Annotated in this window: 55 protein-coding genes and 1 riboswitch (2 of these 56 running past the window's edge); of the genes, 35 read left to right on the top strand and 20 right to left on the bottom strand. The window is 48.3% G+C overall.

Annotated features, from left to right (window positions below; genetic code table 11):
- The 9 genes from ABJ225_RS17405 to rlmH form a co-directional block, all read left to right on the top strand.
- Nucleotides 1–477 carry the final stretch of a peptidoglycan DD-metalloendopeptidase family protein gene (locus ABJ225_RS17405; RefSeq protein WP_347321209.1) on the top strand. Its footprint begins 954 nt before the window's first position, so the window shows 477 of its 1,431 coding nt (coding positions 955–1,431); the start codon falls outside the window, past its left edge; its stop codon occupies nt 475–477.
- 163 nt (nt 478–640) lie between these two features.
- Nucleotides 641–1,348, top strand: a complete 708-nt coding sequence (gene yycF, locus ABJ225_RS17400) for a response regulator YycF (protein WP_053429886.1) — start codon at nt 641–643, stop codon at nt 1,346–1,348.
- 4 nt (nt 1,349–1,352) lie between these two features.
- Nucleotides 1,353–3,176, top strand: coding sequence for a cell wall metabolism sensor histidine kinase WalK (gene walK, locus ABJ225_RS17395; RefSeq protein ID WP_056539883.1), 1,824 nt, complete (start codon nt 1,353–1,355; stop codon nt 3,174–3,176).
- On the top strand, nt 3,173–4,534 hold the full coding sequence (locus ABJ225_RS17390) for a YycH family regulatory protein (protein WP_056539880.1): 1,362 nt from the start codon (nt 3,173–3,175) through the stop codon (nt 4,532–4,534). The genes walK and ABJ225_RS17390 overlap by 4 nt, the downstream gene beginning before the upstream one ends.
- Nucleotides 4,521–5,333 carry a two-component system regulatory protein YycI gene (locus ABJ225_RS17385; RefSeq protein ID WP_218246836.1) on the top strand — a complete coding sequence of 271 codons (813 nt, stop codon included), beginning with the start codon at nt 4,521–4,523 and terminating at the stop codon, nt 5,331–5,333. Before ABJ225_RS17390 ends, ABJ225_RS17385 begins: the two co-directional genes overlap by 14 nt.
- 7 nt (nt 5,334–5,340) lie before the next feature.
- The gene (locus tag ABJ225_RS17380) at nt 5,341–6,135 is read left to right on the top strand and encodes an MBL fold metallo-hydrolase (RefSeq protein ID WP_317947622.1); all 795 of its coding nucleotides are present in this window, start codon (nt 5,341–5,343) and stop codon (nt 6,133–6,135) included.
- Nucleotides 6,136–6,824: 689 nt separating this feature from the next.
- Nucleotides 6,825–8,063, top strand: a complete 1,239-nt coding sequence (locus ABJ225_RS17375; protein WP_079513928.1) for a S1C family serine protease — start codon at nt 6,825–6,827, stop codon at nt 8,061–8,063.
- Between the two features lie 111 nt (nt 8,064–8,174).
- Nucleotides 8,175–8,333 carry a CxxH/CxxC protein gene (locus ABJ225_RS17370; protein WP_079513930.1) on the top strand — a complete coding sequence of 53 codons (159 nt, stop codon included), beginning with the start codon at nt 8,175–8,177 and terminating at the stop codon, nt 8,331–8,333.
- 98 nt (nt 8,334–8,431) lie between these two features.
- Complete coding sequence (rlmH, locus tag ABJ225_RS17365) at nt 8,432–8,911, top strand: 23S rRNA (pseudouridine(1915)-N(3))-methyltransferase RlmH (protein ID WP_347321208.1); 480 nt, start codon at nt 8,432–8,434, stop codon at nt 8,909–8,911.
- An 82-nt stretch (nt 8,912–8,993) separates the two neighbouring features.
- On the opposite strand, the gene rluF is transcribed toward rlmH, so the two are convergent.
- Entirely contained in the window at nt 8,994–9,701 is a 708-nt protein-coding gene (gene rluF, locus ABJ225_RS17360; RefSeq protein WP_056539820.1) for a 23S rRNA pseudouridine(2604) synthase RluF, read from the bottom strand.
- Nucleotides 9,702–10,022: 321 nt separating this feature from the next.
- Between rluF and ABJ225_RS17355 the strand changes: the two genes are divergently transcribed.
- Entirely contained in the window at nt 10,023–11,126 is a 1,104-nt protein-coding gene (locus ABJ225_RS17355; RefSeq protein ID WP_347321207.1) for a hypothetical protein, read from the top strand.
- Between the two features lie 18 nt (nt 11,127–11,144).
- Nucleotides 11,145–11,777 carry a copper homeostasis protein CutC gene (locus ABJ225_RS17350; protein WP_347321206.1) on the top strand — a complete coding sequence of 211 codons (633 nt, stop codon included), beginning with the start codon at nt 11,145–11,147 and terminating at the stop codon, nt 11,775–11,777.
- A 64-nt stretch (nt 11,778–11,841) separates the two neighbouring features.
- Here the strand turns inward: ABJ225_RS17350 and ABJ225_RS17345 are convergent, their stop codons facing one another.
- The 4 genes from ABJ225_RS17345 to ABJ225_RS17330 all read right to left on the bottom strand — a co-directional run bounded on the left by ABJ225_RS17345 (nt 11,842) and on the right by ABJ225_RS17330 (nt 15,579).
- Entirely contained in the window at nt 11,842–12,144 is a 303-nt protein-coding gene (locus tag ABJ225_RS17345; RefSeq protein WP_347321205.1) for a nucleotide pyrophosphohydrolase, read from the bottom strand.
- Nucleotides 12,137–13,783, bottom strand: a complete 1,647-nt coding sequence (locus ABJ225_RS17340) for a DUF2075 domain-containing protein (protein ID WP_347321204.1) — start codon at nt 13,781–13,783, stop codon at nt 12,137–12,139. The genes ABJ225_RS17345 and ABJ225_RS17340 overlap by 8 nt, the downstream gene beginning before the upstream one ends.
- Before the next feature lie 105 nt (nt 13,784–13,888).
- On the bottom strand, nt 13,889–14,470 hold the full coding sequence (locus tag ABJ225_RS17335; RefSeq protein ID WP_347321203.1) for an SMI1/KNR4 family protein: 582 nt from the start codon (nt 14,468–14,470) through the stop codon (nt 13,889–13,891).
- Between the two features lie 110 nt (nt 14,471–14,580).
- The gene (locus ABJ225_RS17330) at nt 14,581–15,579 is read right to left on the bottom strand and encodes a tRNA dihydrouridine synthase (protein WP_056539810.1); all 999 of its coding nucleotides are present in this window, start codon (nt 15,577–15,579) and stop codon (nt 14,581–14,583) included.
- A 409-nt stretch (nt 15,580–15,988) separates the two neighbouring features.
- On the opposite strand from ABJ225_RS17330, the gene ABJ225_RS17325 reads away from it, so the two are divergent.
- Together ABJ225_RS17325 and yiaA are read left to right on the top strand one after the other, a co-directional pair.
- A complete protein-coding gene (locus tag ABJ225_RS17325; RefSeq protein WP_347321202.1) occupies nt 15,989–18,004 on the top strand; it encodes an alpha/beta fold hydrolase in 2,016 nt (671 codons plus the stop codon).
- Between the two features lie 235 nt (nt 18,005–18,239).
- Nucleotides 18,240–18,710, top strand: coding sequence for an inner membrane protein YiaA (yiaA, locus tag ABJ225_RS17320; protein WP_056539805.1), 471 nt, complete (start codon nt 18,240–18,242; stop codon nt 18,708–18,710).
- Between the two features lie 71 nt (nt 18,711–18,781).
- Here the strand turns inward: yiaA and ABJ225_RS17315 are convergent, their stop codons facing one another.
- From ABJ225_RS17315 to ABJ225_RS17305, 3 genes are read right to left on the bottom strand one after another with little or no spacing between them, the layout of a single operon-like run.
- Complete coding sequence (locus ABJ225_RS17315; protein WP_162244170.1) at nt 18,782–19,630, bottom strand: PRD domain-containing protein; 849 nt, start codon at nt 19,628–19,630, stop codon at nt 18,782–18,784.
- 21 nt (nt 19,631–19,651) lie between these two features.
- Nucleotides 19,652–21,064 carry a glycoside hydrolase family 1 protein gene (locus tag ABJ225_RS17310; RefSeq protein WP_347321201.1) on the bottom strand — a complete coding sequence of 471 codons (1,413 nt, stop codon included), beginning with the start codon at nt 21,062–21,064 and terminating at the stop codon, nt 19,652–19,654.
- Nucleotides 21,064–22,929, bottom strand: a complete 1,866-nt coding sequence (locus ABJ225_RS17305; RefSeq protein ID WP_056539793.1) for a beta-glucoside-specific PTS transporter subunit IIABC — start codon at nt 22,927–22,929, stop codon at nt 21,064–21,066. The genes ABJ225_RS17310 and ABJ225_RS17305 overlap by 1 nt, the downstream gene beginning before the upstream one ends.
- Nucleotides 22,930–23,212: 283 nt before the next feature.
- Here ABJ225_RS17305 and ABJ225_RS17300 point away from each other — a divergent pair, with 283 nt between their 5' ends.
- The 10 genes from ABJ225_RS17300 to ABJ225_RS17255 all read left to right on the top strand — a co-directional run bounded on the left by ABJ225_RS17300 (nt 23,213) and on the right by ABJ225_RS17255 (nt 32,048).
- A complete protein-coding gene (locus ABJ225_RS17300; RefSeq protein ID WP_347321200.1) occupies nt 23,213–24,568 on the top strand; it encodes an FAD-binding oxidoreductase in 1,356 nt (451 codons plus the stop codon).
- 235 nt (nt 24,569–24,803) lie between these two features.
- On the top strand, nt 24,804–25,604 hold the full coding sequence (locus ABJ225_RS17295) for an SDR family oxidoreductase (protein WP_148985913.1): 801 nt from the start codon (nt 24,804–24,806) through the stop codon (nt 25,602–25,604).
- Between the two features lie 77 nt (nt 25,605–25,681).
- Entirely contained in the window at nt 25,682–27,601 is a 1,920-nt protein-coding gene (locus ABJ225_RS17290) for a BglG family transcription antiterminator (RefSeq protein ID WP_347321199.1), read from the top strand.
- 2 nt (nt 27,602–27,603) lie between these two features.
- Nucleotides 27,604–28,044 carry a transcriptional regulator GutM gene (locus ABJ225_RS17285; protein ID WP_148985911.1) on the top strand — a complete coding sequence of 147 codons (441 nt, stop codon included), beginning with the start codon at nt 27,604–27,606 and terminating at the stop codon, nt 28,042–28,044.
- A 4-nt stretch (nt 28,045–28,048) separates the two neighbouring features.
- The gene (srlA, locus tag ABJ225_RS17280) at nt 28,049–28,594 is read left to right on the top strand and encodes a PTS glucitol/sorbitol transporter subunit IIC (RefSeq protein ID WP_048004621.1); all 546 of its coding nucleotides are present in this window, start codon (nt 28,049–28,051) and stop codon (nt 28,592–28,594) included.
- A gap of 15 nt (nt 28,595–28,609) precedes the next feature.
- Complete coding sequence (gene srlE, locus ABJ225_RS17275; RefSeq protein WP_347321198.1) at nt 28,610–29,605, top strand: PTS glucitol/sorbitol transporter subunit IIB; 996 nt, start codon at nt 28,610–28,612, stop codon at nt 29,603–29,605.
- Nucleotides 29,606–29,648: 43 nt separating this feature from the next.
- Nucleotides 29,649–30,008, top strand: coding sequence for a PTS glucitol/sorbitol transporter subunit IIA (locus tag ABJ225_RS17270; RefSeq protein WP_347321197.1), 360 nt, complete (start codon nt 29,649–29,651; stop codon nt 30,006–30,008).
- A gap of 63 nt (nt 30,009–30,071) precedes the next feature.
- Nucleotides 30,072–30,752, top strand: coding sequence for a transaldolase family protein (locus tag ABJ225_RS17265; protein WP_347321196.1), 681 nt, complete (start codon nt 30,072–30,074; stop codon nt 30,750–30,752).
- A gap of 21 nt (nt 30,753–30,773) precedes the next feature.
- Nucleotides 30,774–31,436, top strand: coding sequence for an HAD family hydrolase (locus tag ABJ225_RS17260; RefSeq protein WP_347321224.1), 663 nt, complete (start codon nt 30,774–30,776; stop codon nt 31,434–31,436).
- 78 nt (nt 31,437–31,514) lie between these two features.
- Nucleotides 31,515–32,048 (top strand): hypothetical protein, encoded by a 534-nt coding sequence (locus ABJ225_RS17255; protein WP_347321195.1) that lies wholly within the window; start codon nt 31,515–31,517, stop codon nt 32,046–32,048.
- A gap of 47 nt (nt 32,049–32,095) precedes the next feature.
- Here the strand turns inward: ABJ225_RS17255 and ABJ225_RS17250 are convergent, their stop codons facing one another.
- Genes ABJ225_RS17250 through ABJ225_RS17240 form a run of 3 tightly spaced genes read right to left on the bottom strand, consistent with a single transcriptional unit; the run spans nt 32,096 to nt 35,839 of the window.
- Complete coding sequence (locus tag ABJ225_RS17250) at nt 32,096–32,692, bottom strand: pyroglutamyl-peptidase I (RefSeq protein WP_347321194.1); 597 nt, start codon at nt 32,690–32,692, stop codon at nt 32,096–32,098.
- A 14-nt stretch (nt 32,693–32,706) separates the two neighbouring features.
- Entirely contained in the window at nt 32,707–34,671 is a 1,965-nt protein-coding gene (locus ABJ225_RS17245; protein ID WP_347321193.1) for a S9 family peptidase, read from the bottom strand.
- 31 nt (nt 34,672–34,702) lie between these two features.
- Nucleotides 34,703–35,839 (bottom strand): amidohydrolase, encoded by a 1,137-nt coding sequence (locus ABJ225_RS17240; RefSeq protein ID WP_347321192.1) that lies wholly within the window; start codon nt 35,837–35,839, stop codon nt 34,703–34,705.
- 151 nt (nt 35,840–35,990) lie between these two features.
- On the opposite strand from ABJ225_RS17240, the gene ABJ225_RS17235 reads away from it, so the two are divergent.
- From ABJ225_RS17235 to ABJ225_RS17200, 8 genes are all read left to right on the top strand, one after another.
- Nucleotides 35,991–36,482, top strand: coding sequence for an Lrp/AsnC family transcriptional regulator (locus tag ABJ225_RS17235; protein WP_222115318.1), 492 nt, complete (start codon nt 35,991–35,993; stop codon nt 36,480–36,482).
- A 22-nt stretch (nt 36,483–36,504) separates the two neighbouring features.
- Nucleotides 36,505–37,353: a M55 family metallopeptidase gene (locus ABJ225_RS17230; RefSeq protein WP_347321191.1), complete on the top strand. Its 849-nt coding sequence runs from the start codon at nt 36,505–36,507 to the stop codon at nt 37,351–37,353.
- 31 nt (nt 37,354–37,384) lie between these two features.
- Nucleotides 37,385–38,311: an ABC transporter permease gene (locus ABJ225_RS17225; protein WP_079513972.1), complete on the top strand. Its 927-nt coding sequence runs from the start codon at nt 37,385–37,387 to the stop codon at nt 38,309–38,311.
- Nucleotide 38,312: 1 nt separating this feature from the next.
- Nucleotides 38,313–39,254 carry an ABC transporter permease gene (locus tag ABJ225_RS17220; protein ID WP_347321190.1) on the top strand — a complete coding sequence of 314 codons (942 nt, stop codon included), beginning with the start codon at nt 38,313–38,315 and terminating at the stop codon, nt 39,252–39,254.
- A gap of 13 nt (nt 39,255–39,267) precedes the next feature.
- The gene (locus ABJ225_RS17215; RefSeq protein ID WP_218246810.1) at nt 39,268–40,284 is read left to right on the top strand and encodes an ABC transporter ATP-binding protein; all 1,017 of its coding nucleotides are present in this window, start codon (nt 39,268–39,270) and stop codon (nt 40,282–40,284) included.
- Nucleotides 40,284–41,231 carry an ABC transporter ATP-binding protein gene (locus tag ABJ225_RS17210; RefSeq protein ID WP_481900637.1) on the top strand — a complete coding sequence of 316 codons (948 nt, stop codon included), beginning with the start codon at nt 40,284–40,286 and terminating at the stop codon, nt 41,229–41,231. Before ABJ225_RS17215 ends, ABJ225_RS17210 begins: the two co-directional genes overlap by 1 nt.
- A 21-nt stretch (nt 41,232–41,252) precedes the next feature.
- Nucleotides 41,253–42,866 carry a peptide ABC transporter substrate-binding protein gene (locus tag ABJ225_RS17205; RefSeq protein ID WP_347321188.1) on the top strand — a complete coding sequence of 538 codons (1,614 nt, stop codon included), beginning with the start codon at nt 41,253–41,255 and terminating at the stop codon, nt 42,864–42,866.
- A gap of 63 nt (nt 42,867–42,929) precedes the next feature.
- A complete protein-coding gene (locus tag ABJ225_RS17200) occupies nt 42,930–43,295 on the top strand; it encodes a DUF3899 domain-containing protein (RefSeq protein ID WP_347321187.1) in 366 nt (121 codons plus the stop codon).
- A gap of 308 nt (nt 43,296–43,603) precedes the next feature.
- Here ABJ225_RS17200 and ABJ225_RS17195 read toward each other — a convergent pair whose 3' ends face one another.
- Nucleotides 43,604–44,305, bottom strand: coding sequence for an FTR1 family iron permease (locus ABJ225_RS17195; protein ID WP_218246806.1), 702 nt, complete (start codon nt 44,303–44,305; stop codon nt 43,604–43,606).
- A gap of 262 nt (nt 44,306–44,567) precedes the next feature.
- Nucleotides 44,568–44,646, top strand: a riboswitch (glycine riboswitch).
- A gap of 123 nt (nt 44,647–44,769) precedes the next feature.
- Between ABJ225_RS17195 and ABJ225_RS17190 the strand changes: the two genes are divergently transcribed.
- From ABJ225_RS17190 to ABJ225_RS17180, 3 genes are all read left to right on the top strand, one after another.
- On the top strand, nt 44,770–46,113 hold the full coding sequence (locus ABJ225_RS17190) for an amino acid permease (protein WP_048015790.1): 1,344 nt from the start codon (nt 44,770–44,772) through the stop codon (nt 46,111–46,113).
- A 309-nt stretch (nt 46,114–46,422) separates the two neighbouring features.
- On the top strand, nt 46,423–47,580 hold the full coding sequence (locus ABJ225_RS17185) for a sensor histidine kinase (protein ID WP_187427004.1): 1,158 nt from the start codon (nt 46,423–46,425) through the stop codon (nt 47,578–47,580).
- Nucleotides 47,577–48,476, top strand: coding sequence for a response regulator (locus tag ABJ225_RS17180; protein WP_347321186.1), 900 nt, complete (start codon nt 47,577–47,579; stop codon nt 48,474–48,476). Before ABJ225_RS17185 ends, ABJ225_RS17180 begins: the two co-directional genes overlap by 4 nt.
- A gap of 5 nt (nt 48,477–48,481) precedes the next feature.
- Here ABJ225_RS17180 and ABJ225_RS17175 read toward each other — a convergent pair whose 3' ends face one another.
- From ABJ225_RS17175 to ABJ225_RS17160, 4 genes are all read right to left on the bottom strand, one after another.
- Complete coding sequence (locus ABJ225_RS17175; protein WP_048015789.1) at nt 48,482–49,132, bottom strand: amino acid ABC transporter permease; 651 nt, start codon at nt 49,130–49,132, stop codon at nt 48,482–48,484.
- A 13-nt stretch (nt 49,133–49,145) separates the two neighbouring features.
- Nucleotides 49,146–49,787 carry an amino acid ABC transporter permease gene (locus tag ABJ225_RS17170; protein WP_048015788.1) on the bottom strand — a complete coding sequence of 214 codons (642 nt, stop codon included), beginning with the start codon at nt 49,785–49,787 and terminating at the stop codon, nt 49,146–49,148.
- A 68-nt stretch (nt 49,788–49,855) separates the two neighbouring features.
- Complete coding sequence (locus ABJ225_RS17165; RefSeq protein ID WP_048015787.1) at nt 49,856–50,668, bottom strand: transporter substrate-binding domain-containing protein; 813 nt, start codon at nt 50,666–50,668, stop codon at nt 49,856–49,858.
- A gap of 27 nt (nt 50,669–50,695) precedes the next feature.
- Nucleotides 50,696–51,421, bottom strand: coding sequence for an amino acid ABC transporter ATP-binding protein (locus ABJ225_RS17160; protein WP_048015786.1), 726 nt, complete (start codon nt 51,419–51,421; stop codon nt 50,696–50,698).
- Nucleotides 51,422–51,725: 304 nt separating this feature from the next.
- Between ABJ225_RS17160 and ABJ225_RS17155 the strand changes: the two genes are divergently transcribed.
- Nucleotides 51,726–53,381: an alkaline phosphatase gene (locus ABJ225_RS17155; protein WP_048015785.1), complete on the top strand. Its 1,656-nt coding sequence runs from the start codon at nt 51,726–51,728 to the stop codon at nt 53,379–53,381.
- Between the two features lie 311 nt (nt 53,382–53,692).
- On the opposite strand, the gene ahpF is transcribed toward ABJ225_RS17155, so the two are convergent.
- The 4 genes from ahpF to ABJ225_RS17135 all read right to left on the bottom strand — a co-directional run.
- A complete protein-coding gene (ahpF, locus tag ABJ225_RS17150; protein WP_218246803.1) occupies nt 53,693–55,219 on the bottom strand; it encodes an alkyl hydroperoxide reductase subunit F in 1,527 nt (508 codons plus the stop codon).
- A gap of 13 nt (nt 55,220–55,232) precedes the next feature.
- Nucleotides 55,233–55,796: an alkyl hydroperoxide reductase subunit C gene (gene ahpC / locus ABJ225_RS17145; RefSeq protein ID WP_048004644.1), complete on the bottom strand. Its 564-nt coding sequence runs from the start codon at nt 55,794–55,796 to the stop codon at nt 55,233–55,235.
- A 679-nt stretch (nt 55,797–56,475) separates the two neighbouring features.
- On the bottom strand, nt 56,476–57,192 hold the full coding sequence (locus ABJ225_RS17140) for a 3-ketoacyl-ACP reductase (RefSeq protein WP_048015783.1): 717 nt from the start codon (nt 57,190–57,192) through the stop codon (nt 56,476–56,478).
- A 58-nt stretch (nt 57,193–57,250) separates the two neighbouring features.
- A protein-coding gene (locus tag ABJ225_RS17135) for a GGDEF domain-containing protein (protein WP_347321185.1) crosses the window boundary here: on the bottom strand, nt 57,251–57,671 show its 3' end. Its footprint extends 737 nt past the window's final position; 421 of the gene's 1,158 nt are visible here — the last part of the coding sequence; the start codon falls outside the window, past its right edge; the stop codon is at nt 57,251–57,253.

The raw sequence follows: 57,671 nt of genomic DNA, 5'->3' as shown, positions 1-57,671 counted from the left end.
GGCGCGGTTGAATCGAAGGACGTGAAGGATGAAGAAACGCTGAAGAAGCCGGAGGACTACATCGTCCTTAAAGGAACGAAGGAGATCCCGGGCCGTGGGAACGGAAACTTCATGTGGCCGACGAACGGAGGATATATTTCTTCCAAGCAGGGTGAGCGCTGGGGTAAATTCCATAAGGGAATCGACATCGCGCGTCCGACCGATCGCACAATCAAAACCGTGGATAACGGCGTTGTCGAGTCGGCGGGCTGGAATGACGGCGGATATGGCAACAAGATCGTCATTGATCACCAGAACGGATACAAGACAGTGTACGGACATATGGCATCTCTGTCTGTGAAGGCGGGTCAGAAGGTCGAGCAGGGCCAGAAGATCGGCGTGATGGGGGATACGGGGCAATCAACCGGTGTCCATCTGCACATCGAAGTGTATAAGGACGGAAAGATGCTGAATCCATTGGACGTACTTCATCAATAGATTTCATCACGAGGGGACTGACATCCATTTTGCAATGTCAGTCCCCTTTGTTATATTGGGAAAAAGGGGTTTTCTGAGTAAAAGATGATTTAATATGAAGAAAGTGATAAATTTAAAGAGAGAATCCTGAATCAAATTCGTTTAAATAAGGAGATCAATTCATATGGATAAGAAAATTCTAGTCGTTGACGATGAAAAACCCATTGCTGATATACTGCAGTTCAATTTAAAAAAAGAAGGATATGAGGTTCACTGTGCGTATGACGGGGATGAAGCCGTGCGTATGGCAGAGGAAATCAAGCCGGACCTTGTACTTCTTGATATTATGCTTCCAAACCGTGACGGCATGGAAGTGTGCCGTGAAATCCGGAAAAAATATGAGATGCCGATCATCATGCTGACGGCGAAGGACTCAGAGATCGACAAGGTCCTCGGTCTGGAGCTTGGTGCGGATGATTATGTGACCAAACCATTCAGTACACGCGAGCTGATCGCACGTGTGAAGGCGAATCTTCGTCGTCACCAACAGGGTGCTGCTCAGGTGGAAGAGGATGAAAATAACGAAATCACGATTGGTTCACTCACGATCCACCCTGATGCGTATGTCGTGTCGAAGCGTGGAGACACCATTGAGCTGACCCATCGTGAGTTCGAGCTGCTTCATTATCTTGCGAAGCATATCGGACAAGTCATGACCCGTGAGCATCTTTTGCAGACGGTATGGGGCTATGACTACTACGGAGATGTCCGTACGGTCGACGTAACGGTGCGTAGGCTCCGTGAGAAGATCGAGGATAATCCGAGCCATCCGACGTGGATCGTGACGCGACGGGGTGTCGGGTACTACTTGAGAAACCCAGAACAGGATTGATCGGATGAAGAAAGTCGGATTGACCCGTTCCATCCATCTTAAGTTCGTGATGATCTACGTACTCCTGATCCTGCTCGCCATGCAGATCATCGGGGTGTACTTTGTCCGCTCCCTTGAGGAACGGTTTGTGAATAACTTCAAGACCTCCATCCAGAATAGGGTGGAGATCCTTCAGTATACGGTGAAAGAAGAAATGCTCAAAACCCGGACCGACACAGATCCGAAGCTTGAGGACGATCTGAACCGGATCCTTCGGGACAGCAGAACGAACGATATCTCGGAAATCCGGGTGATCAACTCGAAGAGCCGGGTCATCGGGACGTCTGGGCAGAATGAGCAGAACCTCATCGGCCAGGCAGCCGGGGAGAAGGAAGTCAAGCGGGCCCTTGCCCTCGGTATCAACCATAATGATATTTATTTTGATAAAAAATCAGGCGATCGGATCTGGGTATTCACGGAACCGATCGAGAGCAATAACGAAGTGATCGGAGCGATGTTCGTCGTCGGTCAGATCGAGACGGTCTACGATCAGATGAACGAGATCAATGCCATCTTCACGAGGGGGACGATCATAGCCCTTGTCATCACGGCGATCCTCGGGGTGCTTCTCGCCCAGACGATCACGCGACCGATATCCGATATGCGGAAGCAGGCCCTTGCCATGTCGAAGGGGAATTTCTCCCGGAAGGTCAAGGTGTACGGGTACGATGAAATCGGTCAGCTCGCCATCACCTTCAATAATCTGACGAAGCGGCTCCAGGATTCCCAGGCCTCGACGGAAGGGGAGAGAAGGAAGCTGTCGTCTGTCCTTTCCTATATGACGGACGGGGTCATTGCCACCGACCGGAAAGGCCGGGTCATCCTCATCAACGATCCCGCAGCGAACATGCTGAATGTTTCACGTGAAACGGTGGTGTCGCAGCCGATCGTTTCCCTCCTTGGGATTGAAGAAGAGTATAGCTTCGAGGACCTTTCAAATACCCAGGACTCCATCATCCTGGACTACAGTACGAATGAAAAGCCTTATATCCTGCGCGCGAATTTCTCCATCATCCAGAAGGAGACGGGCTTCGTGAACGGTCTGATCACCGTGCTTCATGATATTACGGAGCAGGAGAAAATCGATCTGGAACGCCGTGAATTCGTGGCGAATGTGTCCCATGAGCTGCGGACGCCGCTCACGACGATGCGAAGCTACCTGGAGGCCCTTGCAGAAGGAGCCTGGCAGGATGAGAATATCGCACCGCGATTCCTCGATGTAACCCAGAATGAAACCGAGCGGATGATCCGCCTCGTCAATGATCTGCTGCAGCTGTCGAAGATGGACAGCAAGGACTACCGGTTCAATAGGGACTGGATGGACTTCATCGGATTCTTCCATAAGATCATCGATCGCTTCGAAATGTCGAAGAATCAGGATGTCCGATTTGTGCGGATTCTTCCTGATCAGGCGATGTTCGTCGAGATCGATCAAGATAAGATCACGCAGGTTCTGGATAATATTATTTCCAATGCCCTCAAGTACTCACCGGAAGGCGGGACGATCACGTTCATCGTCGAGGAGAAGAACGGGTTCATTGAAATCAGCATTTCCGACCAGGGGCTCGGGATTCCGAAAGATAATCTCGGTAAAATCTTCGAGCGGTTCTACCGCGTCGATAAAGCGCGGACCCGTCAAATGGGTGGAACCGGCCTTGGTCTTGCCATCGCGAAGGAAATGATCACTGCCCATGGTGGCGATATCTGGGCGGACAGTGTAGAAGGAAAAGGGACGACCATCACCTTTACCCTGCCGTATGACGCTCTTCAAGAGGATGATTGGTCATGAACTACGAAAAATTTAAATCCATACTGCTGACCGTCCTTGTGGCAATCAGCATCTTCCTGACCTATAGTCTATGGACGTATCAACCGCGTTACGAAACGATCGAGGATCAAGATAGCCCCGTTAAAGTGACCGTGGGGGAGAAGCGCCCGGAAGATGAGCTTGTGCCTTCATTGATCAAGCCGTTCAAGCTTCTCTACCATCAGGCCGATAAGACCCTCGGTACGTCGAATCAAAAAGAGATCGATAAGGTGATGGAGGATATCGGGACGTGGAACGTCTACGATTTCTCCCAGGTGCAATTGAATGAACAGGACTTGAAAGAGGTGTCCAAGGGAGAGAATCGCATCGAGATCATCTTCCCGGACAACGTCCCTCTATCGGTCTACAGCCAGATCTTGAATCTGGACAGTTCGTCTGTTCCGAAAGCCGATTTTGATCGCCTCATCATCGACTTGAATGATAAAGGCCTTGATTCCAGTGCCGTTTTCTTCCTACCGAAGGAAGCGGATAAAGGGGGGGCAAGCGTCTACACAGCCCGTGTCGATCAGAACAGTGTCAATACGTTCGCCAGTCGATACTTGAAAAAGCTTTCCCTTCAGTATACAGAGTATATGGAATATCCATTGACGGATGACCGGACGATCTATCTGCCGCTTGCCAAGGATGAATACATCAGCTACCAATATTTCACCGATCTTGATTCCATAGAGGACTATAAGAACGCCCTATTTGTTGACGGGAAGAGCATCAATCTGTCCTCGAACGGAAACGTTGACACGTATATCTCGGTGTACAACCTGTTGACGGTGAATAAAGATTACAACACGCTCTCCTTCGTGTATCCGACGGAGGAAAAAGCCGATCCGTGGCCGTCTTCCTATCTCCTGACAGAAACCATGAGCTTCGTCAATGACCACGGCGGATGGACGGATAAGAACTTCCAATATTTCTCCATCAATCCGGATCAGAATAAAGTCACTTATCGACTCTTCGTTCAGAATCTCCCGGTATTCAATGACCAAGGGATGGCGGAAATCACCGAAACGGTGGGGAATTCCTCAGTCAGCAAGTACAGTAGGCCGTATTTCACCCTGGACTTCTCATCCAGCGACTTCTCTTCGAGTGCGGTGTCAAAAGAGAAGCTTCCGAGCGGATCTTCTGTCATCACGATGCTCCAGGACGCGAAGAGTATCGATCTGGATTCCGTGCAGGATATCGTGGTCGGGTACAAGATGACCCGAAACCCGGAGGATAGCCGGAAGCTGAACTTTGAGCCTTCCTGGTATTATAAGTACGACGGTAATTGGATCAGGTTGGATACGGAGCAAAAGGAGGATGTCTTGAATGGATTGGAGTAAGACGAAAACGATCTTCATCGTCGTATTTCTCATCTTGAACGTCTTCCTGGTCTCCACGTTCATCAGAAAGGTTTCTGAAAGCAACCTCGATACCCTCGGTCAGTGGACGATTGATGAACAGCTGAAGTCTGAGAATATCAAGTATCCGAAGGACCTCTCCAATGAAGTCGTGAGGGAACCGTATATCGAAGCGGTGGCGAAGAAGTTCAAATCAGAGGATCTGAAGGACTTGAAAAATCAGGATGCTCGAATTATGAACGAGAATACGATAAACTCAGTATTGAAGGATCCTTTACCGATCAGTGAGAAATTCAAGCCCGAAGAACTCAATGAGTTCATGAAGGTGAACATGATCGATGGGGACAAGTACAGCTACTGGGATTTCGATAAAGAAAAAGGAACGATCACCTATTTCCAGACGTACAAGGATAGGAAGATCTACAATAATACGAACGGGATGATCGTGTTCCAGCTCAATCAGAGCAATGAAATCGTCTCGTACACCCAGACGATGTTCGACAGCATCAAGGAACTGAGCGACGAGCAAAAACCGATCATTACCCCGTTTTCGGCGTTCAGCAACCTCTATAACACCCAGCGCATTCCTGCTGGCAGCACAGTGGAACGGCCGGTTCTCGGTTACTCCACCTTTGTCCCTTGGGAAGAGTCCCAGGTGCTGGCCCCTACATGGCATTTTGTCGTGAAGAACGGGGATGAGGAAGAGGATTACTATCAGAACGCCTTCGAAGGTCAATTCTTGGAGACGAGCACGACAGATAAAGACAAACCATTGGAGTGAGAGAAACATGAGCATGCATTTTAGTGTACTTGCTTCCGGCAGTACAGGAAATGCCATATTCGTTGAGAACGAAGAGCACTCCTTCCTCGTCGATGCCGGCTTCAGCGGCAAGCAGATGGAGGGATTGTTCAGCCAGATCGGACGGAAGATCGAAGACCTGTCCGGCATCCTCGTCACCCATGAGCATAGCGATCACATCAAGGGCCTCGGCGTCCTTGCGCGGAAGTACAAGCTTCCCATCTATGCGAATCAGAAGACGTGGAACGCCATGGACGGTCTCGTGGGGAATATCGACACCGAGCAGAAATTCACCTTTGATATGGAAACGGCCAAGCATTTCGGGGGCATGAGCATCGAGTCATTCGGTGTTTCCCATGATGCAGCGGAGCCGATGTTCTATGTGTTCCATCAAGGGGAGAAGAAACTCGTCCTCATGACGGATACAGGCTACGTGAGCGACCGTATGAAGGGCATCATCGCGAATGCCGATACGTATGTGTTCGAGAGCAATCATGACGTGGGGATGCTCCGTATGGGGCGTTACCCGTGGAACATCAAGCGCCGCATCCTGAGTGATGTGGGGCATGTGTCGAATGAAGATGCGGCGGTTGCCATGGCCGAGGTGGCTGGTGATCGGACGAAGAATTTTTATTTGGCGCATTTGAGTTTGGATAATAATATGAAGGATCTGGCAAGGATGAGCGTTTCGCAGACGTTGGAGACGAAGGGCATTCTTGTTGGGGAGCAGTTTGATTTGCTGGATACGGATCCGAAGGTTCCTACGCCGCTTGTGGCTGTGTGATGGAAGGTTTATCCTTTGTTTGGCAAGGGGTAGAGTAAGGGTGGAGGCTTTCGGGTCTTCATCCTTTTTTGTATTTAAATCGGGTATAGCTGATAGATAGCATTTTATGATGGGATGTTTCATTCCGCTGCGGCCAACCGCTTTCCTGCGGAGAGGAAGTCGAGCCTCCTCGTGCCTGCGGGGTCTCGACCTTTCCTCTGTTTCCGCGGGAGTCGGTTGGCCTTCGCTGCACTGCACTACTGCGTGATATGGGAGTTAGTGAATAGAGTGGGAACGTCTCATTACCCTTCCTTCTGTTTTATTAGTTGGGAAAAGAGATGGGGCGTTTCGTTTCGCTGCGGCGGACCGCTTTCCTGCGGAGAGGAAGTCGAGCCTCCTCGTGCCTGCGGGGTCTCGATCTTTCCTCTGGTTTCCGCGGGAGTCGGTCGGCCTACGCTGCACTGCACTACTGCTTGATATGGGGAGTTAGTGCATAGATGGGACATTCCTTCGCTCTTCTTCGCCCTCATTTAGTTATATGGGGAATAGAAAAAATGGGTTTTTACACCTTGAATGTTCACAAAATTGCCTCTATATCATCATGGTTTTCTTACTTTTTTTTCATCAGTTTCTAATTTAATCTGACTATAATGAGGGTAGTAAAGAAAAACTAACGAATGGACTAATAATGGAGAAAGGATGAAGAATAGATGGGATATTATGATCAGGGACCCTCTTCGGAGAATAGGGAAAGAAGGAGACGAGGAGGCGGCGGGATTTTCTTCTCGGGTTTGATTGGTGTGATTGTCGGTGCGCTTTTGGTGCTGGTGGCGGTGCCTCAGTTGACCGGGACCGATTTGTTCGGTTCTAATAACAATGCAAACGGCGTGACGACGGAGAATAAGGTGGATAGTGCGAAAACGGAGAATGTGGCGGTCGATGTATCGTCGGATGTCACGAAAGCCGTTGAAAAAGCCGGTGATTCCGTTGTCGGGATCAGCAACATCCAGTCTCAAAGCTTCTGGGGTCAATCCGGTAATGACGGATCTCAAACCCAGGAAGCGGGATCGGGTTCCGGTGTCATCTACAAGCGTGAAGGGGACAAGGTCCTCATCGTCACGAATAACCACGTCATTGAAGGGGCCGATCAGCTTGAAGTCACCCTTTCAGATGGGTCCAAAGTAAAAGCTAATGCTCGCGGTGCCGATCAGTGGACGGATCTTGCGGTCATTGAAATCGACGGCAGCAACGTTAAAGACAGTGCCATTGCGAAATTCGGTGACTCTGATAAATTGAAACAGGGTGAGCCGGTCATCGCCATTGGTAACCCCCTTGGCCTTCAGTTCTCAGGATCTGTGACACAAGGAATTGTGTCCGGTGTGAACCGTACGATTCCGGTTGATATCAACCAGGACGGCGTGGAAGACTGGAACACGGAAGTCATCCAGACGGACGCGGCCATCAACCCTGGTAACAGTGGTGGAGCCCTCGTCAATATTTCCGGTCAGCTTGTCGGAATCAACTCCATGAAGATCGCCCAGGACGCCGTTGAGGGAATTGGCCTTGCCATCCCGATCAACTCGGCTCAACCGATCATTGAAGACCTTGAGCAACATGGAGAAGTGAAACGTCCTTCAATGGGAATCACTCTTCAAGATGTGAGCGAAGTATCATCGTATCACCAACAAGAAACGTTGAAACTTCCTAAAGATGTGAAATCAGGCGTGTTGGTTCGCCAGGTTATGCCGAACTCACCGGCAGCACAAGCGAAGCTGCAAGAGCTGGATGTCATCGTTGAGCTTGATGGTGAAAAAGTTGAAAGCACAGTCGACTTGAGGAAACATCTGTACACCAAGAAAAAAGTCGGTGACTCCATGAAGGTGAAATTCTACCGCGACGGAAAACTCCAGGAAGTCACAATGAAATTAACGGATGAATCACAATTGTAATTTGTGGATAACGTAAAAGCAGGAAAAGGGCTTCCCTTTCCTGCTTTTTCTTTACGTGTTATGATAACCTGTGGATAAGTATAAAAACATAGTAAAAGGAGTCGATTCAGCATGATTAACTGCTGCCTGGAACACGTGGAACTCGCACTCGACATTGCCGTCGATGAGCATGAGGTCGCGCCTAAACTGGAAGAGCTTTCAAAGGAAAAACAGTTATCCACAACCTGTGAATATTGTGGGAATAACGCAATATATGTAGTGGCGAACTAATATTCCCCCACGACATATGGATGGGGTTTGTGGATATGTGGATAATTTCTGTGGATAATATGTTTGTAATCTGTTTGTAAAGAGAGTGTGGATAAACCATGAACATCACCATCATCACCGTCGGTAAACTGAAAGAAAAATACCTGAAGCAAGGCATCGCCGAATACACGAAACGACTCGGTGCCTACGCCAAAATCGAGATTGTCGAGCTCGCCGATGAAAAAGCACCCGAAGTCCTCAGCGACTCCGAAATGCAACAGGTCAAAAACAAAGAAGGCGAGCGCATCCTCTCCAAGATCTCCCCGGACCACCACGTCATCGCCCTCGCCATCCAGGGCAAAATGAAATCCTCCGAGGAACTCGCCGACACCCTCGATAGACTCGCCACCTACGGCAAAAGCAAAGTCGCCTTCATCATCGGTGGATCGCTCGGACTCAGTGATGATGTATTGAAGCGGGCCGATGAGAAACTGTCGTTTTCGAAAATGACGTTTCCTCATCAGCTGATGCGATTGGTGCTGGTAGAGCAGGTTTATCGGGCTTTTCGGATTAATCGGGGGGAACCTTATCATAAATAAAACACAAAAAATAAAAGAGCCACGTCCCAAGATAAAAGGAACGCGGCTCTTCTTTTTCAAGAGTAAGGAATTAGTACCCCACTTACCACTCCCGAGCCTCATAATCCAACTCCCTAAACAACTGAGTCTTCTCCTTCTTAGACAGATCCCTCCACTGTCCAGGAGGCAGTTTCCCCAACTGGATATTCATGATCCGCGTCCGCTGCAAGCGATATACGTTATACCCCAACACCTCACACATACGGCGGATCTGGCGGTTCAATCCCTGTGTCAGTGTAATTTGGAAATCGAATTTCGATAGTTGCTCGACCTTACATGGAAGCGTTGTGGTTCCAAGGATCTTGACGCCTTCTGACATCTTTTTGACGAATTCGGGTGTAATGGGCTTGTCGACTGAGACGATGTATTCTTTTTCGTGTTGATTTTCAGAGCGCAGGATTTCGTTTACGATGTCCCCGTCGTTGGTCATGAGGATGAGTCCCTCTGAGTCTTTGTCGAGTCGTCCAATGTTGAAGATCCGCAATGGATGGTTGACGAGGTCGACGATGTTTCCTTTTACGCCTTTTTCGGTTGTGCTTGTGATGCCTACAGGTTTGTTCAGGGCGATGTAGACGTTGTTTCGTGCGACCCAGATTGGATTTCCGTCTACGACTACGTTATCTCCGGGGTTCACCTGGTCGCCGATCGTGGCGCGTTTTCCGTTGATGGTGACCCTTCCGTCTTCGATGAGTTTGTCCGCACCGCGCCGGGACGCTTTTCCGGCTTCGCTTATATATTTGTTAATACGCATGGTAGCACCTCTTTTAATCCGATTGTTATCTTAAATACTAATATATTTTTGATGAATCACAAAATGTTTTTAGGTAAAAGGGTGTTATTTACATTTTCAGTATTGCTTCAAGTGTAGGTAACTGAAATAATCAAAAATATGTGAAAAATCCAAGAGAAATGATTATCCCTTTTCTCACGTGGTATGGTAAATGGTAAGGTCTCTACAAACTAGATACATTTGATATTCTGATAGAATTATAGTAAAAATGGTAAAGAAATCATTTGTGGTGTGGACGGATCATCATACATATGAAATACGTGTTGAAACAGGTGGGATAATGTGAAAAAACTAGTGATGGCAGGAGCTTTCTTTGGTGTGGTCCCGGGTTTGCTGTTAGCGGGCTGCTCCGAGGAAGCAAGTACGGAGAAGAAAGAGCCGAAGACTGAGCAGACCTCAAAGAAAGAGAATGAGAAGAAGAAAGAGGAAGCTGCGAAGAAGGAGCCTGTGGCGAGCTATGAAGCGATCAAGCCATCTGAGGGTGCCAAGCCGATTGAGAGTCATTATACGAGTGAGCAACAGTCGGATATGCCGACTTCTGAGGCGCATGGTGAGGACACGACGAGAAGTGTGCCACTTGGGCAGACGCTTGCTAAGGATAAGGAAGATCAGACGGATGGTCCCCTTAAAGAGAATAGGATTGTTTCCTACTATGGAAACCCACGTTCTGAGAACATGGGGATTCTCGGTGAGTACAGTCCGGATGAGTTAATGACCAAATTGAAGGAACAGACGAAGGCCTATTCTGAGCTGGATCCGGATCGTCCGGCCATCCCTGCGATTGAACTGATCGCAACCGTGGCGCAGCGGAGTCCCGGGGATGATGGTCTGTATATGGTTCCGACATCTGAAGAGGATATCGAGACGTATGCGAAGCTCGCAGAGGAGAATGATGCGCTGTTGATCCTGGATATTCAATTGGGAAAAGACACGATCATGCATCAGGTGAAGCTGGTAGAGAAGTACTTGAAGCGCCCGAATGTTCACTTGGCCATTGATACTGAATTCCATGTGACAGACGGACAGGTTCCAGGTGAAGATCTGGGGCATGTAGATGGAAGGGAAGTGCAAGAGGCGATTGAGTATATTTCCAAGCTGACTGCGGAGAATGATCTTCCAGACAAGATGGTGGTCGTGCACCAATTTGCCGATATCATCCTGAACAATAAAGAAGCGATTCAGCCTACAGAGAATGTGGAAGTGGTGCTGAATAATGACGGCCACGGAATCGCTGGATTGAAGCGGGCAGGCTACCATCAGCTCGTCCATAATCAGCCGATACAGTACGGCGGGTTCAAAGTATTCTACAAGAAGGATGAACCGGTCATGACACCTGAAGACGTCCTGGAACTGGACCCTGCACCGGCTTTTGTAAATTATCAATAAGAAGTAAGGTGAACTAGCATGTTGAAGGAAGTCTGTGTTGAGAATTTCACGAAGGTCCCTGAAGCGATTGAAAAAGGTGCGCAACGGGTCGAACTATGCGATAACCTTGCCGTTGGCGGAACGACGGTCAGTCCCGGTGTGGCGCAGGTCACGCTGGACTACTGCCGCAGTCGCAACGTGAAGGTCATGAGTATGATCCGTCCCAGAGGCGGGGATTTCGTCTACAATGTCGATGAAATCGAGATCATGAAGCAGGATATCATCCATCTGAAAGAAATCGGAACCGACGGCGTCGTCTTCGGCTGTCTGACTCAAGACGGATGGATTGATGAGGAAGCCATGATCATGCTGCTTGAAGCAGCGAATGGTCTTGAAGTTGTCTTCCACATGGCGTTTGATGCGATTAGGGATGATTTTCAGTTGAAGGCTATCGATTGGCTCGTGGAGCATGGTGTCCACCGCATTCTGACTCATGGCGGTCCGTCGGATACGAGGATTGAAGACAATGTGGACCGTTTAAAAACGTATATTGAACATGCAAATGGTAGGATTGCGATCCTTCCTGGCGGAGGGGTGACCTCAGAAAATCTGGAGAACATCACATCTTCGTTAGGCGTCAAGGAAGCTCACGGTACCAGAATCGTTGATTGATGGGATAAAATAACGGAAATACCCCTTCTCGCTATGAGAAGGGGTATTTCTGATGGTGCTCTATTCATTTTACAGGGTACTTCAACCCGTTCTTCTCAATCTTTTCTTCCACAATCTCCTTCACATCGAATCCGAGCTCTGAACACAGGGTAAGGGAATAAATCAGGATATCGGCAATCTCTTCACGGATATTTTCGGTGTTTTCTTCCAGCGCTTCTTCACTTGTGACCCACTGGAAGTCCTCGAGTAGCTCAGCGGCTTCGATGGAAATGGAGATGGCGAGATCTTTCGGGTTGTGGTTCGGTCTCCAGTTCCGGTCGTCCCGGAACTGGTCTATCTTGTTTATTAACTGTTGGATATCACTCATGGTTGTTGTCTCCTTTTAGTTGCTGCAGTCGTTTTTGAAGTGTAGGATCGGTCGCATACAGGTACAGTCCATGAATGCCACGTTTCATCAGGACATTAATAGAATTCAGGATGATTTCTTCTTTGATTTCTTGATTTTTCTCCAGAGAGAGATCAGATCGTGAGACGAAGGCCCCGGTGTCCTTATAGTGAGAAGGATCGATGACAAGTTCATCGCGTTCTTCATCATAGCTGATGGAAGGACCAAGGACGACGCCGACATAGTTCAAGTCAAATCCTTGTACCGTGTAGATGGAACCGACTTCTCTGATGGAACCAGGATTTTCTGCCCAAGTAATGCTATCCTGAGTCTGATTCCAAGGCATATTGAGTCCATCTTTATCGACGTAATAGGTGTTTCCGTCCTTTTTATGCAGGTAGTCAAAGGTGGACACGATGCGGGAGAGTCCTTTTTCTTCGTTTTTCTCCTCGATGGCCGCCTTAAACTGTTCCGGGTCGTCAAAAAGTTCGAATTCGAAATGGGGATCTCTTTTTGGTAAAGGCATGATCTTCTTTCGTACAAACTGTTGAATCCACTGGAGTGTATCTTGGTTTGCTTCCATACGCATTTGTTCGGAAAGCTTTTTCGTAGTGGCATTGTAACGAGATGTAATTTCATCAAGCAAGCTTCCATCCCAATAGCTCTTGATTTTAAGAACCTGTTTTGGGTCAAAGATGACAATTGAAATCTTGCTGCGCTTGATGATCTCATCCAGTTGGTTGTCATAGCGGAAGTTGTTGTAGGCATCCTCTTTGGTCAATAGAAGATGTGCTTCATCAATCAACACGATATCCGCATTTTTGTCGGCCTTCGTCATCTGATTGATGAACGGAGTAGGCTTCATCAGGTTCTTTTTCTTCAAGTTCGGTAGGCTGTTTGCAATGTTTTTATAGGTCTTCAGCATTTCTGTATGGTTGACGAGAAGATAGTTATCTTTCCCTGCCAATTCTGAGCTGGGGTCTTTTGAAAGGTCTTGGATCGTATTGAAAAGGGAACTTAATAGTACGCTTTTTCCTGTTCCCGCATCTCCTTCAATGGCGATGACGTGGTGGCCGTCATGATCAGCATGATTCCTGCAAAAATCAAGGATCTCATTTTTGATTTCAAGCTGATGAGCGGATAGTTCCTTATAGGGAGAGAGTTTATAGATATCCTTATTTTTTAAGTTCTCAATCGTGTCACTCACAATACTTTCTGTGCGCAGCTTCTCCCAGATGGCCGGGAAAATCTCTTCATTATATCTTTTCTTTTCATAGTAATCGTGCATCACCCGCATCCGCGTCTGACTCACGTTCTGTAGCTTATATTGATTGTCAGCGATGAAAAAGTTGATAAGATTGGATTCAATATTATAGGTTGCAGACTGATTAAACTGTTCGTGTCCGATCAAAATGGAACGATTCAATCCAGTTCGTCTCTTATCTTCAAGATGATTCTTTAACCGGCGCGAAGCATGCACGGTTTGACCGATATAGGCGGCAGGCTTTTTCATCTCATTATAGAGGATGTAGACGATGGGATAGTTATTGAGATATTTTGTTTCAACGCGTTGTGTGTGTCCGGGCGTGAAGCTTTGGTCTTCATAAATTAATCCGTCCATGATCCGACCCCTGTAGTTTTTTTCTTATCGTAACATAGTTTGTTGAGTATTTAGAAAAAATTGTATGATTAAGGGACAGCTTCTCTACTGGCTGTCCCTTCTGAATCACTCTTCCTCCTCCAAAAACACAAACCCGCCATCAATCAACCCCTGCACATACTCATCAAAACTGTCAGCAATCACTTTAAACTCATCCGGATCATGCAAAAAGCGGATAATCTGCCCGGAAACGCCTTGGTCGGTCGGGTTGAAATCGATGAATAGTCTCGAGGTTCCTCCGTTATTCATACAGTCGGAGAAGTGGATGTACGTGCCGGGATACAGGCCGTCTTGATTGATCCTGGGGTCGACGTCGTCCTCTTCGTACTCGGAAAGATAAGAGGTGTCTACTTCCTCTTTTGAGCTGTCGATCATCTGTTGGGCGGACAAGAGGTAATAGGGATATCTGCCGTCTTCGACATCGGAACCGAGGATGCATCCGGCGATCTTTTCTTCGCCGTATTGTCTCCAGAACGTCCCGTCGATGTTTTCAAGCAGGTACAGGAGTGATTCCGGGCAGTCTGGGTAGAGTCGTCTAAGCTGTTCAAGGTCTTCTGCGCTGGCACCGTGTGATTTTTGGAGTTCTTCCAATTCTTCTGGCAGCAGATGCTCATGTAATCCATTGATAAAGTGGTTGATCAGTTCCATTGTTCCGCCTCCTGAGTCATACAAATCTATGTAACTATTTGGAATAGTAGTGAAAAAAGGGGATAAAGTCAATCAAAAAAAGAAGAGCCTATGGGCTCTTCTTCATCGAATCAGGTAACCGAGAATCCCTTCTCTTCCTGAATCCCGATTTTCTCTGCATATTCATCCAGCAGCGCACGTACTTCATCTGTCGATTCGGTTTCCATGAGGCGGTTGCGGAGTTCGCTTGCGCCTTTGAAGCCGCGGACGTAGATTTTGAAGAAGCGGCGGAGCGGTTTGAATGGGCGTGGTTCGAGTTCGTCGTTGTATTTGTCGTGAAGGTCGAGCTGGAGGCGGAGGAGTTCAAGGAGCTCCTGGCTGCTGTGCTCTTTCTTCTCGGTTTCGAAGGCGAACGGGTTTTGGAAGATTCCGCGTCCGATCATGATGCCGTCGACTCCGTATTTTTCGGCGAGCTCAAGCCCTTGTTGACGGTCGGCAATGTCTCCGTTGATTGTCAGAAGCGTGTTCGGTGCAATTTCGTCGCGCAGCTTCTTGATCTCGGGGATCAGTTCCCAGTGGGCGTCCACGTTGCTCATTTCTTTTTTCGTCCTGAGGTGGATGGATAGGTTGACGATATCCTGCTCAAGGAGATGCTTGAGCCAGTCATGCCATTCGTCCACTTCAGTGTAGCCGAGGCGGGTCTTCACGCTCACGGGAAGTCCACCGGCTTTGGCAGCCTGGATCAGCTCGGCAGCCGTGTCAGGACGGCGGATGAGGCCTGATCCTTTCCCATTGGCGGCCACATTCTGCACGGGACATCCCATATTGATGTCGATGCCACTGAAGCCCATTTCCGCCATTCCGATGCTCATCTGACGGAAGTATTCAGGCTTGTCTCCCCAGATATGGGCGACAAGCGGCTGCTCGTCATCGGTGAACGTGAGACGGCCGCGAACGCTGTCCTTGCCCTTCGGGTGACAGTAGCTTTCTGTATTCGTAAACTCTGTGAAAAATACATCAGGTCGTGCCGCTTCACTTACGACGTGGCGGAATACCACATCGGTCACGGCTTCCATTGGTGCCAGTATAAAAAACGGCCGAGGTAACTCATGCCAAAAATTATCTTTCATTGTATCGTTAAACCCTTTCCTTGAGGGAAATCGCATTTCCCAAAATTAAAAAGTAACATGCTAATGGTCAAAATCCAACCAGTATATACTTTAATGGTTCTACAGGAAAAGTGCAAGGGAACCGGGCGCTCTGGCCCTTTCTTTGACCCCATTTGTATCCAGTTAGTGTGCATTTTAACAGGTTTGCAGGTAAAACGTAATGGGTTAAAAGTTACCATTTTTATTGACAGCGTTTTCTTTCGGGTATAGAATTAATTTCAAGTTGATACGCCGTGAGGAGACCGTGAGACACATTCATGACCTTGAATTCCTTATTCAAGGGGCTTGGTGTGTCTTTTTTTCGCTGGGTATGGGCTAATATTTCGTATATCGGAATAAATATAGAAATAAAACTTCACAGGGGGATAAGATGGGAAAATCAAAGAAAACCGTCGTTCTGTTGCTCGTGTCACTGGTGTTGATTCTCGTTGGAAGCGTGGGAGCATCCCGCTTCAATAACTCAAACGGCAAGGTCGATGTATCACGCATCTACTTTGACACTCCAAGGGGGGAACTGTCGGGGCTGCTCTATAAACCTGACGGGGCCGATGAAAATCCAAGGCCCGCCATCGTCGCGACCCATGGGTACCTGAACTCTGCCGAGATGCAGGATGCCCAGGCCATTGAAATGTCGAAGCGGGGCTATGTGGTCCTTGCCCTCGATCAGTATGATCACGGGCATTCGACGGGTACGATGGAAAAGCCGGTTCCGTTCTTCTCGTTCTGGCCGTTTTCAATGTATGATGCCGTGCAATATATGTATGATCAGGACTTCGTGCTGAAGGACGGTGAAGGCAATGGAATCATCGCCGTGTCCGGGCACTCCATGGGTGGATTCTCCTCTACGCATGCCGTGATGCTCGATGAAGCCGACTTCCAGAAGACAGGGGTCAGGAAGATCTTCAGTTCCCTGACCATGGGGTCTGATTATCAGTGGCTGAAAACGATGGAGTACAGCCTTGAGGCCATCAATCAGTCATATGGACCGAGATTCTCAGGGAAGATTGCCGGAAATTATGATGAGTTCTTCTTCGATGCCGATGCGACTGCTGCCGGAGCATCCGTCGTGAAGAAGGATTATATCAACACAGAGGAAGGAAAAAGCTTCGTCGGTGATCCAAGCGCTCCAAAGGCAGGGAAGATCTACGATGTGAACGGTGGCAAAAGGGTCATCTATGAACCGAATGAGACCCATCCGTGGAATCACTTCTCCAAGACCTCAACGGGATATGCCATTGATTTTTACAGCCAGGCATTCGCAGACTATAGCGATACGCTGAACGACACGTCAGGGCAAAGCTGGATGTACAAAGAGTGGTTCTCTTTCGTCGCCCTGGTCGGATTCTTCCTATTGTTCGTGCCGCTCATTTCGCTCCTTTCACGACTTCCGTTCCTGAAGAATGTGAGGACGAAATTCCCGGAACCGCTGCCTGGTCCAACGTCGAACGGGGCAAAGGTCGCCGGATTGATCCTAGTGGTGATCGGCGGTTTATTCCCAGCCCTCTTCTTCTCGGCTCTCTATAGCGGTGATGTATCCGGAATGAGGCTGTTAAGGCAGATCAGCATGGTCCTCATTGCCCTGTCTGCCATCGGGGTCATTGCCTCCGTGATGAAAAAGACCGACCGCAACATGGGCGTGCTGGCACCAATCATGCTGGTGTTGAGCATCATCCAATACGTCTTCCTCCGCTATCAAGGTAAGTTAACGGAAACGACGCAGTTCTTCGGTGCACCGACTGTGAATCCGATCCTCTACTGGGCTATCAATGTAGCATTGATCACCCTTATGATGATGGTCGGGTATCACTATATTTCGAAAAAACCCGAGGGCGCTACCATCGCAAGCTATGGCGTGAAGGCTAGTGTGAAATCGGTCGTGGCTTCCCTGGTGACCGTCCTTATCGCAGTCGGGATCGGCTACGGGATCCTTTACCTTATCGACGGGATCTTCAAGGTCGACTTCCGTATCTGGACGGTGGCCGTGAAGACGTTTGAAGGACATCATCTCTTCGCCCTGCTCAAGTATGCGCCGCTCTTCTTCATTTATTACTTCATCGTCGGTTTGTCGGTGAATATGAATACGGCAACCACCAAGTACGATGGATTCAAAGGGTATGTGATTTCTGCGCTCCACTTCATCGGAGGATTGATCTTGTACCTTGTGTATCAATACGGATTGTTGTTTACCACAGGAACAGCCGGATACCCGTCTGAATCACTGTCTTCCATCATCGTGATCGGACTCGTACCCGTCCTGCTTGTGGCATCGATCTTCAATCGCTACTTCTACCGTAAGACCGGTAACGTCTATGTCGGGGCGTTCCTCAATACCGTGCTCATCACATTGATCACGGTGGCCAATACGACGCTGTATAGCATTCTATAAGGTCCACACAAAAGTCCCCCTGACTCCATTGCGGAATCAGGGGGACTTTTGAATCAAGTAAAGGTTTACCAATTACTAAAATAAGGTACTAGAACAAGGAAGCAAGAGAATATCTTAAATAAGGGCACATCAAAAGTCACGAATTGTCCCCTGTTTAAACAATTTATGTAAAATACTTGCTATAATATGTTCTGGAATACGCATTTATCATGCTTTTATAAAAGGAGAGAAACAAATGGCAGACTTGAATGATAACCCGTTTGTACAGAACGAGGAGAAGAAGCCGAAGCCAAAGGTGGAACGCAAGGAAGGGGAACCTACTGCTGCGTTTAAAGGCGCAAGCTGGGCGGCCCTCATCATCGGATTGGGCGCTTACCTGATCGGCCTTTTCAACGCCGGTATGGAGCTCAATGAGAAAGGTTACTACTTCGCTGTCCTCATCTTCGGCCTGTACTCTGCAGTATCCCTGCAAAAAGCGGTGCGCGATAAAGAAGAAGACATTCCCGTATCGGGCATCTACTACGGTCTCAGCTGGGTCGCGATGATCATCGCCATCGCCCTCGTCGGAATCGGCCTTTACAACGCGGGAAGCATCATCCTCAGTGAAAAAGGCTTCTATGCCATGTCCTTCGTGCTGAGCCTGTTCTCAGCCATCACGATCCAGAAGAATATCCGGGACACCCAGCAGGCAAGGGACCGGGATTGATGGGAAGCTGGTACTCAATGGAGTGCCGGCTTTTTATAAAAAAAGACCAGCGATAACCGCTGGTCTTTCTTCTATTGATCCTGGTAATTCGTGAAGCGAATGAGGTGGATGAGGAGATAAAAGACTTCTTCATCCGTGCTGGGTTTACCGGTCATTTTTTCTCCGTACGTTGATATGGACTGTGCACATTGATATTCGTCGGGATATTCGCTTCGATATCGATCGAATAATAGAACATCCTTTGAATTGAGCTGTTGGTCTTCCATCAAACGCCGGATGTAGTACTGTAAGTGGGTGATGAACCGGTTATACCGTGTAGAGGTTGGATCCAGCGTGATATTCAGTTGATAGCGGACGATGTTTTGAATGTCCTTGAGCATGGAGACCGCTAATATCGTATTCTCGAAATGTGCCTCTTCATTCCGTGCATTGACGAGGTGAAAGGCGATATTACCCGCTTCTTCTTCAGGAAGCTCCATAGGTAGCAGCTTATTTAGATCGGAGAGGAGCACCATGGCAGCGGTGAACTCTTCCGGGTAGTGCAAGCGAATCTCGTTCAGTAATTTATTTTGTAAGATGATTCCCTTTTCGGTACGCTCGATGGCAAAGGCGAGATGGTCGAAGAGCATGAGCGTGGCATGTTGATCGAGTTCGTATGTCCAGTATGCCTTCATGCGTTCTAGTGAATCATTGATAGCCTCCAGATGTTCTTTCGGTATGCTTTGGAGTAAGTGGATATATTCCTGTCTCGAATGACGATCATTGGGGACGAAGACCTTTTCGATGGCTGCCTCCGGAATCGTATCGCCTTCTTTGCTCTTAAACCCGAGTCCCTTGCCCATCACGATGATTTCCTGTCCGTTGTCATCTTTTGAAAGAACGAGGCTGTTATTCAAGATTTTCACTACTTTCACTTTCATCACCATCTTCTATCGCAGTCTTTAGATGTCTTTCCCATTCGTGGAAATGAGTCGTTGATACCAATAATAGCTGTCTTTTTTGATGCGGTCCATTCCTTTTAAATCAAACTCGCCCCGGTCCACATAAATGAAACCATATCGCTTCCCATATCCCTGGTGGGTGCTGACGACGTCCATGGCAGCCCACGGACAGTATCCGAAGACATCGACACCGTCGGTTATGGCCAGTTGGATCTGCTCGATATGAGAGCGGAGGAATTGAATACGGTAGTCATCATGGACGTTTCCTTCTGCGGTCAATTCATCTGGAGCACCGATTCCATTTTCCGTAATCACGATGGGAAGGGCGTAACGTTCATAAATCTTTCGTAAGGTTAGTCGTAAGCCTACGGGATCAATTACCCATCCATACTTCGTTTTATCGACATACCGGTTTTCTTCTGGACGGTATACCCCTATTTCTCCCAGCATGATCTGCTGATCACCTGCACGGGGGCTGACATCTTCGGCGGATCCTGTACTCTCTGCAATGGTGGCAGTAGAGTAATAATTCATGGCGATGAAATCGGGTCTTCCCATTTGCATTATCTCGAAGTCATCTGCCTCTATGCGAGGAAGCCAATCTCGTTCTTCGAGGTAACTCCATAACAATGGGTTATAGCGTCCGTGTACGGCCAGGTCAAGGAAGCTGTATCCTCGCAGGGTTTCCCAGTTGTGGGCGGCGATGGCATCCTCAGGTTTACTAGTGGCCTGGTACATGGACGTCATATTCAGGGCAGGCCCGATCTGAGCATGAGGGCAAAGTTCCTTGCATAGGGCCATGACCCTGCCTTGTGCGACCATCATGTTGTGGTTTTGCTGGTAAAGTTCTTTCTTGGTAGGCAGTGTTCCGCCTTTGGGAATACCAACGGCTCCAGGGTGGAGGATCAACGTGTTCTGCTCGTTGATCGTGATCCAGTAGTTTACTTTGTGCCCGTAACGTTGGAAAAGGGTTTTAGCATAATGGGTAAAGGCATCGACGGTTTGACGGTTCAGCCATCCTCCTTGTTCCTCAAGGGCAAAGGGCAGATCAAAGTGGTACATGGTCACCAGTGGTTCAATGCCGTTTGTTATCAGTTCGTCAATGAGCCGGTCATAGAAGGCAAGTCCTTCTTCGTTTGCTTCTCCCGTTCCATTGGGGAAAATTCTTGTCCATGCAATGGAGAAGCGGTACGATTTGAGGCCGAGCTCGCTGAAGAGACGGATATCCTCTTGATAGCGGTGATAATGATCACTGGCAACGGTGAATCCCGCTGTTCCTTTGGGATGATCCATCGCATCAATGACTGACATTCCTTTACCGCCCTCATTCCAAGCTCCTTCTATTTGATAGGCAGATGTAGAAGCTCCCCACAGGAAGTTCTCTGGAAAGTCTTTTGGTGTTTTATAATGCATTATTCTTCCTCCTTCTTTGAAAGCTCCATTAGTGTGTCCCCTATGGATACGGCTGTAGTTTCATCGGTCATGAGCGGACCGAAGTCGGCATGATTGGTAATGATGACCGGTGTCACCGTTTCATACCCTTTCGCCTGAATGGCTTCGATATCGAATGTGATAAGCAGGTCCCCTTCTTGAACGCGGTCGCCTTGTTGAACATGAGTTTCATAGAATTCCCCTTGAAGATTCACTGTGTCGATCCCCACATGGATCAACACTTCAATACCTGATGTGCTCCGTAGTCCGACGGCATGCTTGGAAGCCATCAGTGTGACGATTTCTCCAGTGAAGGGTGCACGTACTTCTCCTTTGGAAGGCAGGATGGCAAGTCCTTTGCCGATGAGTTCGTTAGAGAATACATGATCATTGACTTCGTTCAGGGGTAGCGCTTGTCCCTCCAGTGGGCTCTTGATTACATGGTCTTGAGTGCTGACGGTCTCTTCTTTTTGAGGGAATCCATCAACAGGATCTTCAAAGCCGAGGATCCATGTAGCTGCAAACGCAACGACGAAGGCAATCACGATCGTAATGAATGCATGGACGATATTCATTGGATTTTCCCCGATGAAAGCGGGAATGGCTGCAAGTCCCGGTGATACAAATGCGTAACGGACTAGTCCAGATAATCCTGCGTAAATCCCACCGCAGGCGCCTCCAATCATGGCGGCAATGAGCGGTTTCTTCAGTTTAAGTGTGACTCCATATAGAGATGGCTCTGTAATTCCCACAAGGGCTGTAAACCCTGCGGAACCTGCGAGCTGTTTCAATTCCTTATTCTTCGACTTGACTGCAACGGCAAGGGTGGCGGCACCCTGCGCGATATTGGATGCGAGCATCCCAGGACCGTTGATCATCTCCGATCCGTTATTCGACAACTGGGTCGTGGCAATCGGTGTCATAGCCCAAGCCGTCCCGGTGATCAGGAGGAATGGCTGCAATCCACCCATCAGCATCGGGATCAGCCAGCTTGCGTGGTTGTTGATTCCGTCTGCCCCTGCAGCTACCAGGTCGTTCAAATACGTACCGATCGGCCCGATGATGACTACGGCAAGTGGAGCGGTAATAATCAGGATAAGCAGTGGCTTTAAAAAGAATTTAATGACCGATGGGGAGACCCATTCAGCGAATCGCTCAATATAAGACATGATCCAGACCGTGATGATGATCGGCAGGACAGAACCTGCGTAATCAGTCAGACGCACCGGGATGCCCATGAAGAATAAATCATCACCTGAAGTCAGGAAGGTTCCCCAATTCGGATGAAGAAGCACACCGGCGATGGTCATGGACAGCACCGGATTGGTCTTGAACTTGATGGATGCCCCGTATGCAAGGAGCATCGGCATGAAGAAGAAGGCAGCATCTGCAACCGTATTCAATATAAAGTACGTTTGACTTTCTTCGGTCAATACCCCGGTCAAGACGAGTACAGCCAAAACGGCCTTGATCATACCAGCCCCGATGATGGCAGGGATAAACGGAGTGAAAGTAGTCGAGATGACACTGATGAGACGGGTGATGTATCCTTTTTTCTCTTCTTTATCCCCTTCGCGAGGCTCTTTTGAAGAGGTTACGCCCTCACCGAGCTCTTCCTTGATCGCACGGTAGGCCTGCTGTACTTCGTTGCCGATGATCACCTGGTACTGTCCACCTTTATTAACGACGGAGATCACGCCCGGAAGGCCTTCGATTTCTTTACCTTTTACCTTTGAAGAATCATAGAATTCGAATCTCAATCTAGTGGCACAATGTGTGACCATGGATACATTATCCTTCCCTCCGGATAATGCCAGGATCTCTTTCCCCAATTTAGAATAATTCATGTTTTCATCCCCTTGAAGCGGCCTGGTAGGACAATAAAAAAAGACCAAAACAATGTGCACCGATTCCACGGATGGAATGGAGCAAATTATTTTGGTCTTGCCTGCTTTACCAGTAACACGCCAATTAATAGTATTTGTTTAAAACGCTTACAGGTACTATAGCACAGGGTTCCCGTCTTGACAAGAAGGTAATCTTCACCTCATAGTACCGGACTTCCCCGCACCTTTCTACCAGCCATGAATACGATACTAGTAGTTATAAGTATTCATAGAGGTGAAAGGTATGAAGTTAGAATCATGGTTTTTTGAAGGACTGACGGGTGAAATTGTGACCCCGAAATCGCCAGAATATGAAGAGTCCCGCCAGGAGTGGAACCGGGCAATCAATAAATTCCCACTTGTCATCGTCTACTGTGGGGACAAGCAGGATGTAGCGAACGCGGTACGCTGGGCGAGGAAGCGGTGTGTACCGATCCGCATCCGGTCGGGCGGGCATCACTATGAGGGATATTCCACGGGCAACTGTGTCCTCGTCATCGATATCAGCCGTCTGAACAGGCTCGAGCTGGATCGTGAGAAGAATCTCCTCAGAATGGAGGCCGGTGCGAAGAACACTGCCGTGTATGATTTTGTCGGCTCCAACGGCTATGCGTTTCCCGGTGGGACATGCCCGACGGTCGGGGTGTCCGGCTTTACCCTCGGGGGAGGTTGGGGATACTCGAGCAGGCTTCTCGGACTCGGGTGCGATAGCTTAGTTGAATTGGAACTGGTTAACGATCAGGGGAAGCTGATCAAGGCAGATAAGGACACGAATGCCGACTTGTTCTGGGCATGCCGTGGTGCAGGGAGCGGGAACTTCGGCGTCGTGGTCGGAATGACGTTTCAGCTGCCGGAACCAACCAATCCAACCGTTACATTGGTTCAGTTTTTCTATATCGGCACCACAAAGGACAAACAGGCAAACGTCATGGATATCTGGCAAAAGTGGCTTCCGGACCTCGATCCCCGTATGACCGTCGTAGCAAGCTTCTACAACGCCGAAGGGGAAGGACTCGGCATATTCGCGCGGGGGTTCTTCTACGGGACACCGGCAGAAGCAAGTGCACTCCTCCAACCGTTCCGGGCGGTGGAAGGATACCGGGAAGAGCTGGAAGAATCCTCTTTCCTGGAAGCCGTGAAGAAGGTGGAGGCGACCTATCCTCCATCAGAAAAGTTCAAGTCCACAGGTCGATTCGTACAGAGGGACTACTCAGAGAAGGAACTCTCAAAAATCGCTGACCTTGTCCAACATCCCGCAGAAGGGTCCGTCTACACCGCCGTTTCGTTCTATGCCCTGGGCGGTGCCATTGAAAGCGTCGGAAAACGGGATACCGCCTTTTTCTTCCGTGAGGCCCGTTATATCCTCGGTATTCAATCCGTCTGGACGGACGACTGTGTCGCCAAGGTCAACCGCGAATGGGTCCAGGAACGTTTCCGATCCATCAAACCCATTACGAGGGGATCGTTTGTTAATTTTCCCATTAGCAATCTACCGAACTATGAGAGGGAGTATTTTGGAGGGAACGCCCCGGCGCTCAACCGGATCAATCGAAAATATGACCCGTTCAATGTGTTTACGTTTCCGCAGGGGTTGAAGTGAGGAGCTAAGAGGTATCTGATAAATTTCTCTTTCTCAAAATTATTCAAAAATAATATAATAATATAGAGATAGTACGGAAGGGGCTCCTTTTCGATTCTTGCTTTAAGAATTCTGTGTTTTTCAAATAATACGGTCTTTTTCACTAATGAGTGAAAAAGACCGTATTAATTATTATTCCCTTTGACACTATACTGAGATTGTATTTAATAGGTCTTTTGTTAGAGGAGGAATAATAATGGGCAACACATGGTTGGGTCTTGATGAAAAAGTGGCTATTGTCACGGGCGGTGCTTCAGGCATTGGTTTACATATTGCAGAAGAGCTTTTGAAGAATGGTGTGAAAGTAGTCGTAGCGGATTTGCGCGGTGAAGAGGGATACCAGGAAAATGGTGCATACTTCATTCCGTGCGATGTCACCAAAAAAGAAAGCGTTGACAGAACGGTTGAGAAAGCTGTTGAACGGTTCGGATCGGTCGATATACTCGTGAATAATGCTGGTGTTAACCTTCCAAGACTGTTAGTCGACACTGAAGGAAAACATCCTGAATATGAATTAAGCGAGAAGGACTTTGATTTCATGGTAGCCGTTAATCAGAAAGGCCCTTTTCTTTTTGCGCAGTCTGCAGCTAAAAAAATGGTGGAAAAGAAAAGTGGTGTCATCATTAACGTATCCTCTGAAGCGGGTCAGGAAGGATCTGCAGGTCAGAGCTGTTATTCCGCTACCAAAGGTGCAGTTATTGCTTTTACTAGAGCGTGGGCAAAGGAACTCGGTAAACACGGTATTCGTGTGGTCGCGATCGCTCCTGGAATCATTGAAACCACTGGACTCCGTACAGATGCCTATAACGAAGCTTTGGCCTATACGAGAGGGGTGACCGTTGACGGACTTTCAACGGACTACAGCAAATCTATTCCTCTTGGTAGGGAAGGAAAGCTGACTGAGATTGCTGATCTTGTGACGTACTTAGCATCAGATCGTTCAAGTTATGCAACTGGGACGACGTTTAATATTTCAGGTGGGAAATCACGGGGCTGACAACAATAAGGCTACACTCTTTTGGTTGCCGGGCTAAGTGATGTTTCCACGGTAACCATTATAAAAGAGGTGATAGAATGTCTGACAAAATAGTAGAAGAACGCGCAGCACAGATGCTTATTGTAGCCAGGACAAAAACCTATCATTCCTTGGATGAACTAGCAACCATTCTAGGAGTAGGAACTAGGACGGTACGGAATTATATTAAACAACTAAATAGCGATCTTGAAGGCGTTGCAACATTCGATAACGAACGGGGCAAAGGATTCAGACTTATTATCCATGACGTGAAAGCGCTCCAAGAATTAGAGGATCGCACCAACGCTACGAACTTGATGAATCCTAAAAACCGTATTGGATTCATTGTGGAACGTTTAATGAATAAAGAAGAAGCTTACACATTAGAAGATCTGGCAAGTGACATGCATCTTGGGCGCACGACTTTAGTCCATGAGTTGAAAAAAGCAGCTGTATCCCTGGAATCCTATCAACTGCTTATTCAAGGTACCCCTAATCGGGGCATGGAACTCGTTGGAAGAGAATTGGATTTGCGTTTTTATGTCCTGGATCACTTGTATCATTCACTCTATAGCCATTACCCGATAGACGATGATATTCGTTCGGCCATTGAGGAAATCACAAATCAATTCAATCTCGAGACTCCGACGCAAACAAAACTGTTGGAATTCACCACTATTATGCTTGATCGATTTCTAAAAGGGCACCCACTCCATGAGTTAGAAGAGAAGCATGAGTTATTAAAGGGAACATCTGATTATGAGATTGCAGCCAGGGTGGCAAAAGCGATTGAGAGCCGATTACCCATCACAATTCCTGAATCAGAAGTACTCTTCATCACCATCCCAATTGCCGGGAGGAGAACGCCCACAAGCAATAGGACATTGGCAGACATCACGATTACGGAGGATGTCAAAAAGCTTCTGGAACAAATGATTGAGCAAGTCGGCTTTAGTAAGGATGTCATACCTCAACATAAGGGCTTCTTCCAAGACCTGCAATATCATTTAACATTCATGCTCAACAGGCTGATCTTTGGATTGCGGTTAAAAAATGAGGGATTACCTGATGTAAAGGCAAAGTACCCAGTTGCATATAAAATGGCTGAACTTGCTGGGGAAGTTGTCCATAGCAGGTATGGTCTCGATGTACCAGAAGAGGAGCTTGGGTTCCTTGCCTATTATTTCGGGGTCTTTATAGGAAAAAGCAAACGCAAGGTTAACCGCATTACACGGACCGCAGTTGTTTGTGGGACAGGAAGAGGGACAGCTAAGTTAGTAGCCATTCAGCTAGAAGGCCTCTTGAATGATGGTACACAGATCGATCTCTATGCGGAAAGGGATGCAACAAAGGATATCTTAAATAGGTACGACATGGTATTTTCTACAATTTCATTATCCTTCAGGCTCGATGTACCTTTGATACAGATTACCGAAATTTTTGATGAGATAAAAGTGAAAAAGGAAATTGAAAAGGCCATCTACACTCAGCGTTTCAATATCCATGGTGAACCTCGCACATCCATAATGGCGCAATTGCTGGAAACAGATACTTTCTTCAGGTTAGATCAGTTCAAAACCTACGATCAAGCTCTCCATTACATGGTGAGTGAGATGGTGAGGATGGAGAAAGTTGATCAGGGATTTACCAAACGGTTAAAGGATCGTGAAGCCAAGGGATCCATGATCTTTGAGGGAGGTATTGCCTTTCCCCATACATTCCACTATCAATCTGATCATATCGAATTGGCTATCGGGGTTTTTCCGGACGGAATAATTGAACAAGGGAAGAACGTAAGTCTTGTCTTTTTATTAGGACTACCTGACACCCCAAAAGACCACAATGAGGATCTCATTGTGAAGATCTATGACGAAATTATTTCTGTAGTAAACCAAAAGCAGATGATCGATCAACTGAGTCAAGTGAAGTCATATGAAGATTTCATTACCATGATTGATCGAGGCTGGGAGGAAGTGTAATCATGCTAATCTACTTAATTGTATTAATTGGGGCTGCCTGGCTCATCCAAAGCATTTTGGGTTTTGTACAAATCAAACACTTTAATCAAAAATATGCTGAGATGAAAGCGCTAGGAAGAGTTGCGATAGGGAAGCGAACCGGTAAATTCCGGGCGGGTACCGTAGTGATGTTCACCATAGATAAAAAGAATAAAATTTTGAAGGCGGCTAAGATGCAGGGAGTTACAGTCTTTTCGAAGGTGAAGCCGTTAGATGGTTTTGAAGGAAAGTATTTACTCAAGATTTCACAACAAGATCTAGAAAAGCATAACAAGCTGACGAGGCTAGCCATTCAAGATGCATTAAGAAGCTATGACATTATCGCAAGCGGCGGAGAGCTGCAAGTGAAAAAAGGCTGGATTGATTATTTAATGCCTAAGAAAAAAGATATGAGAAGAGGGTGACGTAATGGATATTGTGATTAAATTTGCGGAAGGCTTCATGAACCTGTTCCGTACTGGTGGAGAAACCTTTGTTAACCTGGTTACAGACATTGTCCCATTGCTGATCATGTTGTTGGTCGCAATGAATGCGCTTGTAAGACTTGTAGGAGAAGAACGAGTCGAGAAACTCGCAAGAAAATCAGGAAAAAACCCCTTCACGCGGTATTTTATTCTCCCAATCATCGGAACGTTTGTATTAGCCAATCCAATGACATTGTCACTGGGGAGATTTCTGCCTGAAAAACATAAACCAAGTTACTATGCTGCGGCATCTTACTCGTGTCATACCCATAACGGACTTTTCCCTCACGTAAATCCAGGTGAACTTTTTGTCTTCCTGGGGATCGCAGCAGGTATTACGACATTAGGGCATGACGTGACAGAACTTGCCTTGCGATATTTCCTAGTCGGCATCTTCACAAACTTCTTACGGGGATGGGTTACCGATATGACGACGGCTTATGTAGCGAAGCAACAAAATGTAAAACTTAAAGATACGGTAAAACTGTAGAGGGTGGTGGAACAGATGGGTTATCAATCCATTAAGGTATCAAAAGGAAGCGGAGGTTTTGGTGGGCCTTTGACCATTACCCCGACAGCTGAGAAGAATAAAGTAGTTTATATCACAGGTGGACAAAGACCGGAAATCGCAGACAAGATAGCGGAACTAACTGGGTGCGAACTGGTCGATGGGTTTAAGACCACTGTACCTGAAAGTGAAATGGCGTGTGTCATCATCGACTGTGGAGGTACGTTGCGATGCGGCCTATACCCCCAGAAACGAATTCCGACCATTAATATTATGCCAACAGGACAAAGCGGGCCATTGGCAAAGCATATTACGGAAGATATCTACGTTTCAGGAGTAAAGGTAGAGACGATTCAGCTTGCTGAAGGTACAAATGTTCAACCGGTTCAAGACGATACTTCAGAAGCGACCATTAAACAACCAAAGTATAGTTCTGATAAAAAGATCAGTGAACAACAAAAACCTAAAGGACTTATGGCAAGAGTCGGAATGGCCATGGGATCGATCACTAGCGTATTTTATCAAGCTGGTAGGGATGCCATTGATACAGTCCTTAAGACGATCCTTCCATTCATGGCTTTTGTCGCTATGTTGATCGGTGTCATTCTTGAATCGGGTATTGGTGATGTATTTGCTAAGTTCTTATCGCCATTTGCAGGTTCCGTGTGGGGATTAATTGTCATAGCTCTTGTATGTTCTTTCCCTCTCTTATCTCCATTCTTAGGACCAGGGGCTGTTATTGCACAGGTTGTCGGTACATTAATTGGTGTAGAGATCGGTAAAGGGAATATTCCACCGCATCTTGCCCTTCCAGCATTGTTTGCCATAAACGCTCAAGCGGCAGCGGATTTTGTCCCTGTAGGATTAGGCCTGGCCGAAGCAGAGGTGGAAACCGTAGAAGTAGGAGTTCCTTCTGTTCTTTACTCGCGTTTCTTGACGGGGGCTCCGACCGTATTCATTGCTTGGCTTGCAAGCTTCGGATTATATGATTAATGGAGTGAAAGAGAAAGAGTCAGTACAAAGGAGAGAAAAGAATATGACAAAATTTGAAACGACCATTACTGGTATTGGCGGGTCTGTAACGGATTTCCTAGGTGAAAAAATGTACATTCTATTTGGAGAAAATGCTCCTGCAGAATTGGCTGAATACTGCCTGTTAATTGATCTGAACGGCGTGGATGGAGAGATCCTTGCAGGCGATACCCTTAAGATAGGTGAAGAAACATATAAAGTGACTGCTGTTGGGGAAGCAGTGAAACAAAATTTGTCCACGCTAGGACATATCACCTTGAAATTTGACGGCTCTACAGCAGCAGAGCTCCCGGGTACATTATATTTGGAAGATAGCGAAATCGGCTTGGTGCAGTCTGGAGACAGCATTTCCATCTATTCATAAGTAGACAATTTCATAGCTTAACTTTTGGAACTCCAATAGTTAAGCTTTTTTGGAGGTATAAGAATGAGATTAGTCATCGATTCAGCAGATACAAAATGGATTAAGAAACTAGTGGACTACTTCCCGATTGATGGTGTGACAACGAACCCCAGTATAGTTGTAAAGGAAAAGAAACCATTCCTCCCGCTACTCAGGGAGATCAGAAGTCTCATTGGAGACGATAAAGACTTATTTGTCCAAACCATTTCTACTGATGCAAAGGGAATAATCCAAGAGGCAGAGTCCATAGTAAACGCGCTATCTGGAAAAGTAGTAGTCAAAATTCCTGTCACGATGGAAGGAATTAAGGCCATCAAGCATTTACATTCTTTAGGCATAAGGACATTAGCCACTACGGTATATACACCAATGAACGCCTTCCTTGCTGCAAAGGCTGGTGCTGACTTTGTCGCCCCTTATGTCAATCGAATCGATAATTTATCAGGGAATGGTGTCAAAGTAGTGGAAGAAATCGAAGCGATTTTCCGAAAACATGAGTTGAAATGTGAAATCCTGGCCGCGAGCTTCAAGAATGTCCAGCAAATCCAACAGGTTTGCTTGGCAGGAGCACATGGTGTAACGGCAGCACCAGACTTGATGGAATCATTCATCAAAATCCCTTCAATTTCAAGTAATGTGGAAGACTTTAAACGGGACTGGGTCAGTCTTTACGGCGAAGAGCACTTGACCATCGAAGCTGAATGATGGAAGGAGGAATACGTGATGATAAAAGCAGTTGTCTTTGATTTTGATGGCCTGATTATCGATACAGAATATGCCTTGTATGAATCTTTTTGCGAGCTACTTAATATGAGTCCAAGCGAAATGCCTATTAAGGAATATGCCACTTATATAGGGACAGATTCTGGTGATCTATATGAATTTATCCGAACAAAGTCGAGGCACCCAATCTCGATTGAAGAACTGATGAAAAAATCGCATGCTCTGCACAAAGGGAAGCTTGAAGAACCTGTCTCACGTGATGGAGTAACCGAATACCTTGAAGACGCTAAGAAATCTGGACTTAAAATCGGTCTCGCTTCAAGCTCTAACCGAAAATGGGTAGAAACTTTCCTAGGTAAATTGGACCTCCTTCATTATTTTGATAGCATTCAAACAGCTGATGATGTAGAAAAGGTGAAACCTGACCCTGCTTTATATCATAAAGTCACCTCTCGGTTAGGAATCAAACCTTTTGAAGCGATAGCATTCGAAGACTCACTAAACGGCTCAAAGGCAGCTATTGCTGCAGGATTAAATTGTGTGATTGTCACCAATAGGATCACGGAACATCTTACGTTTGAAGGTTTTGATTTGATGTTGAGAAGTATGAAAGAGAGAAATCTTTCAGATGTAATTGACATAGTGGGGAAAAGTGTACGCAAGTGAAAATAGGATCTACTAAAAAGGAGTCTGTAGGGTCTATCTCGGCAGACTCCTTTTCATAGAGGATTCTTCTGGGCGGGCATGATCCCAGTCATACTCATGAATATGTGGGGGATCGTCTACCTCGTGGCACCATTTAAGTTTGAAAGATCCTATTTCTTATACATGGGTGTGTTGGGTGTCGCCGTAGCTTACTTATATTTCATCGTTTCCCAAAAATTAATGTATGTGCATGTAGGAGTGGAGGGGCCGCTTTATGCTGTGATCAGTGCCGTCCTTCTGGTTGCTGCTCTCGTATTTTTTCAAATCTTCAATTACCGGATGTTGTATTCCGGGACCTATGACAGGCTGGATGAGGATCCTTCAAGCTTCAATCTGTCCCCGATCATTACTGCGTCAATTATGGGATACATCGCGGCTCAATTCTTGATTTCTTTAACCGTGTCGAAGTCCTTTAAGATGATGGTATTGGTTGCAGCGTACTCTGTACTGATCCTGATCATGGCGTACATAGCTACATACCTGCACCGATACATGTATATCCTCCAAAATCCGGAGCAATTGAAGAGTATGTATTCAGGTTTTGGCCGGCCGAAAAAAGAACGAATGAGATAAAAAAAGAGCGGGAGCACTTAAGCATCCCGCTTTTCGTTTAACAAATCTTACAAAATACCCACCATCACCCGCACACTCTCTACTAAATCCCCTACAGACCAAGACGAAAGCTTCCTATTATCCAAAGCAAGCCCGTGATGCGCCGGAATATGGACGAATCCTGAGCGGATCTTCAGCTGATGTGTTTCGATATGATGCCTGGCGGCGTACATGATCTGGTTGCACAGATAGGTCCCGGCCGTATTTGAGATATCGGCGGGTAGTGATTGCTTGCGGAGCGCCATTTCAAACTCCTTGATGGGCAGGGTCGAGAAATACGCATCGGGGGCATCTTCGATGATTTTTTGCCCGTCATAGCGGTTTCCTGCGTTGTCGGGCTCTCCGTCCATGCAGTTGATGGCGATTCTCTCTGGGGTGATGCGGTTCCTTCCTGCAGCAAGTCCGAGGGACAGGACGACGTCAGGTTCATGCTCCTTGATGGCGTCGAGGAGGATGCCCGCCGACTGGGTGAAGTCGACGGGAAGGACTTTTCCGATGATGGTGTTCCCGGCAACGGTCGATCCGTCCAGCTGACGGACGATGATCTCAGTCGGGTTGGACTCCATGCCGAGGAAGGCTTCGAATCCTGTGAGTAAGACGTTCATCTCGCATCTCTCCTTTATTTCAGATACTGATCGAACCAATCGGTGATTTCATCGAGGCGGATGAGCCTCAGACCTGGTTTGCCGCTTCGTGACAGCTCGTGATTGGATTCCGGGAACCGGACGAAACGAGTTTCTTTCTTCAGTTGCTTCAATGCAATATACAGCTGTTCCGCCTGCTCGATTGGACAGCGAAGGTCGTTCTCGCTGTGAAGGATCAGGAGCGGTGTGTCTACGTTCTTCACATAGCGCAAAGGGGAGATGCGCCAAAGCTCATCGGGATCCTCGAGGATGGTCGTCTTATGCTCCCATTCCGTAAAGTAATAGCCGATATCGCTGACGCCGAAGAAGGAGATCCAGTTGCTGATCGAGCGCTGGGTGGCGGCTGCCTTGAAGCGGTCAGTCTGACCTACGATCCAGTTTGTCATGAAGCCGCCGTAGCTTCCTCCGGTGACACCGAGGCGATCTGGATCGATCCAGTCGAAGGTCTCGAGCGCCTGGTCCAGTGTCGTCATGACGTCTTCATAATCAATCCCCCCGTACTGGCCCCGGACGGCATCGACGAAGGTCTGACCGTACCCGTGGCTTCCCCTCGGATTCGTATAAAGGACGCCATACCCCTTGGATGCAAGCACCTGAAACTCGTGCATGAATCCGTAGCTGTACATGGCATGGGGACCACCGTGGATTTCCACGACAAGGGGGTGGATCGATTCATTGCTGCCAACAGGCTTCATGATCCATCCTTGAAGAACCGTTCCGGCCTCTGGCTGAATCGGGAATTCTTGAGGGATGGAGAGCTCGATATCCTTTAAAGCATCCTCGTTTTCCCACGAAAGTCTCTTCTCACCAGTAGAATCCAGGATGAATAGATCTCCCGGAATATCATATTGGCTGACGGCAAACAGGATGTTGTCCTGAGCGGAGTCCATGCTGAAGCCGTACACCTGACGCTTCCCATCGATGATCGTGGTGATCTCACGCTCCAATGTTATGCGGTAAAGGTTGGTGGCACCGCGGTCGCTCGCAGCGAAGTACAGCGCATGGCCATCCTTTGACCATAGGGCACCGCCGGCCGTCCCCGTCCCCATATCATTGATGGCCACATCGCTGCATTCCACGTCCCATTCCTCAGTAAGACAAGTCAATTCCCTCGTCTTTCGATCAAGCGTCCAAACCCTTGTGAGCGTTGAACCGGCATATGTCATATCATCTCCGAGAAGGGAAAGGGTATCTCCTTTCGGTGAATAGTTCGGCAAGCGCAAACGAAGGTCGCCGCTGGTGAGGACTTCCGCCTTCAGGGTTTCCAAGTCGAGCTCATAAACGTCAGAGAAGAAGGTCCTCTCATGATCGGCAGAGCGGTTGGCACAATAGGCTACCGTGGATCCGTCGGGTGAGAAGGCCGGAATTCCATGGTCATACGGTCCGCCTGTCAGCACGGTTTCCGTCCCCGTTTCAAGGTCTATAAGGACAAGCTGGCGATAGGTGCCATCGGAAAATCCTTCGGCATCGGATTTATATTGCATGCTCGTGGTGATAAAGGGCTTGAGCGTTGATTCTTCTTTGTTTTCTTCCGCTTTCCGCATTCCTTTACCCTCTTGTAAGGGAACCGTGGCGATGATCTTCTTTCCATCAGGCGACCAGACTGGCTGGGAAGCACCATGTTTGAACGAGGTAACCTCTCTTGCTTCTCCTCCGTCCGCGGCGATGCGCCAAAGCTGGCGTTTACCTGACCGGTCCGACACGAATACGATGTTCTTTCCGTCGGGCGACCACCTTGGCTGCGTATCGGAAGCGTCTCCTTGGGTGAAGGGAGAAATCTCTCCGGTCACGAGGTTGATATGATACAGATTGGACCGGTAACGTTCGTCATTGAGCACAGTCCTTTTGACAAACAGGGCCCGTTTGCCGTCGGGTGAAATCTGGGGATCGGAAATGAACGAAAAGTCGAGTAGATCCTTGGATAAAAGTCCTTTGGTCATCTTGATGTCCTCCTTATAATGACGGGTACGGTCACTCACCGAAAACTCGTACTCCGTTGATATAGGTGTGTTCCAATTGGTTCCTGAGGTCGAACGGCGTCCCGTTCCAGAGGACAAAATCCGCGTCCTTGCCGGCTTCCACGGTCCCTACCCGGTCATCTACGCCGAGATGCTTGGCGGCATCGGATGTGATGGCCTTCATGGCCTGCGCTTCGGTCAGTCCGTATTTCACGGAGAGAATCACGCTCGTCATCAGGTGCTCGATGGCAATTACAGGGTGATCGGTCGTAATCGAGAACGGTACATCAGCTTCGGCAAGGGCGAGGAGTGTGTTCCATCCCTTATCGGAGAGCTCCACTTTGGAACGCGGCGTCATGGTCGGTCCGACCGATACGCGAACATCGTGTTTCGCGATGAACGGAGCGATATGGTGACCTTCCGTACAGTGCTCGATCGTCACATCGAATCCGAACTCCCTTTTCAGGCGCAGCACCGTCACGATATCATCGGCGCGATGTGCGTGGACCCGCAATGGGATCTCTTTATCCAGCACTTTGACGATAGGTTCGAGTTCGGCATCGCGGCCGTTTTCCCCTGATGATACTTTCTTCTTATAGTTCTGCGCCTCGATGAACTTTTTTCGCAGGAGGCCGGCCACGCCCATACGCGTCGTAGGCATCCGGCCCTTTTCCCCGTGGAATCGCTTCGGATTTTCTCCCGTGGCTGCTTTCAGACCCGATGGATTCCGGATGACCATCTTATCGACGATGTCCCCCACCGTCTTCAGTACGCACATTTCCCCGCCGATCACATTGGCGCTTCCCGGCATGACCTGAACCGTCGTGACCCCTGCCCGTCTTGCATCTTCAAATCCGCGGTCCTTAGGATTAATCCCGTCAATCGCCCTGACGCCCGGGGTGGTGGCGGAGCTCGTTTCGTTGAAATCCTGTCCTTCTTTCCCAAGTCCCTCTTCATGGACCCCAAGGTGGGTGTGCACGTCGATCAGCCCCGGTGTGAAATACTTGTCCGCGGCATCAATCACTTCATATCCTTCCGGTACGGAATCAGCATCCACCGATACGAACTTCCCCTCTTTAATGAGAATGATGGAATTCTTCAGTTCCCTTCCTGTCCCGTCTACCCCTGTTACATTCGTTAAAGCTATCATGAAATAAATTCCCTCCTATTATCCAGAATTATCATTGCTTTCTGAAAATTTATTTTATATAATACCCTCTATACTCAAAATTTCCTTATAACGATAGTAATTGAAAAATTTAGTATTGTAAATGTTCGTTAATTTCAGATTCTGTACTGATATGGGTAATAAGTTTGAGAAATACGTTCGGGGAGTAGGGAAGCAAGTGGACTATCAGATCGATGAATTAGATCGTGGAATTATCAAAATGCTATCGAGGGATGGGAGAATTCCTTTTTCTGAAATAGCAAATGAACTGGAAGTAACAGAAAAAACCATCCGGCTCAGGTATAAAAATCTTGTGCAAAACGAAATCATTGAAGTCGTTGGTGTCGTCAATCCGATTGCCTTGGGGTTAAAGGCAGGCGCGATTATACAGCTGAAGGTGGGACAAGGGATGATCGAGAAGGTGAAAAACTCCCTCAGCCAGATCCGGGAGGTACGCTATATTACAATCACTTCCGGAGAGTATCCCCTCCTGATCCAGATCAACGTCCAGAATCAGGAAGACATCAGGGACTTCATCTTCAAGCTGGATAAGATCGAAGGGGTGATTTCCTATAACACCATCATCCAGCTCGAAAACTATAAGAATACGTTTGAATACTTATAAAAAAATGAAATGAGGGTTTCCTATGAAAATCTTTATCTCTGCAGACATGGAAGGGATATCAGGGGTGGCAACCAATCAGCAGCTGAAGACGCCTTCTGAATATCAGCGCTTCCGGCACCTGATGACCGCCGATGTGAATGCGGCCATTGAAGGAGCATATAATGGCGGGGCAACGGCCGTTGTCGTAGCCGACGGGCACGGGAATATGTCGAATCTATTAATCGAAGAACTGGATCCCCGTGCGACTCTCGTATCCGGCAACAACCGCGTCATGTGTCAGCTGGAAGGACTGGATGAAAGCTTCGACGGCATCATGTTCGTCGGCCACCACGGCCGTGAAGCGGGATCGGAACGAGCGGTCATCAGCCATACGCTTGCCGGCATTTGTGTAAATGAAATGAAAATCAATGGACAGGTTGTCGGGGAAACAGAGATGAATTCTCTCGTGGCAGGAAGCTTCGGCGTGCCGGCCATCTTCATCTCGGGTGACGATGCGTACGTCGCAGAAGTGAAGGAAACGTTGCCTTCGGTGAAAGCAGCCGTCACAAAACGTGCTGTGGACCGATTCGCAGCCGAGCTTCTCCACCCTGAAGTGGCACGGAAGGAAATCCGGGAAAGAGCGGAAGAAGCCGTGAAAGAAGCCAAACAGGGCGTACCATTGCAAACTGAGGGGCCCGTCACCTTCGACCTTGTACTGAAGGGATCACAGCAGGCGATGATGACTACGACGCTTCCGACGGTGGAATTGACCGGGCCGAGGAGCATCCGTTTCACCTGTGATGACATGGTCACGGCGTACAAGCATATGTGGGGATGTGTGATCATTGCCATGTCGGCGACCAATGGTGTGCTCGGCAGTGTGAACGCCTGATACAGAACAAAAAAACCTTGGAGGTGAGTGGATGTACATAGTTAAACGATTGTTCACCATGCTGATGACCATCTGGGTCATTGCCAGTTTGACGTTCCTGATCATGAAGATGATCCCGGGGGATCCGTTTGCTTCGGATGCCGATGTCCTGCCGCCTGAAGTGCTGCAGAATATGCGAGCGAAATACAATCTCGATGAGCCGATTGCCGTTCAGTATCTTCTATATATGAAGGACTTGGCCACTTTTGACCTCGGCATTTCCATCCAGTCGGAGACGCGTTCGGTCAATACGATCATTGCAGAAGGAGCACCGGCATCGGCCCTCTTAGGACTGCAGGCGCTTGTCATCGCCTTGGCGTTCGGTCTGTTGCTCGGCATTGTGGCTGCGCTCCATCATAATCGGGCACTGGATTATCTGTCCATGTTCATCGCCATCATCGGGATATCGGTTCCGAGCTTCATCCTGGCGCCGCTCCTGATCAAGTATTTCGCAGTAGAATGGGGCATTTTCCCCGTCGCTTCCTGGGGAACATGGCAGCACTCCATCCTTCCGTCACTGGCCCTGGCTGCGACACCACTCGCCGTCATCGCACGCTTCATGCGCTCAAGCATGCTCGAGGTGCTGAACCAGAACTACATCCGGACCGCCGATGCCAAAGGGTTATCGACGACCAAGCTTGTCATCAGGCACGGGATCCGGAACGCCATCCTTCCCGTGATTTCCTTTATCGGACCGCTGTTCGTCGCTTTGATCACCGGTACCTTCGTCATCGAGAAGATCTTTGCCATACCGGGTATCGGCCGCTACTTCGTCGACAGCATCTTCAACAGGGATTATCCCGTCATCATGGGGACGACGATTTTCTTCAGCACCCTTTTGGTGGTCACCCTGTTCTTGATCGACATATCCTACCGATTCATCGACCCGAGAATAAAACTTACGAGTGGAGGGGAGTAACATGGAAGCCAAACGAGTCGACGACTCCCTATTCCGTCCATTAGCCAACAAAACAGAACAGGAAGCAGCCGAACGCCCAAGCATGAGCGTATGGAAGGAAATGCTCCTGAATGTGATCAAGAACAAGATGTCCATATTGGGGCTATCACTGTTATTCGTCATCATTCTATTAGGTATCTTCGGACCCCATCTTGTACCGTATGACCCAGCAGGGCAGGACCTTGAGAAAACGAATATTGCGCCGAACGGGGATCACTGGTTCGGTACGGATGACCTCGGACGGGATGTGTGGTCACGAACCTGGTACGGAGCAAGAGTCTCCCTGACCATCGGTCTCATTGCTGCTGCCATTGATATCATCCTCGGTGTGACCATAGGCGGGATTTCCGGCTACATGGCAGGCCGCGGCAAGGTCGGTGACCGCATAGACAGCATCCTGATGCGCATAGTGGAAATCCTGTATGGCATTCCTTACCTGCTCATCGTCATTCTCCTCATGGTCATCATGGAACCAGGCATCACGTCCATCATCATTGCCCTTTCCGTCACAGGCTGGGTAGGGATGGCGAGGATCATCCGGGGACAGATCCTGCAGCTGAAGTCGCAGGAATATGTACTCGCGGCAGAAAAACTGGGGACCTCCCATTCAAAGATCATCTGGCGGCATCTCATTCCGAACACAGCCGGGATCATCATCGTCAACTTGACGTTCACGATCCCACAGGCCATCTTTGCCGAATCGTTCCTGAGCTTCCTCGGACTCGGTGTCCAGGCTCCTTTTGCCAGCTGGGGGACAATGGCAAACGATTCACTTGGTGTCATCCTAAGCGGCCAGTGGTGGCGTCTATTCTTCCCAGGCTTGATGATTTCCCTCACCATGTTCGCATTCAATGCGTTTGGCGACGGTCTTCAAGACGCACTGGACCCTAAATCGACTAAATAAGGAGGTGAACAGGATGGAACGTCTACTTGAAGTCAACCATCTGGAAGTCGGTTTTAAAACATACGGAGGCGAGGTCCAGGCAGTACGGGACGTATCCTTCCATGTGAACAAAGGAGAGATCCTCGCCATCGTCGGGGAGAGCGGAAGCGGGAAGAGTGTGACGGTGCAGGCCGTCATGGGGCTCATCCCAACCCCTCCGGGAAGGATCAAGCAAGGGGAAGTGTTGTTTGACGGGAGGGACCTCCTGAAGCTTTCCAAACGGGAGATGCAGAAGGTCAAAGGATCCCGGATCAGCATGGTTTTCCAAGATCCCATGACGTCCCTGAATCCGACGATGAAGGTCGGGAAGCAGATCGAAGAAAGCATCATCACCCATCAGAGCGTCAAACGGGATGAAGCGAAGAAGCGTGCTGTCGAGATGATCAGGAAGGTAGGGATTCCGAACCCTTCCGAACGCTACGAACAGTATCCCCACGAATTCAGTGGCGGGATGAGGCAGCGGATCATGATTGCCATCGCCCTTGCCTGTCATCCTGAAATCCTGATTGCCGATGAACCGACCACGGCCCTTGATGTGACCATCCAGGCCCAGGTTCTCGATCTTATGAAGGGACTGAAGGATGAGATGGGTACGTCGATCATCCTCATCACCCATGATCTCGGTGTCGTGGCCGAAACGGCCGAGCGTGTAGCCGTCATGTACGGTGGGCTGATCGTGGAGACGGCCACCGTCGAAGAGCTGTTCCATCGTCCGAAGCATCCATACACCTGGGGGCTGCTGGAGTCGATCCCTGATATTGAGGCAGCAGAAAAGGAGCGGCTTGTCCCGATTGAAGGTACACCTCCTGACCTATTTTCTCCGCCGAAGGGATGTCCGTTTGCTCCCCGCTGCAAGTACGCCATGGAAGTATGTGTCGAAGAGATGCCGCCTGCCTTTGCCATAGGGGAAGGCCATGAAGCGAAGTGCTGGCTGAACGATCCAAGGACCCCGGCACTCACGGAACTTGTCAGCGCAGGGAGGGAAGAGTGATGACCCACATCATAGAAGTAGACAAGCTGAAGAAGCATTATCCGATTGGAAAGGGAGCCGTCGTCAAATCGGTCGATGATATCTCCATCCAGATCAAGAAAGGTGAAACGTTTGGACTCGTCGGGGAAAGTGGAAGCGGGAAGTCCACCCTCGGGAAGACGATCGTAGGTTTAGAGGGGCCGACGTCAGGAACGATTCATTATAACGGTCGCGATATGACCAAGCTCGATAAGAAAGAGAAGAAGCGGGCTAACCGGGAGATCCAGGTGATCTTTCAGGATCCCCACGCCTCCCTGAACCCCCGCATGAGGGTAGGGGATATCATTGCTGAAGGAATTGATGCTCATCGATTGGCGAGGGGTAAAGCCCGTCAGGAAAGGGTGTATGAGCTCCTTGAAAAGGTCGGCTTGAAGCCGGAGCACGCCAAGCGATACCCTCATGAATTCAGTGGTGGACAACGTCAGCGGATCGGCATTGCCCGCGCCCTGGCGGTGGAACCGAAATTCATCGTCGCCGATGAACCGATTTCCGCCCTCGATGTTTCCATCCAGGCCCAGGTGATCAACCTCTTGGAGGACCTGAAGCAGGAAGAGGAGCTCACCTATCTCTTCATTGCCCATGATCTGGGAATGGTGAAGCATATCAGCGACCGTATCGGAGTCATGTATCTCGGCCGGATGATGGAGCTTGCAGACAGTGATGAACTGTTTCGCAACCCTCTTCACCCGTATACGAAAGCTCTGCTTTCAGCCATCCCCGTTGCGAATCCAACTGCAGCGAAAAGAGAGAAGATTGTCATTGAAGGGGATCCCCCGAGCCCTGTGAACCCGCCGAGCGGCTGCCGGTTCAGGACCCGTTGCCCCCATGCGACGGAGATTTGTGCGAAGCAGGTACCGGAGTGGAAAGAAGTAGAAAAGAACCACTGGACAGCGTGTCATCTATATTAAATGATTGAAGGAGGAACCCCGATGAAAAAATGGACACAGAGTTTGCTTTTGGTCACATCCCTCGCCCTAGTGGCCGCGGGTTGCAGCAGTAAGGAGTCAGGAAGCGGAGCCGATGGAAAGGTGGCACAGGAAATTACGGTCAATGCCATGAGTGAGCCGCCTGATCTTGACCCGGCTCTTGCCACCGATACCACATCCGGATGGGTGATGGACCATGTATTCGAAGGACTGTATACGAAGGACAAAGAAGGAAAACCGGTCCTTGGAACGGCAAGTAAATCAGATGTATCAGAAGATGGGAAAACCTATACCTTCACGATTCGTGACGATGCCAAATGGTCCGACGGCAGCAATGTCACGGCAGAAGATTTCGAATATGCATGGAAACGCGTGCTGAACCCTGATACAGGAAGTTCGTTCGCATTCTACCTTTATTATCTGAAAGGCGCCGAGGATTATAACAAAGGCAAAGGGAAAGTGGAAGATGTAGGCGTAACAGCGAAAGATGAAAATACGCTTGTTGTGGACCTCGAAGCTCCCCTCAGCTACTTCGATGAACTATTGACCATGTGGACGTTTTATCCTGTGAAGAAGGATACCGTCGAAGAAAATAAAAACTGGGCGGCAGGCGCCGACACGTATGTGAGCAACGGACCGTTCAAGCTCACGAACTGGAAGCATGATAGTGAAGTGGTCATTGAGAAGAATAAGGAATACTGGGATAACAAAGTCGTCAATCTTGATAAAGTCACCTACAAGATGGTCAATGACGCTACCACCTACTATCAGATGTTCAAAACGAAAGAATTGGATTTGATCCAGACCCTTCCGTCTGATGTGGTAGCCCAGGAGAAGGACTCCAAGGAATATAGTGAAGTGCCATACTTCGGAACATATATGTACATGTTCAATGTCGACAAGGAACCGTTCACCAATGAAAAAATCCGTCGTGCGTTCACTTTAGCCGTTGACCGCGAGTCCCTCACGAAAAACGTCACGAAAGCCGGTGAAACACCTGCTTATGCCTTTGTACCAGGCGGGGTGGATACAGGCGATGGCGACTTCCGTGAACAGGGCGGAGCCTATTTCGAATCGAATGCCGAAGAAGCGAAAAAGCTCTTGGAAGAAGGTATGAAAGAGGAAGGCTGGAGCGAGCTTCCAGCTGTGACCCTCACGTATAACACATCCGAGAACCACAAGAAGATCGCAGAAGCCGTCCAGTCCATGTACAAGAAGAACCTTGGCGTCGATATCAAGCTTTCCAATCAGGAATGGAAGACCTATCTTGATACGACCCAGCAAAAGAACTTCCAGATGGCCCGAATGGGGTGGATCGGGGTTCTGGTGGATCCGGTCGTCATCCTTGACTACTACCTCGGAGACAGCCCGAACAACCGTACCAACTGGGTCAATGATAAGTACGACAAGCTGATGGCAGACGCCAAGGTGGAGCAGGATACAGCGAAACGCTACGATCTCCTTCATCAGGCAGAAGAAGTACTCATGGAAGACCTGCCGTTCAACCCGATCTATCACTATACGAATAACTATATGACCGCACAGAATTTCAAGGACATCGTGTATCCGGTCAACCGCTATCCGTACTTGAAATGGGCGGAGAAAGTATCGGAATAACAAGGCCAGTTCTCTGTTCCTTAGGTGGATGGAGAGCGAAAGGATAAAAAAGGGGGGATCTTGATGAAATGGAAGATGGGTCTTGCGATGGTCACCGTTTCCGGATGGGTGGCTGCTATCGGGTTGAAGCTTGGATCCAAAGCTGATTTAGCCGACGCTGCATTTCTGATCGGTCTCTGCCTTTTGATCCTGGGTGTCAGCTCGTTGATCATGAAGACAGGGTTCCTGACACCTGTCGTGGCGGGGTTTAAGATCATTGGAGAGCGGATGATCAGGAGGTCGCGATCCATGGAGCGAACGGATGACATGATCAAGAGAGATCATGATTTCCAGGCTTTCAAATCCACTCTTTCCACGCGGATCACCCAGAGTACATTCATCATGGGGGCTTGCTCCATTCTGATTTCGGTTGGAATACTGATCATCTGACCCCTCATCGCGTCTGGGAATAAAAGGTTGTGGTGAAGCAGCAAATGGTATTGTGTAATAACATACCGCTCATGATTTCCGTGCAAGACTACGCTTTCCGCGGGTAGCCCGTGAGCCTCCTCGGCAGGCTGTCTCACATCAGCTACACTTCCCGCAGGAGTCTTCGTCTTGCACTCCAATCAACCGCTAGAAACGATTAAATAGTCATGTTCATGAAACAAAGTAAAAACCCGAATTCATTTGCCTTATCGTAGGCAATTGAATTCGGGTTTTATTATGACTGAAACACGTTTGTCCCAGCCTTTTGATTATGCCGCTCGTCTGAATCTCGCTACATCATCCTTCAGGAGGATAAACAATGCCGGCACGATGAAGACGGCCAAGAATAGGATTTCCACCGCTTCAGAGTGCGTTTCCAGAAGCTCTACAATTCCTTCGGCAAACATTTCTCCGCCAAGGAAGACGAGGATGAGGCCCAGTGCTTTGAAAATCAGTGAAAGGTTAAGCTTGATCGTCGTCTTGAAGATCACATAGGCAACGAGTGCAGCCGCTACGATTCCGATGATGCTACCGAGAGCCACGGTACCGGCGCTTTCTGAGATCTTGGTCATGTTGAATACCATAAGCTCCATGCCTTCGCGGATGACGGACAGGAAGGCCAATAAGAATAAGCCGATTTTGGATGTAGAAGACTTCTCCGTTTGCCCTTTGATTTTGCCTGCTACCTGCTGATTGCGGTGGAGCCAAAGGATGAAGTAGGCAATCAAGCCTGCGGCCACGATCCTCATGACGGCCTCCATGATTTCTTCTGCTTCATGGGAAATGCTTTGTGCAAACGTGAATAGACCCCAGCCCAGGATCAAACTGCCGATGACACCTGTAATGGTACCAAACCCGACAACCTTGGCAAGATGCTTACGGTTCAGTTGTGAGAGCGTTGCCAAAATAATGCCGATGATCAAGGCCGCTTCCAGGCCTTCACGAAATGAAAGAAAAAGCGAATCCAACATATGTATTCCTCCGTATGGTATGAGTGCGTTGCTAAACTTTATAATAATGAGAATGATTATCAGTGTCAATGCTAAAAATAAAAAAAGATTTGGTCGATTTTGAGAGCTCAATCAAGTGACTGACAGCATCTGGAGGAATCAGTTGCGTGGCTTCTGCACAAGGAGGATCTTCCTTTGACAAATCCATTCAACGGGTCTACAATATATAACTATTCAAACATAATACTATCAAGCTACGATCGCTGTGGGTCACACTACAGCAGGAGCAGCTTCTGGAGAGACCGCTATTCAAGCGGCGCCGAAGGGTTCACAATCTCAGGCAAAAGGACAGAAGGGTACCGGGTATGGATTTTCCGAACGAGGGGAGATCTATATTTGATATTCTTTTCGACTCAGAGATTGGATGATTCCAATCTCTTTTTTTATTTTCGTTTCACGTGGAACATGTTGAGGAGGAGTTTGTTTTGGCACAACAAGAGTTAAAGAGGGATCTTTCCAATCGCCATGTACAGCTGATTGCGATCGGGGGTACGATCGGGACCGGGCTGTTCCTTGGGTCCGGTAAGGCGATACAATCGGCGGGTCCTTCCATCATCTTTGCGTATTTACTCGTTGGGATCGCCCTGTTTTTCGTCATGAGGGCACTCGGCGAGCTATTGCTTTCGAAAGCAGGGTATCAATCCATCACCGATATAGCGGAGGACTATCTCGGGTCATGGGCTTCGTTTGTCACGGGCTGGACGTATTGGTTCTGCTGGATCATGACGGCAATGGCCGATGTGATCGCCGTCGGGGTGTATGTGAATTATTGGTTTGACATTCCCCAGTGGATTCCGGCCGTGATCTGTCTGGTCATTCTTCTTGGGTTCAATCTTCTGACGGTCAAGCTGTTCGGTGAACTGGAATTTTGGTTCGCCCTGATCAAGGTCATTACGATCCTTGCCCTCATTGCAGTGGGCGTGGTCCTACTTGTCGTCGGGTTCAATACGGATGCAGGACCGGTGACCGTGACGAACCTGTGGGAGAATGGTGGCTTCTTCCCCAATGGGATGAGTGGTTTCCTTCTCTCCCTTCAGATGGTGATCTTTGCCTATGTAGGTGTGGAACTTATCGGGGTATCGGCGGCGGAAACGTCCAATCCGCAGAAGAATATTCCGTCTGCCATCAATAAGATTCCCCTGAGGATCCTATTCTTTTACGTAGGGGCCATCATCGTCCTGCTGTGTATCAACCCTTGGATGGAGCTGACTGCAGCAGAGAGTCCGTTTGTGAAAACATTCGGTCTGATCGGGGTACCCTGGGCTGCCGGGATCATCAACTTCGTGGTTCTGACATCGGCGGCGTCCGCCTGCAACAGCGGGATGTTCTCTACGAGCCGGATCCTCTTCAATCTTAGTAAAGGAAAACAGGCGCCAGCCAGACTGGGAAGATTAAACCGGAACCATGTTCCCAGTTCTGCCCTATTGGTCTCCACGGTGGTCGTATCGGTCGGTGCGTTGCTCAGCAAGCTCATCCCAGATCAAGCCTTTGGGATCGTCACGACGATCAGTGCCATCTGCTTCATCTGGGTGTGGGGCATCATTCTCGTGTGTCATATTTTGTACCGAAGGAAGCGTCCTGATCTCCATGAGAAGTCGAGCTTCAAAGCACCGTTCACCCCGCTGGTGAATTATCTTGTACTACTGCTGTTCGCCGGCATTCTTGTCATCATGTTTTTCGCAGACGAAACAAGGCCGGCACTTCTCCTGACTCCACTATGGTTTATCATGCTGTTCTTCCTCTACGGTAAACGGTCAAAAAAAGCGTAGAATGATCGAGAGACAATCTGACAAGGTTGTCTCTTTTTTCCTGTTTATTCTTATATAATAATAGTATTAACCTTTGATTATTCAGATAGTTCTTAAAACTATCTGTATGTCTATGTAAGAAAATGCTAATATAACTATATAATCAGATCTGCAGAAGGGGTAGAAAGATGTGGTTGATTTTGTAAGGAAGTACATAGGGGTGCAAGTTTTGTTCATTGCCGTTGCTACGGCATTATCAGGGGAACTGAGGATTTCCCCTTTTGGATGGGAGTTCAGATTTGGATTAGGCAGCATTGTTTTTTTTTGTTGATGATCCTTATGAACCACGTGCCCATGGTGAGGACGGGAATCGTCACCGGGATCATGGTAGCGGTATTCAGGACGCTAACCAGCCATATGTTTATTGCGGACCCAGGAACATTTTTTGACGCCTTGTTGATACATATTCCCGCGATGTTCTATTACATTACCTTTGCTATAGGGTTGAGTTTGATCCCATTGGACTGGATCAAGTCAAAGCTGTTGATCCTCGGTGTGTCGGTGGTCGGGATCGATGTAGCATCGAATGTGGTGGAAATCGGGTTAAGAAAGTGGCTGATGGAGACGACGCCGCTCCTATGGACGGAGTGGTCCATGCTTGTGCTTGTTGCGGTGATACGCGTGTTTTTTGTGATTGGTCTCTACGCCAATATCATTCTTCATCAGCTCAGGGCGCTTCATCAAGAACAGCAGCTCCGGTATGAGAAGATGCTCACAGTGGGATCAAGTTTGTACAGTGAGAGTTTTTATATGAATAAAATGATTGATTCCATAGAAGAATTAACGCTGAATAGCTATCGATTTTACAAGGAGCTGAAAGCGGAAGGGCTAAACCTTTCGAGCGCCAAGGCACTTGAGATGGCGGAAGAAACGCATGAATTGAAGAAGGATGCCCAGCGCATCATGGCCGGTTTGAAGAAGCTGAATGGTGAGACGGAGATCGGTGCTTCAATGGGCATGGTGGAAATCATGGATTTCGTGAAGAAGGCGAATGAGCAATACAGTCGATGGTTGGGGAAAAACATCATCTTTATCTTTGAGAGTAAGGGGCAGGAATATAGGACGAACCGGCATCTTGCTCTGTTGACTGTCCTGAACAACCTTGTGGCAAACGGAGTGGAGGCCATTCCTTCAGAAGGCACGGTGAAAGTAGAAATACTGGATGAAGGGGCACTCACCGTCTTCATCGTAACGGATTCAGGCGGAGGGATCAGAGAGGATGAAATGGATTTCATCTGTGAACCTGGCTTCACAACAAAGTTCAATCAGGAAGGAGTCGCGGCGACAGGCATAGGTCTGTCCCATGTGAAAAATATACTGGAGTCTCTGGATGGTAAGATGGATGTCCGCTCAATAGAAAAAGAAGGAACGACATTCACCTTGAAGATACCGAAGCAGACTTTACTGAACGGGGGAGAATATGCATGATTTCGTATTGTATTGTAGATGATAATGCAGCTAACCGTCGGATGGTGGAATCAATCATTGAACAAGGGGGGTTGGGGAGAATCATCGGGAGTGCGGCAGGTGGAGAGAAGGCTATCGAGCTCATATTGGAAGAACTGCCAGATGTCGTACTGATCGATTTATTGATGCCCGAGCTTGATGGAATCGAAATGATCAGGATCCTGAAAGAAAGAGGCTACCATGGCAAATTCGTCATGATCTCACAGATCAACAATAAAGGGATGGTGGGAGAAGCCTATCAGGAAGGCATTGAGTTTTTCATCCATAAGCCTATTAATTCCGTTGAGGTGGAAGCCGTTCTGAAACGTGTGACGATGCAGATGAATCTGAACAGCTCCATCATCGAAATCCGAAAGTCATTGGCAGGCATCGGGATGCTGCAACAGGTAACCAAGACAGAGAAACCATCCATAAAAGATTCGGTTTCTAAGATCCTGAAGGAGATGGGGATCATGTCTGAGAAAGGAAGCCGTGATTTGCTAATTGCATTGGATATTCTCATGAAGGATGATGATTTGATTGAACTGCCGCCGTTGAGGAGATTGTACGAGATGATTGCGAAGCGGATCAAAGTAACGGAGGACGAAGTGAAAAAAGAAACTAAGGCGGTGGAACAGCGCATTCGCAGGGCGGTGTGTACGGCCTTGAAAAATATGGCCTCCATCGGTCTCACCGATTATACACACCCTACCTTTGAACGCTATGCCCCCCTCTTCTTCGACTTTGAAGATGTGAGACGGAAGATGAGGGAGCTTGAAGAAGGAATGGAAGAAAGTCAGGCAAAGGTCAACGTCAAGAAATTCTTCCAGGTCTTATATCTGGAGGTAGCCGAAGGGCTGGAAAGCGTAAAGAGGTGAGTCCTTTACGTGTGCTTGGCTTCGAACCGCTTGGCAGACAGGGACAAGAGATAATTCACCGTGAAGTACATGAGTGCGACGAGGATGAAGATCGGGATGACGTAATCCTGGTTGCCCCCATTGATGATACGTGCATGGTGCATCAGCTCCGGCAGGGAAATAACGACAGCCAGAGATGTGTCCTTCAACAGGGCGATGAACTGACTGACCGTCGGTGGAACCATGCGCTGCAAAGCTTGGGGCAGCACGATCAGGCGAAGGGTTTGGACATAGTTCAGACCTGATGATCGTGCCGCTTCAATCTGCCCTTTATCAATGGAATTGAGACCGCTCCGTACCAACTCGGAAATCAGGGCGGCTTCGAAGATCGTCAATCCTGCGATGGCAGCGGTGATCGTGTCCAGATCGATGCCCACTTCAGGCAGAGCGAACTTCATGAAGAAGATGATCAGCAGCAGCGGTAGGTTCCGGATGATATTGACCACGAAAGCTAAAATCTGTGAAAGGACGGGTACTTTGGCATACCGTATTATGGCAATGAGCGTCCCGAGTGTGAAACTGAGGACGATGGCAATGGCAGCCACCCTCAGGGTCATCAGGAATCCGGATAATAAGAAGGACACGTTATCTGCAGAATAGGCACCTATGAAATCCATGAATGTTCCCTCCTTATTGATGACTGGCCGACATACGGCGTTCTAGGTACTCGACAGCGAAGCTGAGCGGTATGGTGATGACAAGATAGAATAAGGCAACGATAATGTACACGCTGAATACGACATATGTATGCAGGCTGACCAGATCGGCATAATACATCAGGTCCAATCCGGCGACGACGCCGAGGATGGATGAGTTCTTGACCAGGTTCAATGATTGGTTGCCAAGTGGAGGTATGACGACCTTGATCGCCTGTGGCAGAATAATCAGGCGCATTGTCTGGAAATAGGTAAGACCAGATGAACGTGCGGCCTCCGTCTGGCCTTTCGGAATGGATAGAATACCAGCCCGTATGGCCTCTGCAATGAATGAGGCAGTATAGATGATCAGTCCCATCGTTCCAGCGGCAAATCCTCCAAAACGGAATCCATAATAAAATAGGAAGACGATTAATAGCAGGGGAATATTGCGAATGAATTCGACATAGGCTGCACCGAACCAGTTTAATGGTTTGATGGGGGCGATTCGAAAGACCGCGATGATCGTACCGAGGAGAAAACTTCCTGCAAGTGCGACCAAGCTGGCTAAGAGGGTATTCCGGAATCCTTCAAAGAACATATCCCAGTAGTCTACTAGAATGGTAAAGTTAATCACGATAGGTTCCTCCCATTTTAAAGTAGAAGGATAAGGGGTAGGACCCGCTTATCCTTCCAGGCATATGATCAGTTCGGTTTTTTACCGATCCACTTCTCGTAGATTTTGTCATACTCCCCGTTGTCCTTCAGGTTTTCTAACACTTTATTGATTTCTTTTGCCAGTTCATCATCGCCCTTTTTCACGGCAATTCCGTAAGGCTCATCCGTGAAGATGTCCCCGACTACTTCATAGTCCGCATCTTGTTGCTCCATACCGTAAAGAATGGCGTTATCCGTTGTCAGTGTGTCACCTTGTCCGGATTTCAATGCAAGGAAGGCTTCTTGATAGTTTTCGAATTCCAGTACTTCTGCATCAGGTGCTTTTTCACGGATGTTGATGGCGGATGTTGATCCTTTAACGGCAAGGACCTTCACGCCTTTTTTGACATCATCGATGCTTTGGATCTTACTTCCTTTTTTCACAAGGAGTGATTGTCCTGCTTCGAAGTAGACATCAGAGAATCCGACTTCTTTTTTACGTTCTTCTGTAATTGTCATCGTAGCGACGATGGCATCGATATCCCCTTTATTCAGCATTGGGATACGGGTTTTGGATGTTACTTCGACCAGCTCGATTTTGCTTTCATCACCGAGGATATCCTTTGCGATGGCTTTAGCAATGTCGATGTCGAATCCTTCTACTTCTTTAGAAGACGGATCTTGAAGACCGAATAGCTTGGTATCATACTTTACGCCGACTACGAACTTATCTCTCTCTTTAATGGCTTCGAGGGCCGATTGCTTTTTGTCACCTGACGTTTTGTCCCCGCCTCCGCAGGCTGCCAAGGTGAAGAGGAGAACGAGTGCCAACAAGCCTAAACCTAATTTCTTTTTCATCATTTTGAACCCCTTTCTTGTCCATGTATATTAGTGCAATAAACGGCTGAGGAATGTGCGGGTACGTTCTTCCCTCGGATTGGAGAAGAATTCAGCCGGTGTTGCTTCTTCCACGATTTGACCCTCATCCATGAAGATGATGCGATCTGCGACTTCCTTGGCAAACCCCATCTCATGCGTGACGACGACCATGGTCATCCCTTCTTTCGCAAGGGTCTTCATGACATCCAGTACTTCCCCGATCATCTCGGGATCCAGAGCAGACGTCGGTTCATCGAACAGCATGACGGTAGGTTTCATGGCAAGTCCCCTGGCGATGGCCACCCTTTGCTGCTGACCTCCGGAGAGCTGGGACGGGAATGAATTTGCCTTATCCGGAATACCCACCTTTTCGAGGTACTTCATGGCGGTTGCCTTTGCTTCTTCATCCGTCACCTTTGCCACTTTCTTAGGGGCAAGGGTGATATTGTCGATGACTTTTTTATGAGGGTAAAGATTGAAGTGCTGGAACACCATCCCGATATTGCGTCTCAGCTTATTGATGTTGGTCTTTTTATCATGAATGGCTTCATCATTGACAAAAAGTTCCCCATCGGTAGTGGTTTCCAGCCGGTTGATACAGCGGAGCAGGGTACTCTTGCCTGAGCCGGACGGACCGATGACCACAACCACCTCTCCGCGATTGATGGTAAGATTGATGTTTTTCAGTACATGGAAGTCTCCATAGTGTTTATTTACATTTTGAAAAAGGATCAATTGATTTCCCTCCTGGTGCTGAAAAATTAAGAATCATATCGATTTACGACTATCCTCCTATTATGATAAACCCGTGCTACAGATAACTACAGAAAACTACGAATATTCTAAAAATAAAAATTGAATGACGGTTCATCCGTTCTTTTTTCATCCGCGTTTGGTCCCGTATGAAGAGGTTGTAGGGATAATGTCGTACAAGATAGAATCAACAAATAATTGAACATTTACAAAACACTTACAATTTCACTTGTTGATCTTAATGCAATGCCTCTACGATTGAAGTGATTCTGGATATTCAAGGAGGATGAAAAGAATGGGTGGAAAGAAAAAAAAGACTGTAACGGGTGTTTCGTTGGCAGCAGCACTTCTACTATCATCTTGGGGCTTTACCGGATCTGGGAAATCCGAAGTGGAGGCCAGGGATAAAAAGAAAGAGCCCACCAACGTAATTATGATGGTGATGGATGGGACAAGCGCAGGGGCCACTACCCTTGCAAGGTGGTACAAGGGCGACGATCTTGCAATGGATGAGATCGCCATCGGTGGCGTCCGTACATATTCAGCAGAGTCGGCGATCACGGATTCAGCACCCGCGGCCACCGCTCTTGCAACAGGGAATAAAAGCAATGATAAGGTCGTTGGCCTTCTTCCTAAAGTGGTCAGTTCTCCGGGAGTGGAACAGATCAAAGAGGAGGACCAATTACGGCCTGTGGCCAATGTTCTTGAAGCAGCCAAACTTAAAGGGAAATCCACGGGGATCATTTCTACATCCGAGATCCAGCACGCCACTCCGGCCGGTTTCTCTTCTCACGCACCACATCGCAGCAACTACAATGACATTGCCGAACAGCAGGTGTATCAAGGGATCGATGTCGTTCTAGGCGGTGGGAAGGAATCCCTCACTCCAGCAGGTAGAAAAGATGGGGAAAATCTCCTCGATGTGATCGATTCCAAAGGCTATGACGTCGTAGAAACACGCAAAGACCTCATGAAGTCCAATTCCAAGAAGCTTTGGGGAGCATTTGCCCCTTCTGCCATGGCGTATGATATCGACCGTGAGAAGACGCGCAAAAACGAACCGACGCTTGCCGAGATGACGAAGAAAGGGATCGACACCCTTTCTAAGAATAAAGAAGGGTTCTTCCTATTCGTAGAGGGAAGCAAAGTCGACTGGGCGGCCCATGCCAACGATCCAATCGGCATGATAGGGGATGTACTCGCATTCGATGATGCGGTCAATGAAGCGCTGGAATTTGCCAAAAAAGATGGTAACACCATGGTCATTGCCGTATCCGATCATGGGAACAGCGGGATCACCATGGGGAATGTCAACACGAACGCAAGTTACCCAAGCACACCGGTTTCAGCCTATATCGATCCGTTGAAAAAGGCGAGTATGACCCTTGAAGGTGCGACTGGTAAGCTCAAAGCCGATCGCTCGAATATGAAGCAGGTCGCCGCTCTCTATGGGCTGGATAACCTCACGAAGGAAGAGATTGAAGCCCTGAAGGCATCGAAGAACCTGAACGGAGACCTTTCCAAAATGCTTGCAAGCCGTGCGAATCTTGGCTTCACCACAGGCGGGCATACGGGTGAGGATGTATTCCTGTATGCCTATGGACCGTCCAGACCATACGGAATGGTAGAGAACACCGACCTGCCGAAGAAGATGGCTGATTTCATGGGTGTGAACCTGGAGAAGACTACTGATAAATTGTTTATCAATGCACGGGAATCCTTTGAGAAAAAAGGCTACAAAACCCGTATTGATGTAACGGATGAAAACAATCCGGTATTTGTGGCCGAGAAGAATAAGAAGAAAATTGAAGTGCCTGCGAACAAGAACATCGTCACGGTGACGGATAAGAAAAAGTCCAAAACGAAGACTCTCGATGGGGTAACGGTCTATAACGGAAAAGACTTCTATGTGTCGGAGAAAGCGTTGAAGGAAGCGAAATAGCTCCCTTTTCAAAATCCACAAAAAACTGGCGCACGCTATCAGTATAGGTTCTTTATACCGCTTATGATTTCCGTGCAAGACTAAGCTTTCCGCGGGTAGCTCGTGAGCCTCCTCGGCACGCCTGCGGGGTCTCACATCAGCTACTCTTCCCGCTGGAGTCTTCGTCTTGCACTCCAATCAACCGCTAGAAACAAGTAAATAGTAATGGTCATGAAATAAATGAAAAACCCGAATCGTTTTGCCTGATCGTCGGCAATTTAATTCGGGTTTTTCTATGACTAAAACACGTTTGTTCCAGCCTCTTATGGTTGTTAGTTCCGGATCATGTAATCAAACGCACCAAGTGATGCGGTTGCACCTGATCCCATGGAGATGATGATCTGCTTGTAGGCACTGTCCGTGCAGTCTCCGGCAGCGAAGACACCAGGCATGCTGGTTGCACCGTGCTTATCGACAACGAGCTCACCCATACGTGTTTTCTCAAGGGAGTCACCGAGCCATTCCGTGTTCGGTACGAGACCGATTTGAACGAATACGCCGGCAAGTTCCACGTGATGCTCTTCCTCTGTCGCACGATCGATGTACGTGATCCCGTTCACCTTGTCGGTTCCCGTGATCTCTTTCGTCTGTGCGTTTTTCACGACCGTAACGTTCGGAAGGCTGTTAAGGCGTTCCTGCAGTACAGCATCGGCTTTCAGCTCAGGCATGAATTCAAGGACAGTCACATGCTTGACGATCCCTGCAAGGTCGATGGCTGCTTCCACGCCGGAGTTTCCTCCGCCGATGACCGCTACATCTTTCCCTTCGAACAATGGTCCGTCACAGTGAGGGCAGTAAGCGACCCCTTTGTTCTTGAATTCTGCTTCGCCAGGGACGCCGACGTTCCGCCAGCGGGCACCTGTTGAAAGGATGACGGTCTTACTCTTCAGGACCGCTCCGTTTTCAAGCTCCAATTCGACGAGGTCTTTCTTCTCGAGGCTCTTCGCACGCTGAAGATTCATCACGTCGATGTTATAATCCTTCACGTGTTCTTCGAGGCTTGCAACAAGTTTCGGACCTTCCGTCTTGGTCATGCTGATGAAGTTCTCGATGCCGAGGGTGTCCATGACCTGTCCACCAAAGCGTTCGGCTACAAGTCCGGTGCGAATACCTTTACGCGCAGCGTAGATCGCAGCACTTGCACCAGCGGGACCGCCACCGACTACGAGGACATCATATGGATCTTTATCGGCGAATTCAGCTGCATCAGGGCCGCTACCCATTTTGTTCAGCATTTCTTCAAGGGTCATACGACCGCTTCCGAACTCTTCACCGTTCAGGAATACAGTCGGGACCGCCATGATTTCTTTGCTTTCGACTTCGTCTTTGAACGCAGCGCCGTCGATCATCGTATGAGAGATTCCGTCATTGAGGAGACTCATGATGTTCAGGGCTTGTACGACATCAGGGCAGTTGTGGCATGTAAGGCTGATATACGACTCGAAGTGGTATTCACCCTTCACATTTTTGATCTGGTCGATCACGGTTTGATCGACTTTCGGTGCCCTGCCGCTCACTTGTAGCAAAGCAAGGACCAATGAAGTGAACTCGTGCCCCAGCGGGACGCCGGCAAATGTGATGCCGGTGTCTTCGCCGATGCGATTGACGCTGAAGCTTGGTGTGCGTTCCAATTCAGTGTTCTCCACTTTGATGCGGGGAGACATGGTCGCAAGCTGGTCCACCAATGAGAGCATGTCATGCGATACCTTGTCGTCTCCAGCACTTATCTTGAGCAAAATATCGCTCTCTAACATTTGAAGATACTGTTCTAGCTGTGCTTTGATATTTGCATCCAACATGTAATCGAACTCCTTAGATTTTACCTACTAGGTCAAGTCCTGGTGTAAGGGTTTCGCTTCCTTCTTCCCATTTAGCCGGGCAAACTTCACCTGGGTTTTTGCGCACATATTGTGCTGCTTTGATTTTGTTTACGAGTGAGCTTGCGTCACGTCCGATACCGCCGGCATTGATTTCAACTGTTTGAATCACGCCGTCTGGATCGATGATGAATGTACCGCGGTCAGCAAGTCCTTCTTCTTCGTCCAAAACGTCGAAGTTGCGTGAGATTTTTTGTGAAGGGTCACCAATCATCACGTACTCGATTTTGTTGATTGTATCTGAATGGTCATGCCATGCTTTATGAGTGAAATGTGTATCTGTAGAAACGGAGTATACTTCAACGCCTAAATCTTTAAGCGTAGCATATTGATCTTGAAGGTCGCCAAGTTCAGTAGGGCATACGAATGTGAAATCTGCAGGGTAGAAGCAGACTACGCTCCATTTACCTTTGAAGTTTTCTTCAGTGACCTCTACGAAATCACCTTTGTGGTAAGCCTGTGCAGTAAATGGTAGAACTTCAGTTCCGATTAATGACATATCGAAATTCCTCCTTAGTTAATTGTAATAATTCTAATTCAATACTCATTATTATATACATTGGGTTATTTGTCAAAGGAAAAGTGGCACTTCCGGTGAAAAAATCTCCCCATCTTCTGATTTTGCCTAAATCGAAGGGTTTTATACGGGATGACCCTTTATATTTTAGCATTACACGGCATCGGATTTCTAATGATACGATTGTATAATCTGGGAATCCGCATATTCCCAAAACAAAATGACTTTGAAAATCAGTACAGGATGATTGAGAATGCTTGCTTGCAACAAACCCTTGAATCATTACTGCTGTCGGTAACGAGATAGAGTCATGCATACCAATGGTAATAGAGAGATAAAATCCGAACGATTTAGAATCATCGTTCGGATTTTCTTCTGTTTACTGATTCTTATGCTGTGGTCCTTCATTGGAAGGAGGGCCGGATACATAGTCGACGCCACCTGTTTCCTGGATTCCGATGCTGTCGCATGGCTTTTTCGAGTGCTTCTTTATCAACGGCTGTGATGTCTTTCTTACCGAGTTTTTCCCCTGGATGCTGGTAGTTGCTCAGCGGTGATCCTCTTGTTGGAAGCGTTGGGTGATCGAAGGTTGTTGAGGGGTTATATAGAAAAAGGACCCGCCATTTTGCTCGACGGGTCCTGCTTGTCTATGGGAGTGCGATTATGGGTTATTCGACCACAGTCCGGCATGCTTCAGTACCACGCGGGGGTGGAGTTTGAGCTGAGCCACCATGAGGTCCGCCATGTCTTCTGCCTGCATGACCTTATCCGGGTTTCCGTCAGTCAGCTTCAAGTCCACGGCCATATCGGTCGCTACGGTGCTAGGTGTCAGGGTCGTCACGCGGATATTCTTTTTGCGTACTTCCATCATGAGGGATTCGCTCAACCCGATGACGGCCGCTTTGGAAGCAGAGTATGCGCTTGTGACCGGTGCCCCTTTTTGACCTGCTGTAGAGGAGATATTGATGATATCGCCGGTGTTGCGCTCGATCATTTCCGGAAGCACGGCGCGTGTCGTATAGTATACGCCTTTGACGTTGACATCGATGATGTTCGTCCATTCATCCGGTGTGAGCTCCATGAAGCCGCCGAATTTCGAGATTCCTGCATTGTTTACGAGGATATCAATGGGACCGAGTTCAGCTCGGATCGATTCCACTGCTTTTGTGATGCCATCTAGATCTGCTACGTCAGCAGCCGCAAAGGACACATTGACATCATACTGCTTCAATTCGTCTGCTGCTTTCTCGAGGTTCTCAATAGTGCGTCCCACAAGTCCTACGTGGACCCCTTCTTTGGCGAAGGCTTCCGCCGTCGCGCGGCCGATACCGCGACCTGCTCCTGTGATCAACGCTACTTTTCCTTTAATCGATTGCATGGTACCACTCCTTTGGTTCAGATTTTTCTATTGTAACGAAACCGTCCTGCCGATGCCACTAGATTGATCTTGATGCACGCTGGAAGCCGTTACGCCCATTGCTTTTTGCTTCATATAAAGCCGTGTCGCATGCTGCGTATAGGGCCTCCATCTTCATGTTGTCCGTTGGTCTGACGGTCAAAATCCCCATGCTGATATGGAACGGTACGGAGCCGGGTTTTCCGCGATTCAATGTATTGCATAGACCCGCGGCAAACCGGTCAGCCTCCTCTTCATTCTTTTCTGAAAGCAGGATCCCGAACTCATCACCTCCATAGCGACCATACAGATCGCCTTTATCCAACATACCCTGAATGGTTTGGCTCAAATCGCGAAGGACCTGGTCCCCTGCTACATGCCCATGGGTGTCATTAATGGTTTTGAAATGGTCGACATCCAGAAGGAGATAAGAAACAACAGCCTGTTTCTTTGCAGATTGG

This window comes from Rossellomorea sp. RS05 (genome assembly GCF_039822645.1).
Classification (GTDB): domain Bacteria; phylum Bacillota; class Bacilli; order Bacillales; family Bacillaceae_B; genus Rossellomorea; species Rossellomorea marisflavi_B.
Note: the sequence above shows the minus strand (reverse complement) of the source record. Positions and strands in the feature narration are given on the sequence as shown.

Excerpts from the sequence above, each read along its gene's own strand:
- yycF (WP_053429886.1), top strand. The coding sequence starts at position 641 with ATGGATAAGAAAATTCTAGTCGTTGACGATGAAAAACCCATTGCTGAT.
- walK (WP_056539883.1), top strand. The coding sequence starts at position 1,353 with ATGAAGAAAGTCGGATTGACCCGTTCCATCCATCTTAAGTTCGTGATG.
- ABJ225_RS17390 (WP_056539880.1), top strand. The coding sequence starts at position 3,173 with ATGAACTACGAAAAATTTAAATCCATACTGCTGACCGTCCTTGTGGCA.
- ABJ225_RS17385 (WP_218246836.1), top strand. The coding sequence starts at position 4,521 with ATGGATTGGAGTAAGACGAAAACGATCTTCATCGTCGTATTTCTCATC.
- ABJ225_RS17380 (WP_317947622.1), top strand. The coding sequence starts at position 5,341 with ATGAGCATGCATTTTAGTGTACTTGCTTCCGGCAGTACAGGAAATGCC.
- ABJ225_RS17375 (WP_079513928.1), top strand. The coding sequence starts at position 6,825 with ATGGGATATTATGATCAGGGACCCTCTTCGGAGAATAGGGAAAGAAGG.
- ABJ225_RS17370 (WP_079513930.1), top strand. The coding sequence starts at position 8,175 with ATGATTAACTGCTGCCTGGAACACGTGGAACTCGCACTCGACATTGCC.
- rlmH (WP_347321208.1), top strand. The coding sequence starts at position 8,432 with ATGAACATCACCATCATCACCGTCGGTAAACTGAAAGAAAAATACCTG.
- rluF (WP_056539820.1), bottom strand. The coding sequence starts at position 9,701 with ATGCGTATTAACAAATATATAAGCGAAGCCGGAAAAGCGTCCCGGCGC.
- ABJ225_RS17350 (WP_347321206.1), top strand. The coding sequence starts at position 11,145 with ATGTTGAAGGAAGTCTGTGTTGAGAATTTCACGAAGGTCCCTGAAGCG.
- ABJ225_RS17345 (WP_347321205.1), bottom strand. The coding sequence starts at position 12,144 with ATGAGTGATATCCAACAGTTAATAAACAAGATAGACCAGTTCCGGGAC.
- ABJ225_RS17340 (WP_347321204.1), bottom strand. The coding sequence starts at position 13,783 with ATGGACGGATTAATTTATGAAGACCAAAGCTTCACGCCCGGACACACA.
- ABJ225_RS17335 (WP_347321203.1), bottom strand. The coding sequence starts at position 14,470 with ATGGAACTGATCAACCACTTTATCAATGGATTACATGAGCATCTGCTG.
- ABJ225_RS17330 (WP_056539810.1), bottom strand. The coding sequence starts at position 15,579 with ATGAAAGATAATTTTTGGCATGAGTTACCTCGGCCGTTTTTTATACTG.
- ABJ225_RS17325 (WP_347321202.1), top strand. The coding sequence starts at position 15,989 with ATGGGAAAATCAAAGAAAACCGTCGTTCTGTTGCTCGTGTCACTGGTG.
- yiaA (WP_056539805.1), top strand. The coding sequence starts at position 18,240 with ATGGCAGACTTGAATGATAACCCGTTTGTACAGAACGAGGAGAAGAAG.
- ABJ225_RS17315 (WP_162244170.1), bottom strand. The coding sequence starts at position 19,630 with ATGAAAGTGAAAGTAGTGAAAATCTTGAATAACAGCCTCGTTCTTTCA.
- ABJ225_RS17310 (WP_347321201.1), bottom strand. The coding sequence starts at position 21,064 with ATGCATTATAAAACACCAAAAGACTTTCCAGAGAACTTCCTGTGGGGA.
- ABJ225_RS17305 (WP_056539793.1), bottom strand. The coding sequence starts at position 22,929 with ATGAATTATTCTAAATTGGGGAAAGAGATCCTGGCATTATCCGGAGGG.
- ABJ225_RS17300 (WP_347321200.1), top strand. The coding sequence starts at position 23,213 with ATGAAGTTAGAATCATGGTTTTTTGAAGGACTGACGGGTGAAATTGTG.
- ABJ225_RS17295 (WP_148985913.1), top strand. The coding sequence starts at position 24,804 with ATGGGCAACACATGGTTGGGTCTTGATGAAAAAGTGGCTATTGTCACG.
- ABJ225_RS17290 (WP_347321199.1), top strand. The coding sequence starts at position 25,682 with ATGTCTGACAAAATAGTAGAAGAACGCGCAGCACAGATGCTTATTGTA.
- ABJ225_RS17285 (WP_148985911.1), top strand. The coding sequence starts at position 27,604 with ATGCTAATCTACTTAATTGTATTAATTGGGGCTGCCTGGCTCATCCAA.
- srlA (WP_048004621.1), top strand. The coding sequence starts at position 28,049 with ATGGATATTGTGATTAAATTTGCGGAAGGCTTCATGAACCTGTTCCGT.
- srlE (WP_347321198.1), top strand. The coding sequence starts at position 28,610 with ATGGGTTATCAATCCATTAAGGTATCAAAAGGAAGCGGAGGTTTTGGT.
- ABJ225_RS17270 (WP_347321197.1), top strand. The coding sequence starts at position 29,649 with ATGACAAAATTTGAAACGACCATTACTGGTATTGGCGGGTCTGTAACG.
- ABJ225_RS17265 (WP_347321196.1), top strand. The coding sequence starts at position 30,072 with ATGAGATTAGTCATCGATTCAGCAGATACAAAATGGATTAAGAAACTA.
- ABJ225_RS17255 (WP_347321195.1), top strand. The coding sequence starts at position 31,515 with ATGATCCCAGTCATACTCATGAATATGTGGGGGATCGTCTACCTCGTG.
- ABJ225_RS17250 (WP_347321194.1), bottom strand. The coding sequence starts at position 32,692 with ATGAACGTCTTACTCACAGGATTCGAAGCCTTCCTCGGCATGGAGTCC.
- ABJ225_RS17245 (WP_347321193.1), bottom strand. The coding sequence starts at position 34,671 with ATGACCAAAGGACTTTTATCCAAGGATCTACTCGACTTTTCGTTCATT.
- ABJ225_RS17240 (WP_347321192.1), bottom strand. The coding sequence starts at position 35,839 with ATGATAGCTTTAACGAATGTAACAGGGGTAGACGGGACAGGAAGGGAA.
- ABJ225_RS17235 (WP_222115318.1), top strand. The coding sequence starts at position 35,991 with ATGGGTAATAAGTTTGAGAAATACGTTCGGGGAGTAGGGAAGCAAGTG.
- ABJ225_RS17230 (WP_347321191.1), top strand. The coding sequence starts at position 36,505 with ATGAAAATCTTTATCTCTGCAGACATGGAAGGGATATCAGGGGTGGCA.
- ABJ225_RS17225 (WP_079513972.1), top strand. The coding sequence starts at position 37,385 with ATGTACATAGTTAAACGATTGTTCACCATGCTGATGACCATCTGGGTC.
- ABJ225_RS17220 (WP_347321190.1), top strand. The coding sequence starts at position 38,313 with ATGGAAGCCAAACGAGTCGACGACTCCCTATTCCGTCCATTAGCCAAC.
- ABJ225_RS17215 (WP_218246810.1), top strand. The coding sequence starts at position 39,268 with ATGGAACGTCTACTTGAAGTCAACCATCTGGAAGTCGGTTTTAAAACA.
- ABJ225_RS17210 (WP_481900637.1), top strand. The coding sequence starts at position 40,284 with ATGACCCACATCATAGAAGTAGACAAGCTGAAGAAGCATTATCCGATT.
- ABJ225_RS17205 (WP_347321188.1), top strand. The coding sequence starts at position 41,253 with ATGAAAAAATGGACACAGAGTTTGCTTTTGGTCACATCCCTCGCCCTA.
- ABJ225_RS17200 (WP_347321187.1), top strand. The coding sequence starts at position 42,930 with ATGAAATGGAAGATGGGTCTTGCGATGGTCACCGTTTCCGGATGGGTG.
- ABJ225_RS17195 (WP_218246806.1), bottom strand. The coding sequence starts at position 44,305 with ATGTTGGATTCGCTTTTTCTTTCATTTCGTGAAGGCCTGGAAGCGGCC.
- ABJ225_RS17185 (WP_187427004.1), top strand. The coding sequence starts at position 46,423 with ATGATCCTTATGAACCACGTGCCCATGGTGAGGACGGGAATCGTCACC.
- ABJ225_RS17180 (WP_347321186.1), top strand. The coding sequence starts at position 47,577 with ATGATTTCGTATTGTATTGTAGATGATAATGCAGCTAACCGTCGGATG.
- ABJ225_RS17175 (WP_048015789.1), bottom strand. The coding sequence starts at position 49,132 with ATGGATTTCATAGGTGCCTATTCTGCAGATAACGTGTCCTTCTTATTA.
- ABJ225_RS17165 (WP_048015787.1), bottom strand. The coding sequence starts at position 50,668 with ATGATGAAAAAGAAATTAGGTTTAGGCTTGTTGGCACTCGTTCTCCTC.
- ABJ225_RS17155 (WP_048015785.1), top strand. The coding sequence starts at position 51,726 with ATGAAAAGAATGGGTGGAAAGAAAAAAAAGACTGTAACGGGTGTTTCG.
- ahpF (WP_218246803.1), bottom strand. The coding sequence starts at position 55,219 with ATGTTGGATGCAAATATCAAAGCACAGCTAGAACAGTATCTTCAAATG.
- ahpC (WP_048004644.1), bottom strand. The coding sequence starts at position 55,796 with ATGTCATTAATCGGAACTGAAGTTCTACCATTTACTGCACAGGCTTAC.
- ABJ225_RS17140 (WP_048015783.1), bottom strand. The coding sequence starts at position 57,192 with ATGCAATCGATTAAAGGAAAAGTAGCGTTGATCACAGGAGCAGGTCGC.